General features: G+C 58.9%; 55 protein-coding genes (1 of these 55 cut by a window edge). 19 read left to right on the forward strand and 36 right to left on the reverse strand.

Going from position 1 to position 56920, the window contains the following annotated elements; translation table 11 throughout:
- Window positions 1-43 precede the first annotated feature (43 nt).
- A complete protein-coding gene (gene osmE / locus ACODS3_RS21830; RefSeq protein ID WP_201005192.1) occupies window positions 44-382 on the reverse strand; it encodes an osmotically-inducible lipoprotein OsmE in 339 nt (112 codons plus the stop codon).
- Between the two features lie 176 nt (window positions 383-558).
- On the opposite strand from osmE, the gene ACODS3_RS21835 reads away from it, so the two are divergent.
- Window positions 559-1449 carry an alpha/beta hydrolase gene (locus ACODS3_RS21835; RefSeq protein ID WP_304574761.1) on the forward strand — a complete coding sequence of 297 codons (891 nt, stop codon included), beginning with the start codon at window positions 559-561 and terminating at the stop codon, window positions 1447-1449.
- Here the strand turns inward: ACODS3_RS21835 and ACODS3_RS21840 are convergent.
- Window positions 1446-2324 carry a DMT family transporter gene (locus ACODS3_RS21840; RefSeq protein ID WP_201020324.1) on the reverse strand — a complete coding sequence of 293 codons (879 nt, stop codon included), beginning with the start codon at window positions 2322-2324 and terminating at the stop codon, window positions 1446-1448. The genes ACODS3_RS21835 and ACODS3_RS21840 overlap by 4 nt on opposite strands.
- A gap of 134 nt (window positions 2325-2458) precedes the next feature.
- Between ACODS3_RS21840 and ACODS3_RS21845 the strand changes: the two genes are divergently transcribed.
- Window positions 2459-2749 carry a PsiF family protein gene (locus tag ACODS3_RS21845; protein WP_489036219.1) on the forward strand — a complete coding sequence of 97 codons (291 nt, stop codon included), beginning with the start codon at window positions 2459-2461 and terminating at the stop codon, window positions 2747-2749.
- 188 nt (window positions 2750-2937) lie between these two features.
- A complete protein-coding gene (locus ACODS3_RS21850; RefSeq protein ID WP_201020325.1) occupies window positions 2938-3948 on the forward strand; it encodes an AI-2E family transporter in 1011 nt (336 codons plus the stop codon).
- 105 nt (window positions 3949-4053) lie between these two features.
- Here ACODS3_RS21850 and ACODS3_RS21855 read toward each other — a convergent pair whose 3' ends face one another.
- On the reverse strand, window positions 4054-5319 hold the full coding sequence (locus ACODS3_RS21855; protein WP_201020326.1) for an Hsp70 family protein: 1266 nt from the start codon (window positions 5317-5319) through the stop codon (window positions 4054-4056).
- Between the two features lie 176 nt (window positions 5320-5495).
- Between ACODS3_RS21855 and ACODS3_RS21860 the strand changes: the two genes are divergently transcribed.
- Window positions 5496-7184: a DUF4153 domain-containing protein gene (locus ACODS3_RS21860; protein ID WP_489036222.1), complete on the forward strand. Its 1689-nt coding sequence runs from the start codon at window positions 5496-5498 to the stop codon at window positions 7182-7184.
- 133 nt (window positions 7185-7317) lie between these two features.
- A complete protein-coding gene (cbpA, locus tag ACODS3_RS21865) occupies window positions 7318-8268 on the forward strand; it encodes a curved DNA-binding protein (RefSeq protein ID WP_489036224.1) in 951 nt (316 codons plus the stop codon).
- A 40-nt stretch (window positions 8269-8308) separates the two neighbouring features.
- On the opposite strand, the gene ACODS3_RS21870 is transcribed toward cbpA, so the two are convergent.
- The 20 genes from ACODS3_RS21870 to cbiE all read right to left on the reverse strand — a co-directional run bounded on the left by ACODS3_RS21870 (window position 8309) and on the right by cbiE (window position 27335).
- Complete coding sequence (locus ACODS3_RS21870) at window positions 8309-9424, reverse strand: sensor histidine kinase (protein WP_201020329.1); 1116 nt, start codon at window positions 9422-9424, stop codon at window positions 8309-8311.
- Window positions 9425-9658: 234 nt separating this feature from the next.
- Window positions 9659-11359: an urease subunit alpha gene (ureC, locus tag ACODS3_RS21875; RefSeq protein ID WP_201005064.1), complete on the reverse strand. Its 1701-nt coding sequence runs from the start codon at window positions 11357-11359 to the stop codon at window positions 9659-9661.
- Between the two features lie 164 nt (window positions 11360-11523).
- Window positions 11524-11832, reverse strand: coding sequence for an urease subunit beta (locus ACODS3_RS21880; protein WP_201005062.1), 309 nt, complete (start codon window positions 11830-11832; stop codon window positions 11524-11526).
- Window positions 11829-12362 (reverse strand): GNAT family N-acetyltransferase, encoded by a 534-nt coding sequence (locus ACODS3_RS21885; protein ID WP_201020330.1) that lies wholly within the window; start codon window positions 12360-12362, stop codon window positions 11829-11831. The genes ACODS3_RS21880 and ACODS3_RS21885 overlap by 4 nt, the downstream gene beginning before the upstream one ends.
- Before the next feature lie 10 nt (window positions 12363-12372).
- Window positions 12373-12915 carry a GNAT family N-acetyltransferase gene (locus ACODS3_RS21890; protein WP_201005057.1) on the reverse strand — a complete coding sequence of 181 codons (543 nt, stop codon included), beginning with the start codon at window positions 12913-12915 and terminating at the stop codon, window positions 12373-12375.
- A 12-nt stretch (window positions 12916-12927) separates the two neighbouring features.
- Entirely contained in the window at window positions 12928-13230 is a 303-nt protein-coding gene (gene ureA, locus ACODS3_RS21895; RefSeq protein ID WP_201005056.1) for an urease subunit gamma, read from the reverse strand.
- 83 nt (window positions 13231-13313) lie between these two features.
- On the reverse strand, window positions 13314-14159 hold the full coding sequence (locus ACODS3_RS21900; RefSeq protein ID WP_489036228.1) for an urease accessory protein UreD: 846 nt from the start codon (window positions 14157-14159) through the stop codon (window positions 13314-13316).
- 48 nt (window positions 14160-14207) lie between these two features.
- Complete coding sequence (gene urtE / locus ACODS3_RS21905) at window positions 14208-14906, reverse strand: urea ABC transporter ATP-binding subunit UrtE (RefSeq protein ID WP_025262167.1); 699 nt, start codon at window positions 14904-14906, stop codon at window positions 14208-14210.
- Between the two features lie 158 nt (window positions 14907-15064).
- Window positions 15065-15925, reverse strand: coding sequence for an urea ABC transporter ATP-binding protein UrtD (gene urtD, locus ACODS3_RS21910; RefSeq protein WP_201020333.1), 861 nt, complete (start codon window positions 15923-15925; stop codon window positions 15065-15067).
- Window positions 15922-17001 (reverse strand): urea ABC transporter permease subunit UrtC, encoded by a 1080-nt coding sequence (gene urtC / locus ACODS3_RS21915; RefSeq protein WP_025262165.1) that lies wholly within the window; start codon window positions 16999-17001, stop codon window positions 15922-15924. Before urtC ends, urtD begins: the two co-directional genes overlap by 4 nt.
- Complete coding sequence (gene urtB / locus ACODS3_RS21920) at window positions 17001-18590, reverse strand: urea ABC transporter permease subunit UrtB (protein ID WP_201005051.1); 1590 nt, start codon at window positions 18588-18590, stop codon at window positions 17001-17003. Before urtB ends, urtC begins: the two co-directional genes overlap by 1 nt.
- Window positions 18591-18679: 89 nt before the next feature.
- The gene (urtA, locus tag ACODS3_RS21925) at window positions 18680-19945 is read right to left on the reverse strand and encodes an urea ABC transporter substrate-binding protein (RefSeq protein WP_201005049.1); all 1266 of its coding nucleotides are present in this window, start codon (window positions 19943-19945) and stop codon (window positions 18680-18682) included.
- 317 nt (window positions 19946-20262) lie between these two features.
- Window positions 20263-21636: a PepSY-associated TM helix domain-containing protein gene (locus tag ACODS3_RS21930; RefSeq protein ID WP_489036232.1), complete on the reverse strand. Its 1374-nt coding sequence runs from the start codon at window positions 21634-21636 to the stop codon at window positions 20263-20265.
- Window positions 21637-21762: 126 nt separating this feature from the next.
- Window positions 21763-22188 (reverse strand): DUF2946 domain-containing protein, encoded by a 426-nt coding sequence (locus ACODS3_RS21935; protein WP_304574770.1) that lies wholly within the window; start codon window positions 22186-22188, stop codon window positions 21763-21765.
- 22 nt (window positions 22189-22210) lie between these two features.
- The gene (locus ACODS3_RS21940; RefSeq protein WP_489036234.1) at window positions 22211-22672 is read right to left on the reverse strand and encodes a copper chaperone PCu(A)C; all 462 of its coding nucleotides are present in this window, start codon (window positions 22670-22672) and stop codon (window positions 22211-22213) included.
- A 55-nt stretch (window positions 22673-22727) separates the two neighbouring features.
- Window positions 22728-23114, reverse strand: a complete 387-nt coding sequence (locus ACODS3_RS21945) for a DUF2946 domain-containing protein (protein ID WP_489036236.1) — start codon at window positions 23112-23114, stop codon at window positions 22728-22730.
- Window positions 23115-23290: 176 nt separating this feature from the next.
- On the reverse strand, window positions 23291-24121 hold the full coding sequence (locus tag ACODS3_RS21950) for an EndoS/ChiA family endoglycosidase (protein WP_489036238.1): 831 nt from the start codon (window positions 24119-24121) through the stop codon (window positions 23291-23293).
- Window positions 24122-24310: 189 nt separating this feature from the next.
- Window positions 24311-25039, reverse strand: coding sequence for a cobalt-precorrin-6A reductase (locus ACODS3_RS21955; RefSeq protein ID WP_489036240.1), 729 nt, complete (start codon window positions 25037-25039; stop codon window positions 24311-24313).
- Complete coding sequence (locus ACODS3_RS21960; RefSeq protein ID WP_304574773.1) at window positions 25036-26133, reverse strand: cobalt-precorrin-5B (C(1))-methyltransferase; 1098 nt, start codon at window positions 26131-26133, stop codon at window positions 25036-25038. The genes ACODS3_RS21955 and ACODS3_RS21960 overlap by 4 nt, the downstream gene beginning before the upstream one ends.
- On the reverse strand, window positions 26133-27335 hold the full coding sequence (gene cbiE, locus ACODS3_RS21965; RefSeq protein ID WP_304574785.1) for a precorrin-6y C5,15-methyltransferase (decarboxylating) subunit CbiE: 1203 nt from the start codon (window positions 27333-27335) through the stop codon (window positions 26133-26135). The genes ACODS3_RS21960 and cbiE overlap by 1 nt, the downstream gene beginning before the upstream one ends.
- A 138-nt stretch (window positions 27336-27473) precedes the next feature.
- On the opposite strand from cbiE, the gene cobG reads away from it, so the two are divergent.
- The 9 genes from cobG (at window position 27474) to ACODS3_RS22010 (ending at window position 35255) form a co-directional block, all read left to right on the forward strand.
- Window positions 27474-28814, forward strand: coding sequence for a precorrin-3B synthase (gene cobG / locus ACODS3_RS21970; protein WP_489036242.1), 1341 nt, complete (start codon window positions 27474-27476; stop codon window positions 28812-28814).
- A complete protein-coding gene (locus ACODS3_RS21975; RefSeq protein WP_201005035.1) occupies window positions 28811-29437 on the forward strand; it encodes a precorrin-8X methylmutase in 627 nt (208 codons plus the stop codon). The genes cobG and ACODS3_RS21975 overlap by 4 nt, the downstream gene beginning before the upstream one ends.
- Window positions 29434-30168, forward strand: coding sequence for a precorrin-2 C(20)-methyltransferase (locus ACODS3_RS21980; protein ID WP_374005032.1), 735 nt, complete (start codon window positions 29434-29436; stop codon window positions 30166-30168). Before ACODS3_RS21975 ends, ACODS3_RS21980 begins: the two co-directional genes overlap by 4 nt.
- Window positions 30168-31871 (forward strand): precorrin-3B C(17)-methyltransferase, encoded by a 1704-nt coding sequence (cobJ, locus tag ACODS3_RS21985; protein WP_489036245.1) that lies wholly within the window; start codon window positions 30168-30170, stop codon window positions 31869-31871. The genes ACODS3_RS21980 and cobJ overlap by 1 nt, the downstream gene beginning before the upstream one ends.
- 196 nt (window positions 31872-32067) lie before the next feature.
- Complete coding sequence (locus ACODS3_RS21990; RefSeq protein ID WP_201020342.1) at window positions 32068-32715, forward strand: hypothetical protein; 648 nt, start codon at window positions 32068-32070, stop codon at window positions 32713-32715.
- A gap of 310 nt (window positions 32716-33025) precedes the next feature.
- Window positions 33026-33496, forward strand: coding sequence for a hypothetical protein (locus ACODS3_RS21995; protein WP_489036247.1), 471 nt, complete (start codon window positions 33026-33028; stop codon window positions 33494-33496).
- Window positions 33493-33816, forward strand: coding sequence for a hypothetical protein (locus tag ACODS3_RS22000; protein WP_489036249.1), 324 nt, complete (start codon window positions 33493-33495; stop codon window positions 33814-33816). The genes ACODS3_RS21995 and ACODS3_RS22000 overlap by 4 nt, the downstream gene beginning before the upstream one ends.
- 72 nt (window positions 33817-33888) lie before the next feature.
- Window positions 33889-34596 carry a hypothetical protein gene (locus tag ACODS3_RS22005; RefSeq protein ID WP_489036251.1) on the forward strand — a complete coding sequence of 236 codons (708 nt, stop codon included), beginning with the start codon at window positions 33889-33891 and terminating at the stop codon, window positions 34594-34596.
- A complete protein-coding gene (locus ACODS3_RS22010) occupies window positions 34596-35255 on the forward strand; it encodes a hypothetical protein (RefSeq protein ID WP_201020345.1) in 660 nt (219 codons plus the stop codon). The genes ACODS3_RS22005 and ACODS3_RS22010 overlap by 1 nt, the downstream gene beginning before the upstream one ends.
- Before the next feature lie 4 nt (window positions 35256-35259).
- Here ACODS3_RS22010 and ACODS3_RS22015 read toward each other — a convergent pair whose 3' ends face one another.
- From ACODS3_RS22015 to ACODS3_RS22075, 13 genes are all read right to left on the reverse strand, one after another.
- Window positions 35260-35856 carry a MarC family protein gene (locus ACODS3_RS22015; protein ID WP_201005026.1) on the reverse strand — a complete coding sequence of 199 codons (597 nt, stop codon included), beginning with the start codon at window positions 35854-35856 and terminating at the stop codon, window positions 35260-35262.
- Between the two features lie 67 nt (window positions 35857-35923).
- The gene (locus ACODS3_RS22020) at window positions 35924-38710 is read right to left on the reverse strand and encodes a hybrid sensor histidine kinase/response regulator (RefSeq protein ID WP_304574777.1); all 2787 of its coding nucleotides are present in this window, start codon (window positions 38708-38710) and stop codon (window positions 35924-35926) included.
- A 91-nt stretch (window positions 38711-38801) separates the two neighbouring features.
- Complete coding sequence (gene purD / locus ACODS3_RS22025) at window positions 38802-40097, reverse strand: phosphoribosylamine--glycine ligase (RefSeq protein ID WP_201005024.1); 1296 nt, start codon at window positions 40095-40097, stop codon at window positions 38802-38804.
- A 165-nt stretch (window positions 40098-40262) separates the two neighbouring features.
- Window positions 40263-41870: a bifunctional phosphoribosylaminoimidazolecarboxamide formyltransferase/IMP cyclohydrolase gene (purH, locus tag ACODS3_RS22030; protein ID WP_201020347.1), complete on the reverse strand. Its 1608-nt coding sequence runs from the start codon at window positions 41868-41870 to the stop codon at window positions 40263-40265.
- Window positions 41871-41956: 86 nt separating this feature from the next.
- Window positions 41957-42277: a DNA-binding transcriptional regulator Fis gene (fis, locus tag ACODS3_RS22035; RefSeq protein WP_002555375.1), complete on the reverse strand. Its 321-nt coding sequence runs from the start codon at window positions 42275-42277 to the stop codon at window positions 41957-41959.
- Window positions 42274-43287: a tRNA dihydrouridine synthase DusB gene (gene dusB / locus ACODS3_RS22040; RefSeq protein ID WP_201020348.1), complete on the reverse strand. Its 1014-nt coding sequence runs from the start codon at window positions 43285-43287 to the stop codon at window positions 42274-42276. The genes fis and dusB overlap by 4 nt, the downstream gene beginning before the upstream one ends.
- 316 nt (window positions 43288-43603) lie before the next feature.
- Window positions 43604-44941, reverse strand: a complete 1338-nt coding sequence (locus ACODS3_RS22045) for a DUF3426 domain-containing protein (RefSeq protein WP_489036268.1) — start codon at window positions 44939-44941, stop codon at window positions 43604-43606.
- Between the two features lie 24 nt (window positions 44942-44965).
- Window positions 44966-45844 carry a 50S ribosomal protein L11 methyltransferase gene (gene prmA, locus ACODS3_RS22050; protein WP_201005017.1) on the reverse strand — a complete coding sequence of 293 codons (879 nt, stop codon included), beginning with the start codon at window positions 45842-45844 and terminating at the stop codon, window positions 44966-44968.
- Between the two features lie 126 nt (window positions 45845-45970).
- Window positions 45971-47314 (reverse strand): acetyl-CoA carboxylase biotin carboxylase subunit, encoded by a 1344-nt coding sequence (gene accC, locus ACODS3_RS22055; protein ID WP_201005015.1) that lies wholly within the window; start codon window positions 47312-47314, stop codon window positions 45971-45973.
- A 17-nt stretch (window positions 47315-47331) separates the two neighbouring features.
- Window positions 47332-47793, reverse strand: coding sequence for an acetyl-CoA carboxylase biotin carboxyl carrier protein (gene accB / locus ACODS3_RS22060; RefSeq protein ID WP_489036271.1), 462 nt, complete (start codon window positions 47791-47793; stop codon window positions 47332-47334).
- 79 nt (window positions 47794-47872) lie between these two features.
- The gene (aroQ, locus tag ACODS3_RS22065) at window positions 47873-48325 is read right to left on the reverse strand and encodes a type II 3-dehydroquinate dehydratase (RefSeq protein WP_201005012.1); all 453 of its coding nucleotides are present in this window, start codon (window positions 48323-48325) and stop codon (window positions 47873-47875) included.
- A gap of 129 nt (window positions 48326-48454) precedes the next feature.
- The gene (locus ACODS3_RS22070) at window positions 48455-50233 is read right to left on the reverse strand and encodes a protein-disulfide reductase DsbD (protein WP_489036273.1); all 1779 of its coding nucleotides are present in this window, start codon (window positions 50231-50233) and stop codon (window positions 48455-48457) included.
- 109 nt (window positions 50234-50342) lie between these two features.
- Window positions 50343-51998, reverse strand: a complete 1656-nt coding sequence (locus ACODS3_RS22075; RefSeq protein WP_201020352.1) for a response regulator — start codon at window positions 51996-51998, stop codon at window positions 50343-50345.
- 302 nt (window positions 51999-52300) lie between these two features.
- On the opposite strand from ACODS3_RS22075, the gene ACODS3_RS22080 reads away from it, so the two are divergent.
- The 5 genes from ACODS3_RS22080 to ACODS3_RS22100 form a co-directional block, all read left to right on the forward strand.
- A complete protein-coding gene (locus tag ACODS3_RS22080; protein WP_201005006.1) occupies window positions 52301-53380 on the forward strand; it encodes a DUF2333 family protein in 1080 nt (359 codons plus the stop codon).
- A complete protein-coding gene (locus tag ACODS3_RS22085) occupies window positions 53380-53925 on the forward strand; it encodes an NUDIX hydrolase (RefSeq protein ID WP_489036276.1) in 546 nt (181 codons plus the stop codon). Before ACODS3_RS22080 ends, ACODS3_RS22085 begins: the two co-directional genes overlap by 1 nt.
- A 175-nt stretch (window positions 53926-54100) precedes the next feature.
- Entirely contained in the window at window positions 54101-54472 is a 372-nt protein-coding gene (locus ACODS3_RS22090) for a translation initiation factor Sui1 (RefSeq protein ID WP_201005002.1), read from the forward strand.
- An 88-nt stretch (window positions 54473-54560) separates the two neighbouring features.
- Window positions 54561-56474, forward strand: a complete 1914-nt coding sequence (gene speA / locus ACODS3_RS22095; protein WP_201020354.1) for an arginine decarboxylase — start codon at window positions 54561-54563, stop codon at window positions 56472-56474.
- A gap of 213 nt (window positions 56475-56687) precedes the next feature.
- A protein-coding gene (locus ACODS3_RS22100) for a contractile injection system protein, VgrG/Pvc8 family (protein ID WP_201020355.1) crosses the window boundary here: on the forward strand, window positions 56688-56920 show its 5' portion. Its footprint extends 1168 nt past the window's final position; the window shows 233 of its 1401 coding nt (coding positions 1-233); its start codon is at window positions 56688-56690; its stop codon lies off the right edge, out of view.

A 56920-nucleotide genomic window follows, 5' to 3' on the forward strand; every position in this document is an offset into this window, starting at 1 on the left:
CTCCCACAAAGTGAGTTATGACCTTAACTGTTCGGCATCAGCCTTACAGGGCGCGTTCGTTCGCTTCGCGCTGTTCGCAGGTCATGAAGCCTTTGTTGGTAACACGGCCGTCGCCGTTGAAGCTGACGTGGTAGACCTGTTTGTGGCCATCTTTGGTCATCACGTAGTTATTGCAGGTTCCTGGGCTGACCTTGCGGTCCACTGTGGACGAAGGCTCGCCGCCGATGGTCAGCACTTGCTGTCGAGTCATGCCGTTTTCGACTTGCTTGACCAGTGGCTCGTTGCGATAGGTCACGAAGTCCACCGGATTCTGTACGGTTGCCGTACCGCAACCCGCCAATGTCCCCAATACACAGGTAGCCGCCAGGATTTTCTTGTACATCATTGTCTCTCCGCATGACAGAGCCGGTCTTGGCCCGATGTGCTTTGGAGAGGGGAAGGTGCGTGAGAGTTCGATAATGGATGGCAATAAGGCAGTACACGTGTTTGTCATATATATCTGTCTTGCTGCCAAACACCGCTAAGGTTCTAGCTATTGGCTAACGTCGGAGAGGACACATGGCGCAAGAACAAGCTACGCGATATCCGTTATTGCTGGTGCCCGGTCTCTTGGGGTTTGTGCGTTTGCTGGTTTATCCCTATTGGTTCGGCATCATCAAGGCACTGGAGCGGGGTGGGGCGACGGTGATTCCGGTGATGGTTTCCGGGGTCAACTCAACCGAGATACGGGGAGAGCAACTGCTCAAGATCATTGAGAAGACCGTCCGTGAAACCGGCGCAGCCAAGGTCAACCTGATCGGCCATAGCCAGGGCGCGTTGACTGTTCGTTATGTCGCCGCCAAACGTCCTGAACTGGTGGCCTCGGTGACGTCAGTGGCCGGTCCCAATCAGGGCTCAGAGCTGGCGGATTATCTGGAGCGTACTTTTCCGGTTGGCAGTGCGGGTGGGCGTGTCGTCAATGCGGTGATCGGTTTGCTGTCCTGGACGATCACGACGTTTGAGACCGGGTATCGCGGACCCAAGTTGCCGATGAATATCTCGGCTTCCCACCAGTCGCTGACCACGACCGGGGTTGCGCTGTTTAACAGGCAGTACCCTCAAGGGTTGCCGCAAACCTGGGGTGGGCAAGGCGAGGAACTGGTCAATGGCGTTCGCTATTACTCCTGGTCCGGGATTCTGAAGCCGGGGATTACCAATCGAGGACGTAACCTGATCGACGGGACCAACGTGACCTGTCGTATTTTCGCCCGCACCTTCGTCAAGGAAAAAGGCCAGTGCGACGGCATGGTCGGGCGTTTCAGCTCGCATCTGGGGACTGTGATCGGCGATGACTTCCCGCTCGATCACTTCGATATCGTCAACCAGACCTTTGGCCTTGTGGGCAAGGGCGCGAACCCCGTAAAGCTCTTCCTTGACCATGCGGCACGTCTCAAGGCCGCTGGGCTTTAAGCGGTCTGCCGCATCGGGGTTTTCCAGCGCTCTGCCAGGATGACTCCGCACAAGGTCAATGCTCCACCGGCCAGGTGATAAAGCGCCAGTTGCTCGCCCAGAAAGGCTGCCGCGATCAGGGCAGTCGCAATGGGCATCAGGTTGAAGAACAGCGTTGTGCGGCTTGGTCCCAGACGCATGATGGCGGTCATCCACAACCATGGCGCGAGCATAGAAGTCGGAATGGCCGCATACAGGACCATGGGGATGTTGCTCATGTTCAGGCCTGTCCGGGGCGAGAGAATGAACAGCGGAAACAGCACAATGATCGCAATCAGTATTTGCAGGTACAGCAACTGCAAGGGCGGCAGGCACAACTGCCACTTTTTCAGCAGGGTGCTGTAGACGGCATAGGCTGCTGCCGCGACCAGAACCATCGCATCCCCACGATTGATGCCCTGCTCGATGAGCCCGGTCAGATTGCCGGCCGACACCACCACGACTACACCGGCAAAAGACAATACGGCCCCGAACAAGGCGCCGAAAGTCAGTCGATTACCCAGGCAGGCAATTGAAAGCCCCAGCGCCATCATGGGCACCAGGGATTGAATGATCCCCATGTTGGTGGCCGTGGTCATGCTGGCGGCGAAATACGCCAGGCTCTGGTACACCGCCATGCCCAGCACGCCCAATACGACGATCTTGCCCAGCACCGGTTTGATGAGCGCCCGGTTCTTCCACACCGGTCTGAGCATGAACGGCGTGAACAGGAGGCCTGCCAGTAGCCAGCGATAGAAACCGATCTCGGCGGGGAAGATCACTTCCGATGCAGCCTTGGTAATGACGGTATTGGCTGCCCAGATCAGGATGGTCAGCAGAGGAAATGCGTATTGCATGAGGTAACCGATAAAAAGCGAGAGGTGATTATCCGCCTGACAAGGTGTCTTGGCTCGACATATATCGCAACATCTTTGACTACACTCTTTTGAGACCGCGCTGATCGGTACGGTCGTTCTGGAGAGTTGACCTGATGAAGACGCTCGGTATTTCTTTGTTGCTCGTTAGTCTGATGGTATCCGCCCAAGGCTTTGCTGCCACGGCGCAGCAGAACAAGATGACCTCCTGTAACGCGGATGCCACTGCCAAGTCGCTCAAGGGCGATGAACGTAAGGCATTCATGAGCACATGCCTGAAGGCTGCACCGGCTCCGGCGCAAACCCAGCAGGAAAAAATGAAGACCTGCAATGCGACCGCTACCACTCAAGCTCTCAAGGGCGATGCTCGCAAGAGCTTCATGAGTGATTGTCTCAAGAAGAAATAATTTTCCGGTGATGGGCTCACTGGCCTGAATATTGGCCCAGGTGCGGGAAATAAAGCGCTTGGGCCTGATTCGCACCGCAGCTATTGAGCCGAGGCGCGTGCTATTGCTGTTCTGACCTTCGGATCACTGGTCCTCGGCTCTGAACGCTGGCAGACTGCCGTCTTCTTTGGGCCGCCCGTTGAGGCTTTATGCCAACGTTTTCTTTGCGTCAGGTGTTATTGGCCAGCTGGATTCTGGTTTTTGGCGGTTTGCTGCTGATTTTGCCTTTCAAGCTTTTGCCAAGTCTGTTGGCAGGTCTGCTGGTCTACGAATTGGTCAACATGCTGACCCCAAGGCTGCAACGCCTGATTTCCGGTGAGCGTGCCCGATGGCTTGCCGTGGCCTTGCTGGGGACCATCATTGTCAGTCTGCTGACGCTGATTTTCGCCGGTGCCATCAGTTTTGTATTGCATGAGGCCGAGAATCCCGGCGCGTCACTGGACAAGTTCATGGTTCTGGTGGACCGCGCCCGTGGGCAGTTACCGCCTTTCATTGATGCCTACCTGCCGGCCAGTGCAGCCGAGTTTCAGGTTTCCCTGGGCCAATGGCTGCAAAAGCATATCGGTGAGTTGCAGATGATCGGCAAGGGCGCGGCCCACATGTTCGTGACCATGCTGATCGGCATGGTGCTGGGCGCGATCATCGCCTTGCAGCGAATCTCGGACGTTCATACCCGCAAGCCACTGGCTGCTGCGCTGTTCGACCGGCTGAGCCTGTTGAGCCGTGCGTTCCGCAATATCGTCTTTGCCCAGATCAAGATCTCGCTGCTCAACACCGCCTTTACGTCGGTATTCCTGGCGATTGTCCTGCCGTTGTGGGGCATTCACCTGCCATTGACCAAGACCCTGATCATCATGACCTTCCTGCTCGGCCTGCTGCCGGTAGTGGGTAACCTGATGTCCAACACCCTGATCTTCATCGTCGGCATGTCGGTGTCGATCTGGGTGGCCTTCGCGGCGCTGACCTACCTGATCGTGATCCACAAGGTCGAATACTTCCTCAATGCGCGGATCGTCGGCGGGCAGATCAATGCCAAGTCGTGGGAGCTGCTGCTGGCCATGCTTCTCTTCGAGGCAGCCTTCGGCCTGCCGGGCGTGGTGGCCGGGCCGATCTACTATGCGTATCTCAAGAGCGAGTTGCAGAAGGAAGGGTTGGTGTAGGAGGGGAAGTTTCAAGCTGCAAGCTTTAAGCGGCAAGTAAAAGCACAGCGCGTATACCGTCTGCTTTTTCTTGCAGCTTGAAGCTTAAAACTTGCAGCTCACTTTTTACCCATACCTTTTCTTCGCTTCGATCGCCAGGCCGCTACCAATACTGCCGAAGATATTGCCTTCCACATGGCGGGCATTGGGCAGCATTGCAGACACGCTGTTGCGCAGGGCCGGAATGCCGCTTGAACCACCGGTGAAGAACACCGTGTTCACTTGCTCGACACCCACGCCTGCATCGCTCAACAGTTTGCTCACGCTGTCACGCACGCGCTCAAGCTGGGCATCGATGGCTGACTCGAACATTGCCCGGCTCAAATCCACGCTCAGGCCGCTTTCGATACGATCCATGGGCACATGGCGGCTTTCGGCGTTGGTCAGCTGGATCTTGGTTTCTTCCACTTCCATTGCCAGCCAGTGCCCGGCGCGTTGCTCGATCAGTTTGAACAGGCGGTCGATACCACCGGTATCTTCGATGTCGTAGCGCATGCTGCCCAGCGCCAACTGGGATTTCTGCGAGTACACGGCGTTGATGGTGTGCCAGGTCGCCAGGTTCATGTGATGACTGGTAGGCATGTAGGCACCGCTTTTCATGCGGCTGCCATAACCGAACAGCGGCATCACGCCTTGCAGGCTCAGTTGTTTGTCGAAGTCGGTCCCGCCGATATGCACGCCGCCCGTGGCCAGGATGTCTTCATGACGGTCGTTGTGGGTACGTCGCTCCGGTGACAGGCGCACCAACGAGAAGTCCGAAGTACCACCGCCGATGTCGACGATCAGCACCAGCTCTTCGCTATTGATGCTCGACTCATAGTCGAAGGCTGCGGCGATGGGTTCGTACTGGAATGACACGTCCTTGAAGCCGATCTTGCGAGCGACTTCGGCCAGGGTGTCTTCGGCTTCCTGGTCCGCTTGCGCGTCGTCATCGACGAAATGCACAGGACGGCCCAGCACAACCTGCTCGAACTCCCGGCCAGCGGTGCGCTCTGCACGCTTTTTCAGCTCGCCGATGAACAGCCCCAGCAAATCCTTGAATGGCATGGCCGTGCCCAGCACGCTGGTGTCGTGTTTGATCAGCTTGGAACCCAGCAGGCTCTTGAGCGAGCGCATCAGGCGGCCTTCGTAGCCTTCCAGATACTCGTGCAGCGCCAGGCGGCCATACACCGGGCGGCGCTCTTCCATGTTGAAGAACACCACTGACGGCAGAGTGATCTTGTCGTCCTCCAGCGCAATCAACGATTCCACGCCTGGTCTTTGCCAGCCGACAGTGGAGTTGGACGTGCCGAAATCGATGCCGCAGGCACGGGCCGGGGATTGGTCATTCATGTCTTTTACGTTCCAGTCAAAAAACGGCCGCGCAGTGTATGTCAGTGCATCGTGATTGCGTAGTGCTGTCAGGCGAATGGAGTTACAGCATTTTACGTGACATGATCCCGCCGCCCTCTGGTTTCTGCATGGTTTGTGGTTGAGGCCCAGGCTCTCGTTTTCAATAAGGAAGTTGAATGCCCGTACTCAAGGGAACCCTCCCGTTTTACCTTTCCGTCGGCTTTTTGCAGGCCGTCGTGATGGTGTTCTCCTGGGAGTTCGAAAGGAATTCTGTTGTCGTGGCTGCTCTGGTTTTCGGGGTCAACCTGCAATTGCTGGGTAACCATTTCAGGCAGCGTGGTGCCTGGATCGGGGCCGGGTTGCTGGCTTTGATACTGGCCGCCATTACTGAATGGGCCATGCACAGGTCGTTGAGATCCTGGGACGAGCACTGGATCTTTGGCTCACTTATCGTGGGTTATATCTGTTCGGCCTTCATCCTCAGCTGGCCATCAGGCGAGAGGCTACGGCTGCCTTATCGGGTGCTGTTTCAGCACGCCTGGAACAGTGGCCTCATCCTGCTGCTGGCTCTGTTGCTGACAGGACTGTTCTGGTCACTGTTGCAGCTATGCGCGAGTCTGTTCCAGATGATTGGCATCGGCGCACTCAAAGAGGTGATCAAGACCCGGAACTTCAATATTGTCAGTCTGTGCATGGTGTTCTCCTTGGGCATACGCATAGGGCGTGAGAACGACAAAGTCATCAGCATGCTGCGGGGTGTTCTGCTGAGTCTGTGCCGTTTTCTGGCACCGCTGACGGCGTTGATCGTGGTGTTTTTCTCTCTGGCACTGCCGTTTACCGGGCTGCAGTCAATCTGGGAGACTGGCCGCGCCACTACGATCCTGCTGTCTCTGGTGGCTGCGAATCTGTTTCTGGTCAACGGCGTGTTTCAGGATGGCAGCCAGCCACAGGCTTATCCACAGGGGCTCAAGTGGATGATAAACGCCAGCCTGCTGCTATTGCCGGTGCTGGCAGTGTTGGCGGCTTATTCAACCTGGCTGCGTATCGAGCAATACGGGCTGTCTCCATCGCGCATCATCGGTCTGTTGTCAGTGGTGATCGCCGTTCTATACAGTCTGGCTGCGCTGTGGGCGGTCTTGAGATCAGGCGCTGACTGGCTGGGCAATCTACGAGCAACCAATCCCTGGCTGGCCTTGCTGGTGTGCGTAGTGGTGGTTTCGACTCACACGCCTTGGTGGAACCCGGAAGAGTTGAGCGCTCGTAATCAGATACAACGGTTGATGGATGGAACGACATCGCCTGCCATTTTCGATGCCTATTCCCTGCGCAACTCTTTGGGTAAACCGGGGCTGCGGGCATTTAACCGTCTGATGGCGGACCTGGACCAGCTCCCGCAGAACATGGACGCCAATGCCCGTGAAGTCCTCAAGACGCGGATGTATGACGCATTGGAAACCTCTACGAAACGCTACAGGGCGATCCCTGTACCAGATCAGAACCGGATCTGGATCGGCGAGCCAGTGGATGGTCATGAACAATTCGCCAATCCCAAGCTGGGGAGTCTCAACTGCAATAAGTTGCAATGCGTTATGTGGGTTATCGATCTGGATGGTGACGGTCAGAACGAAGTGGTGCAGTTTTTTGCTTCGACTCAGGCGTGGATGTATATCTTCAAACGCAATGCAGACGGCCAGTGGGAAGAGATCGGGAGAATGGATGGCTCGTTTCATACCGGCAAGGAGCTGGCCGATATGATCCGGGCGGGTAAGGTAAGGCTCGTCGAGCCGCGTTATCGAAATCTGGATATCGACGGGCAGTTGTATACCCCGAATATAGAGAGAGATCACACGTCAGCCCATCAATAGGCTATGGCGTTGTCATCCATTGCGACCGTTTACGGATACACTCTGCGACTTGAGTTTTCCAGGCACCGCCCCATGACAGGGTAGATAGTTACGTATGGTGCGGCTGGGCATATTGGGGATGGGTGATCGTTAGATGGATTTCAAAGATTATTACAAGATTCTCGGTGTTGAGCCGACGGTCGACGACAAGGCGCTCAAGGCGGCCTATCGCAAGCTTGCGCGCAAGTATCATCCGGACGTCAGCAGAGAAGCCGGCGCGGAAGACAAGTTCAAGGAAGCGTCCGAGGCTTATGAAGTCCTGAGCAGCCCGGACAAGCGTGCCGAGTATGACGAGCTGCGCAAGTACGGGCGTCAGGGGCGGCCTTTCCAGCCGCCACCCGGCTGGCAGAGCCGTGCGGGTGCGGGCGGCGGTGGTTTTGGTGGGGATATCACGGACTTCTCCGAGTTCTTCAGTTCGATCTTCGGTGGTCGGGCTCAGCAGCAGGGCGGTCGTACCCGTAACCAGGGCCGCAAGGGGCAGGATGTGGAAATGGAACTGGCGATCTTCCTGGAAGAAACCCTGTCGGGTGAGTCCAAGCAGGTCAGTTTCAAGGTTCCGCAGCACAGCCCCAACGGGCAACGCATGGCTGACGTCACCAAGACCCTGAACGTGAAGATTCCTGCCGGGGTCGTGGATGGCGAGCGTATCCGCCTCAAGGGCCAGGGCGCGCCGGGTGTTGCAGGTGGCGAGAATGGCGATCTGTACCTGATCATCCGCCTGGCACCGCATCCGATGTTCGAGGTCGAGAATCATGACCTGATCATCACCGTGCCACTGGCTCCATGGGAGGCTGCGTTGGGTGCCAAGGTCGCTGTGCCGACCCTGACCGGCAAGATCAACCTGACCATTCGTCCGGAAAGCCAGAACGGTCAGCGTCTGCGTATCAAGGGCAATGGCTTGCTGGACAAGAAAGGCGAGCGTGGCGACCTGTACGCTCAGCTCAAGATCGTCATGCCCAGAACGATCGATGATGCCACCAAGACCCTCTGGCAAAAGCTGGCTGACAAGTCTGCCTTTGATCCACGGAGCCAGTGGGGTAATTGAGCCATGAGTCAGGTGGTCGACAGACCGGCCACCTGCAGGTTCAAGCCGTGCGCGGCAGGACCACGGTAAACGTGGTTCCATCGCCGATGGTCGATGTCACCGTAATGCTGCCGGCATGGGCATTGACCACTTCCTTGACGATGAACAAGCCCAGACCAAGGCTGGTCGATGGGTTGTGGGTTTCGGCGTCAGGGTTCACGCTGCGTACCATCGGGTCGAAAATCGTGCCGATGGCGTCCTCCGCAATGGGCTCGCCATCGTTGTGGACGATCAGTTCCACATTGTCCTCCCAGCCAGTGACCTTGACGCTGACTTCGTTGCTCGAGGTGCCGTGCTGCAACGCATTGCCGATCAGGTTCTGTAGCAGTTGGCCAATCCTGGCGCTGTCCCACTCGCCTCGGGTATTGCCCGCCACTTTCAGGGTCGGTGTGCTGGCTGGCTGACCGGCACAGGCTTCTTCGATGGCTTCGCGGCATGCAGCGGCCAGGTCCATGGGCTTGCGCTCCACCGGCAGGCTGGCGCCGAGTCGGCTGCGCACGAATTCCAGCAGGTCCCCGACCATGGCGCCCATGTGCCGAGTGCTGCTTTTGATCTGGGAAATATAGGAGAGCGTCTTTTCATTCTGCTCTGTCTTGCGCATCAACATGTCTGTAGACATGCTCACGGCCTGTAACGGCGCACGCAGGTCATGGCCGAGAATGGCCAGAAACATATCCCGCGAGCGGGTTACCTGCTCGACGTACGCAGCGGTGGATTCGGCCAGTGCTTCGTCGATGACTTCGTTGAAGCTGATCATGTCCTCAAAAGAGGCTTGTGCCGGTGTCTCCAGGCTTTCGGTCCACAAGCGAGTGACGCTGGAGCGCAAATGGCGAAACTCGGAAGTCATCTGCACCAGATCGAAGCCCACGGTATGCCGAAGCTCGCCATGGCTGGCGGCTGCTTCATCCAGGTTCAGTACAGTGCCCGGAACTCTGGCGGCCTGTTTGCTCCTGGCAGCATCCATGTCCCGTGCAGCGGCCAGCAGAATCGACTTGGCATGGTCGCGCAGTTCGACACGGCTCATGGAGTCAGCCGCAGGAGTCAGGGTCTTGGCGAAGTCTTCCCATTCATCGACGATGCGATCCACATGAGCGACGATGAATTCGGATAGGCGCATTGCCGGTTACCTTGCTTCGGGGTAATGAGGAGGTGTCGGGCATATTATCGTCTTTGCTTTGTCCGACAAACAGCCGTTTGACGTTATTTGTCTCTTAAGTCAACTTTTTGAGAGTCACTTCAATATGTTGAAAGTGACCGGCTTGATCGCAAAGGGCGAGTATAGGCTTCCGATAGCCTACCCCGGCGCGGCTGAAAACCCAAAGGGCCTTCCCGCAGGAAGGCCCTCGTCGGGTCAGAACAGGAAATACCGCTGCGCCATCGGCAGCACATCCGCCGGTTCACACCACAGCAATACGCCGTCGGCCTTGACCTGATAGGTTTGTGGATCGACATCGATGTCGGGCAGGTAGTCGTTGTGAATCAGGTCTTTCTTCTGAACGCTGCGGCAACCCTTGACCACACCAATCTGTTTCTTCAGGCCCAGGGCTTCTGGCACGCCGGCGTCGAACGCTGCCTGGCTGATGAAGGTCAGGCTGGTGGCGTGCAATGAGCTGCCATAGCTGGCAAACATTGGGCGGTAATGCACGGGTTGCGGTGTCGGAATAGAGGCGTTGGCGTCGCCCATCAGGCTGGCCGCGATGGCACCGCCCTTGAGGATCAGCGTCGGTTTCACGCCAAAGAACGCCGGACGCCACAGCACCAGATCCGCCCATTTGCCCACTTCGATGGAGCCCACTTCATGGCTGATGCCATGGGTGATTGCCGGGTTGATGGTGTATTTGGCGATGTAGCGCTTGGCGCGGAAGTTGTCGTTGCCTGGACCATCCCCAGGTAGTGGGCCGCGCTGTTTCTTCATCTTGTCGGCGGTCTGCCAGGTGCGCATGATCACTTCACCGACACGGCCCATGGCCTGGCTGTCGGAACTGAGCATCGAGAACGCACCCAGGTCGTGAAGGATGTCTTCGGCGGCAATGGTTTCCCGGCGGATGCGGCTTTCGGCGAAGGCCACGTCTTCGGCAATGCTTGGGTCCAGGTGATGGCAGACCATCAACATGTCCAGGTGCTCGTCGATGGTGTTGCGGGTGAACGGCCGTGTCGGGTTGGTGGAGCTTGGCAGGACGTTGGGCGAGCCGCAGGCCTTGATGATGTCCGGCGCATGGCCGCCACCGGCACCTTCTGTGTGATAGGTGTGGATGGTGCGGTTCTTGAACGCTCCCAGTGTGGTTTCGACGAAACCTGATTCGTTGAGCGTGTCGGTGTGAATCGCGACCTGCACATCGTATTCGTCGGCCACGCTCAGGCAGTTGTCGATGGCTGCGGGCGTGGTGCCCCAGTCTTCGTGCAGCTTCAGGCCGATGGCCCCGGCCTTGACCTGTTCGATCAACGGGCCGGGAACGCTGACGTTGCCTTTGCCGGTCAGGCCAATGTTCATCGGGAACGAGTCGGCGGCCTGGAGCATGCGCGCCATATGCCACGGGCCGGGTGTGACGGTGGTGGCATTGGTGCCGGTGGCCGGGCCGGTGCCGCCGCCGATCATGGTGGTCACGCCACTCATCAACGCTTCTTCGATCTGCTGCGGGCAGATGAAGTGAATGTGCGTATCGACGCCGCCAGCGGTCAGGATCATGCCTTCACCGGCAATCACCTCGGTCGCCGCGCCCACGGCAATGGTCACGTCCGGCTGAATATCCGGGTTGCCCGCCTTGCCGATGGCGGCGATGCGGCCATTCTTGAGCCCGACGTCAGCCTTGACGATGCCCCAGTGATCGATGATCAGGGCGTTGGTGATCAGCGTGTCCACCACTTCAGCGGCCAGCAACTGGCCCTGGCCCATGCCGTCACGAATGACCTTGCCACCGCCGAATTTCACTTCCTCACCGTAGGTGGTGAAGTCCTTTTCGACCTCGATCCACAGCTCGGTATCGGCCAGGCGAACCTTGTCGCCAACGGTGGGGCCGAACATGTCGGCGTAGGCTTGTCGGCTTATTTTCATCTTTCGGGTCTCGGGGTTGGAGCTGCAAGCTTCAAGCTGCGAGCTATAAGTTGTTCGATGCCGGACTGCTTTTATCTTGCAGCTTGAAGCTTGCAGCTAGTGCTGGCCTCTTCGCCAACGAGTTGGCTCCTACATGGAATCCGTTTCTGGGTGAAAGCGTTATTTCAATCCAGGTCTCCCATAACGCGACCCGCAAACCCGAAAACCCGCCTCAATCCAGCCAGGTCCACCAGTTCTACTTCCCGGGCCTGGCCCGGCTCGAAGCGTACGGCGGTGCCGGCCGGGATGTTCAGGCGCATGCCTCGGCTGGCGGCACGGTCGAAGGTCAGGGCGTCGTTGGTCTCGAAGAAATGAAAGTGCGAGCCGACCTGGATCGGGCGGTCGCCACTGTTGGCGACGGTCAGGCTGATGGTGCGGCGTCCGGCGTTGAGTTCGATGTCGCCGGGCTGAATCTGGTATTGGCCAGGGATCATGTCTGTTGCCCCAAGGTTTTGAAATAAATGGCGGTTGGCATGTAGCGGCCATCCGGTGTGGCGCAGTAATCCGGCAGTTCGCCGACACGGGTGTAGGCGAGGGCGCGGTAGAAGGCTTCCGCAGGCGAGCCTGCCTCCGTGTCCAGATGCAACAGGCCGCGCTTGTGCTGGACGGCGGCATGCTCGACGGCCTCCATCAACTGTGTGCCCAGGCCGCGACCTCTGGCTTGTTGCAGCACCATGAGTTTTTGCACTTCAGCGCGATTGAGCCCGTTGGGCTTCTGGCACAGCGACAATTGCGCGCTGGCCAGCACCTGTTCTTCCTGGACCACCACCCACAACAGCAGGTTGCCGCTGGAGATATCCGTTTTCAGGCCATCGCACCAGGCAAGGGCCTGCACTGTATCCAGGTCGGCCATGAATCCTACCGAAGCACCGTGGCGTACAGCATCGAGCAACAGCTCGGCCAGCCCGTGGCGGTAGTGCGCAAAGCTGTCAGCGTTTACACGACGTAACTGTGCAGGATTCATGGAGGATGCCCTAGTGAGGTTGTGGAGCCTGGGAGGCCGGTGCCTGTGCGCCGGGCGACAGATTCAGTTGCATGAAAGTCAGATCCAGCCAGCGCCCGAACTTGGTACCGACCTGAGGCATTTGCCCGGTGGTCTTGAAGCCCAGGCGTTCATGCAGAGCGATGGAGGCCGCGTTACCGCTTTCGATGGCCGCCACCATGATGTGCTTGTCGCAAAGGCGGGCGCGTTCTATCAGCGCGGCCATCAACTTTGGCCCCAGCCCCTTGCCGCGCTGATCGGCGCGTATATAGACCGAATGCTCGACCGTATGCCGAAAGCCCTCGAAAGGGCGCCAGTCGCCGAATGACGAGTAGCCCAGTACTTCACCCGCATCGTCGACAGCGATCAGGATCGGATAGGCCTGTGTCTGGCGCGCCTCGAACCAGGCCTGACGATTGGCCAGGTCTACGGGCTGTTCGTTCCATATCGCCGTGGTGTTGAGCACCGCGTCGTTGTAGATGGCGAGAATGCCCGGCAGATCGGCTGGCAGTGCATCGCGAATCAGGTCGTTCATAAGTCTCTTGGCTCAGGCAATCGGTTGATGCACGGTGACCAGCTTGGTGCCGTCCGGGAAGGTGGCTTCCACCTGGATCTCGGGGATCATTTCCGGGATGCCTTCCATCACTTGGTCGCGGCTCAGCAGCGTGGTGCCGTAATGCATCAGCTCAGCCACAGTCTGCCCGTCACGGGCACCTTCCAGCAGGGCTGCGGAGATATAGGCCATGGCTTCCGGGTAGTTGAGCTTCACTCCGCGAGCCAGACGGCGTTCGGCAACCAGGCCAGCGGTGAAAATCAGCAGTTTGTCTTTTTCGCGTGGACTCAGATCCATGGTGTATTCCGTTTCTTAAAGTTCTGGTGTGGAAGCGAATCGGGCGGCGCTCTGCTCATTCGCGAACAAACCCCACCGCAAAATCATGTGTTCCATATTCTGGGGGTGACCGCCTCGCGGCCCAACAAGGCCGGGCGCAGCAGTTTCCATAGTTCGATCAGCCAGGCCCGAGCATGCAGGGCTTCATCCGCCAGACAGCGGGCAACCACCAGACCCGGCAATTGAGTCAGGTCGCCGCGTACCGGATTGGGCAGCGAGAGCGAGCGGCAGGTTTCGAGCAGATCACTGTTTATTTCTCCGGTGATCAGCAGGGTTGCGAATACTGTTCTGCCGTCCAGGCCGATGGGCGAATCCAGCAAACCGTCGCCTCCGACAATGCGCTGCCGCTCATGCCATAGCAACTGGCCGTCGCGACGGATATCCAGATGAGACTGAAAATGCCCCTGCTCGAAACGCTCGCCACTGGCCGGACGTCCCAGCGCCACCACGTCCCAGTAACACAGCCTGGCATCGCCCTGAAGTTCGATACGGGTGGTCAGTTCGGCCTGGGCCTTGCTGAACACGATGGTTTCCTGCGGCAGCCACTCCAGCGTCGCGCCGGGTTCTATGCGCAGGTCCAGTTGCTGATAGGCCGGGCTCGCGGCGCGATACCATTTGGCTGCGCCGGGGCTGGTCAGTTGCGCCCAGGCCTGGGGGCCGACAGTGGCCGAGATATCCAGCCGGTCACCGCCCGCAATCCCGCCAGGCGGGTGAACAATGATGTGCTGGCAGACTTGCGGACCTTCGGCATACAGATGTTTCTGTACTCGCAGCGGTCCTTTATGGCGTCGCTGGATCGGCCGCGTGCAGTCGTCGAAACGTCCATAACCCAGTTCCAGCTCGGCGTGCCAGCTGGGGGTGAACAGGGCGGTGTGGGCAGGCAGATTCATGGTGTCTTCATTGCTTTGTCGAGTCATGCACCTTAACGGATTGGCGTCTCAAATGGTGACAAGACCACGAACGCCTTCGGCTTCCATATTCTCGCCACGGCCTTGCTGGACGATTTCGCCACGGGACATCACCAGATACTGGTCGGCCAGCTCTGCCGCGAAATCGTAGAACTGCTCCACCAGCAGAATAGCCATGTCGCCACGCTCGGCCAGCTTTTTGATGACCGCGCCTATTTCCTTGATGACCGATGGCTGAATGCCTTCGGTGGGTTCATCGAGGATCAACAGGCGAGGACGACTCGCCAGTGCCCGGCCGATTGCCAATTGCTGTTGTTGACCACCGGACAGGTCGCCGCCACGTCGATGTTTCATTTGCAGCAGCACCGGGAACAGTTCGTAGATAAAGGCCGGAACTTCCTTGGCTTCGGAGCCGGGGAAGCGCGACAGGCCCATCAACAGATTTTCCTCGACCGTCAGCCGCCCGAAAATCTCCCGGCCCTGAGGCACATAGGCAATACCGGCATGCACCCGCTGGTGCGGCTTGAATCCGGTGATGGGCTTGCCTTCCCACTCGACTGAACCCTCTTTGGACGGCAACAACCCCATCAATACCTTGAGCAACGTGGTCTTGCCGACACCGTTACGTCCCAGCAGACAGGTGACTTCGCCGACTTTCACGTCAAAGGACAGACCGCGAAGAATGTGACTGCCGCCGTAGTATTGATGGAGTTTGCTAACGTTCAGCATGTTTGTTCCTCGGAGCTGAAAGCGGCAAGCTAAAAGCCGCAAGAAAAATCAAAAGCAGAAAAGCAGTCATCAAGCGGAAAGCTACAAGCCCCAAGAAAAATCAAAAGCCAGGGCGCTTTTTCTTGTCGCTTGCAGCTCACAGCTTGCAACTGGGCGCTTCAGCGCCCCAAATACACTTCGATCACTCGTTCATCGGCCTGCACTTCTTCCAGCGACCCTTCAGCCAGAACGCTGCCCTGGTGCAGGACGGTCACGTGGTCGGCAATCGAGCCGACGAAGCCCATGTCGTGCTCCACCACCATCAGCGAATGCTTGCCTGCCAGGCTCTTGAACAGCTCGGCCGTGAATTCGGTTTCGGCGTCGGTCATGCCGGCAACGGGTTCGTCGAGCAGCAGTAATTGCGGGTCCTGAACCAGCAGCATGCCGATCTCCAGAAACTGTTTCTGGCCGTGGGACAGCAAACCTGCCGGGCGATGCATCGATGCGCTCAGGCGGATGGTTTCCAGCACGTCATTGATCCGGTCCTTTTGCTCGCCTGTGAGGCGTGCGCGCAGGCTGGCCCAGACCGACTTGTCGGTTTTCTGCGCCAGCTCCAGGTTCTCGAACACGCTCAAGGCTTCAAATACCGTGGGCTTCTGAAACTTGCGGCCGATCCCTGCCTGAGCGATCTGCACTTCGCTCATGTGTGTCAGGTCCAGGGTTTCACCGAACCAGGCTTTGCCGTGGCTGGGGCGTGTCTTGCCGGTAATCACGTCCATCAGCGTGGTCTTGCCTGCGCCGTTGGGGCCGATGATGCAGCGCAACTCGCCAACACCGATGTACAGATTCAGGTCATTGAGGGCCTTGAAGCCGTCGAAGCTGACGCTGATGTCTTCCAGGGTCAGGATCGTGCCGTGCCGGGTATTGAGCCCCTGGCCCGCTATCTGGCCCAGGCCGATGGCGTCGCGGCTGGTCCCGGCGTCGGAATTGGGGTCTAGAATCGGTTCAAGCATGAAAGCGGGTGTCGATGTGGTTTTCATGACTCGCTCCTTTTCTTCAGCAGGCCGATCACGCCCTTGGGCAGATACAGCGTCACGATGATGAACAGTGCGCCGAGAAAGAACAGCCAGTATTCAGGGAAGGCCACGGTGAACCAGCTCTTCATGCCGTTGACCAGACCTGCGCCCAGCAACGGGCCGATCAGTGTGCCGCGTCCACCCAGCGCTACCCACACGGCAGCTTCGATGGAGTTGGTCGGTGACATTTCGCTGGGGTTGATGATGCCGACTTGCGGCACATACAAGGCCCCGGCCAGACCGCAGAGTACGGCGCTCAGGACCCAGACGAACAGCTTGAAACCACGGGGATCGTAGCCACAGAACATCAGGCGGTTTTCTGCGTCGCGCAGTGCGGTCAGCACTCGTCCGAACTTGCTCTGGGCAAGGCGCCAGCCCACATACAGGCTTGCGACCAGCAACAGGACCGTCAGCAGAAACAGCGTGGCCCGGGTGCCTTGGGAGCTGATGCTGAAACCCAGAATGCTGCGGAAGTTGGTGAAGCCGTTATTGCCGCCAAAACCGGTTTCGTTGCGGAAGAACAGCAGCATGCCGGCAAAGGTCAGGGCCTGGGTCATGATCGAGAAGTACACGCCTTTGATCCGTGAACGGAAGGCGAAGAAACCGAATACCAGCGCCAGCAAGCCCGGCGCCAACACCACCAGACACATGGCCCAGAGGAAATTGTCGGTGCCTGCCCAGTACCAGGGCAGTTCGGTCCATGACAGAAAGGTCATGAAGGCGGGCAAGCCATCGCCCGCTGCTTCACGCATCAGGTACATGCCCATGGCGTAGCCGCCGAGAGCGAAGAACAGGCCGTGGCCCAGCGACAACAGACCGGCGTAACCCCAGACCAGATCCAGCGCCAGGGCGACGATGGCGTAGCACAGGATCTTGCCTACCAGCGTCAGGGTGTAGGCCGAAACCTGCAGGCCGTTATCGGCAGGCAGCAACGACAACAGCGGCATGGCCAGCAATATGGCCAGAACCAGAATGCCCACGGTCAGCGTGCCTTTTGGCCCGACTTTCTGTGCGGCGGTCACTATCAATGGCTGATTCATCAGTCGATCACCCGTCCTTTCAATGCGAAGAGGCCTTGCGGACGTTTCTGGATAAACAGAATGATCAGCGCCAGGATCAGGATCTTGCCCAATACGGCACCGATTTGCGGTTCAAGAATCTTGTTGGCGATGCCCAGCCCGAAAGCGGCCATTACGCTGCCCGCCAGTTGACCGACACCGCCGAGCACCACCACCAGGAACGAGTCGATGATGTAGCTCTGGCCCAGGTCCGGGCCGACGTTACCGATCTGACTCAAGGCCACTCCGCCCAGCCCGGCGATGCCCGAGCCCAGCCCGAAGGCCATCATGTCGATACGCCCGGTGGGCACGCCGCAGCAGGCGGCCATGTTGCGGTTCTGGGTCACGGCGCGCACGTTCAGGCCCAGGCGGGTCTTGTTCAGCAGCAGCCAGGTCAGTACCACCACGAAAAGCGCGAAGGCGATGATGACGATGCGGTTGTAAGGCAGCACCAGATTGGGCAGCACTTGAATGCCGCCCGACAGCCATTCGGGGTTGGCGACTTCAACGTTCTGCGCGCCGAAAGCCAGACGCACCGCCTGGATCAGCATCAGGCTGATACCCCAGGTGGCGAGCAGGGTTTCCAGCGGGCGGCCATACAAGTGGCGAATCACGGTGCGCTCCAGCGCCATGCCGATCAGTGCCGTGACGAAAAACGCCACCGGCAAGGCAATCAGCGGGTAGTACTCGATGGCGCCCGGTGCATAGCGCTGGAACATCAACTGCACCACATACGTGGAATAGGCACCCAGCATCAGCATTTCGCCGTGGGCCATGTTGATCACGCCCAGCAGGCCGAAGGTGATCGCCAGGCCGAGAGCGGCCAGCAGCAGAATCGAACCCAGCGACATACCACTGAAGGCCTGGCCCAATACTTCGCCGATCATCAGCTTGCGTTTGACCTGCGCCAGGCTGGTTTCAGCGGCAATGCGCACCGTTGCATCGGTTTCCACGCCCGGCGACAGCAGTGACTCAAGCCGCGTGCGGGCCAGCGGGTCGCCGGTTTCACCCAGCAGACGCACGGCGGCCAGACGCACCGAAGGGCTGCTGTCGACCAGTTGCAGGTTGGCCAGCGCCAGCGTCAATGCGCTATGCACGCCGGAGTCGGTTTCGGCAGCGACCCGTTGTGTCAGCAGTTCGATCTGAGCGGGGCGGGCGCTTTTTTGCAATTGCCGGGCGGCGGCCAGACGCAGTTTTGCATCGGCGGCCAGCAATTGGTGACTGGCCAGCGCGGTCTCGACCAGACCACGCAGCCGGTTGTTCAGGCGCAGTTTGCGCGGTTCATCCGGGGTTGGAGCATCGGCGGCAGCAGGAGCCTGCGCATCCACGGCCACGTATTGCTCATTGTTTTCGAGGTAGGCGCGTTTGCTGCTGTCCGCAGCAACACGGCCATCGCGCAAGGCTTCAAGCAATTCGACGCGCTCAGGCACAGGTTTGGCTGCCCAGGTTTCAAGCAGATCGGCCTGTTGCGAAGAGCTGGCAGAAACGAAATCGCCAGCATCACTGGCGTGTACTGCCAATGGCAGCAGGAACGCGAGCGTGAGAATGAGGCGGTACAGGGTTTTGGGCATATCGGTAGCCTGGGAGTCGGCGGTGAGGCATTTCGCGAATGAATTGCGCCGTCAGAAGCGAATTCATTCGCGAAGGTATTGGCTAGGTCTTAATTACTCTTCACTGCATGATCCGGCTTCTTGTCGTTGCCAGGGATGTACGGGCTCCATGGCTGTGCACGGATCGGATCCTTGGTCTGCCAGACCACGTTGAACTGACCGTTATCCTCGACTTCACCGATCATTACCGGCTTGTGCAGGTGATGGTTGGTCTTGTCCATGGTCAGGGTGAAGCCCGACGGCGCGGCGAAGGTCTGGCCAGCCATGGCTTCGCGAACCTTGTCGACATCGGTGGACTTGGCTTTTTCGACGGCCTGCGCCCACATGTGAATACCGACGTAGGTGGCTTCCATCGGGTCGTTGGTCACGGCCTTGTCTGCGCCCGGCAGGTTTTTCTTCGTTGCGTAGGCTTTCCAGTCAGCGACGAACTTCTTGTTGACCGGGTTTTCCACGGACTGGAAGTAGTTCCAGGCAGCCAGATGGCCGACCAGTGGCTTGGTGTCGATGCCGCGCAGTTCTTCTTCGCCGACCGAGAACGCAACCACTGGCACGTCGGTGGCCTTGAGGCCCTGGTTGGCCAGTTCCTTGTAGAACGGCACGTTGGAGTCGCCGTTCACGGTAGAAATCACAGCGGTCTTGCCGCCTGCCGAGAACTTCTTGATGTTCGCCACGATGGTCTGGTAATCGGCGTGGCCGAACGGGGTGTAAACCTCTTCGATATCGCTGTCCTTCACGCCTTTGGAGTGCAGGAACGAGCGCAGAATCTTGTTGGTGGTGCGCGGGTAAACGTAGTCGGTGCCCAGCAGGAAGAAGCGCTTGGCCGAGCCGCCGTCTTCGCTCATCAGGTACTCGACCGCAGGAATGGCCTGCTGGTTAGGCGCTGCACCGGTGTAGAACACGTTTGGCGACATTTCTTCGCCTTCGTACTGCACGGGGTAGAACAGCAGGCCATTGAGTTCTTCAAATACCGGCAGTACCGATTTGCGCGATACCGACGTCCAGCAACCGAACACCACAGCGACCTTGTCCTGAGTCAGCAACTGACGGCCCTTTTCCGCGAACAGCGGCCAGTTGGAGGCCGGGTCCACGACTACAGCTTCCAGCATCTTGCCGTTCACGCCACCCTTGGCATTGATTTCGTCAATGGTCATCAGCGCCATGTCCTTGAGCGAAGTCTCGGAGATGGCCATGGTCCCGGAAAGCGAATGCAGAATACCGACCTTGATCGTTTCGGCTGCCTGAACTGTCCAGGTCATACCCATTGCGGCGATTGATGCGGTCAGGGTGAAAGCTTTGATCAGGCTGCGACGCTTCATTGGACGGGCTCCGTTCGGTTGGCTTTTTTTGGTAGGGCGAAAGAATTGCCTCAGGGGTCCTAAGCAAAGGCTGTGCCCAGCCGGGCAAATGGAGTGCATATCCGTTCTAGAGGAGTCGCTGGCGAGGTTCGCGCACTGAAGTGGCGCTGATCGTGGTGCGTCGCTGGATTTTTGTTCGTTGTTGGTGCGCGACGTGCCCGGGAGAAATGAAAAAGCCGCTTTCGCGGCTTTTTCAGAAGATCTGACGAGGCCCGAACCGGTCGGGTGAGGAATTCATCACAAAACCGCCCGCCGGTTTCAGGCTTCGTAGCTGCAATTTAAGCTGCCGCCGACGATTTAGCAAAGCGTGAAAAAACTATCCGATCGAACGCCCATACCGCCAGCAGGGAAACGCCTACCAGCGGAAACGCTACAGCAAGCCCGAACATGATCACGATTGCGGTTTTCCAGCGGGGTAAATCATGGCGCAAGGGCGGCACACCAAGGCCTCCCGTAGGGCGGCGCTTCCACCAGATCACCAGCCCGCTTACCGATCCGAGCAGGATCATCAGGCAGGCCACAAAGATCAGCATCTGGTTGATCCAGCCGAAGAACTTGCCTTCATGGAGCATCACGCTCATCTCGGTGGCCCTGGAAACCAGGCTGTAATCCTTCCAGCCCACGTCAGCCAGAATTTTGCCGCTGTACTGATCGATATGCAGGGTCGCGTCATTGCGCGGATCGTCCGCGAACACCGCCACCGTGAAGACCCCTTCGGCGGTCTTGGGTGCGGTAATACTGTAGCCGGGCTCGACGCCCTGTTCGGTGGCGATATCGACGACTTGCTGTAACGTGACTTTCGGTGCCGCTGGGCCGGCAGACATGCCGTGATGGTGCATGTGTTCGGCATGCTCGCCTGTGGACTGCGGCATCGGCGTGTTTTCCAGTGCCCAGGGCACGGTCTGTACGCTGGCGGTATTGAGTTCGCCCGCCAGTTGCGTGGATTTGGGCACGTCAGTCCACATCGCAGCCGGGAAGGTGTTCCACAACTCGGCGTACTGCTTGCCCCAGAAGCCGGTCCAGGTCATGCCGCTGAGCAGCATGAACAACAGAATCAGTGATCCCCAGAAACCGGTGACCGCATGCAGGTCGCGCCACAGCACTCGCCCGCGACTGCTCAGACGCGGCCACAGCACCCCGGCGGCATTGGTCCCGCGCGGCCACCACAGATAAAGACCGGACACCACCAGCATGATGCCCCAGCCAGCGGCCAGTTCGATCAGCCGGTCACCCACGGTGCCGATCATCAGTTCGCCATGCAGAGCGCGGGCGATGGCTTGCAGGTTGTTTTTGGCATCCTGGGTTCCCAGGATTTCGCCGCGATAAGGGTCGATAAACACATTCAGCTCGTGGCCCTGCTCGCGCACCACAAACTGCGCGCTGCCTTCGGTGCTGACGGGCGGGAAGTATTTGCTGATTGCCGCCTGGGGATAACGGCTCAGTACCCGCTGCTGCAACTCGTCGGCGCTGATCTGGTGATGAGCGGGTTTGACGGTCAGCAGGTCGCTGTACATCAGGTTGTCCAGCTGTGGCTTGAACAGGTAAATGATCCCGGTCAGCGACAGCAGGATCATGAACGGAGCGACGAACAGCCCGGCATAGAAGTGCCAGCGCCAGGCCAGGTTATAGAAAGAGACTTTACGCTGTGACATGGAAAGCGTGCTCACGGTAAAAAAGTACAGGACTGAATGGCGGATCATTGCAAGCCCATCTCTGGGACAGGTTTGCGGCAAATCAGTCAGGTTCGAGCGGCCTTCCGGGCTGCGCTCGTTATGGTGTCAGGACAGGGCTGAAGAGGGCGGCGCCCGGCTGCGGGCATGCAGGAAGGCGCTCTGTCGCGCATGGCTTTGCCGGGTGATGGCGACAAAGAAGTCGGAGGGTTTGGGAGGTGTGGCAGCTATCAGTGTCAGTACTTGAGGCAGAGCGGGGCAACTGAACAGCAAGGTGCAGTAGCCACATTTGGCCCACAGCGCGTGATCGTCCATGCCCGTATCGACAGGCTTGGGATGCTCACTGCCGTGGTGGGCGTGGTGCGTCTCCATATCCATGGAGGCTGGCATCGACATGGACATACCGGCGTGATGCTCCATCGGCATCGACTGGGAAACCAGTGGGCCGATAAAGATCATCAACATGGCGAACAGACTCAGCCACGTGCCCCGGACTTTACGAGGCGTGGATGAGCGGACGCGATCAGTGCGCATGGCGCTCAAGTCAGGCAGTCACTCAATGCTTGTGTTCTGGTTCCTGCTTCTGGATCACGACTTGTACGTCGACATCACCAGCTTTCTCGAAGTGCAGCGTCATTGGGAAACGCTGACCGAGGGTGAGCATAGACCGGTCTTTGATATCCAGCAGCATGACGTGATACGCCATGGGCGCAAAGCTGACCTTGGCACCGGCTGGAACCTCGACTGACGGAACCTGGCGCATTTTCATCAGACCGTCGGCCTGCACGTGCTCATGCAACTGTGCCTGGGCTGCGATCGGGGTCTTGACGCTGAGCAGGCGGTCGGCACTGCTGCCTTTGTTCTCGATGGTGAAATATGCCGCGACGGTCGGCGCATTCGGTGGCAGCTCCATGGACCACGGGTGGCCGATCAGCAACTGGCCGCCTTTGTATTCGTGGGCATTGGCAAAACAGGCAGGCAGCAACAATGCAGCCAGCATGAGGGCTTTCTTGAACATGGGTGATTCTCCGGTCAATTCATTCAGGTGCTTCAAGACACGTGCGCAGTGAATGTCAGGCTGGCGGAGAGGCTCGGGGATTAGCGCTTGGCCATTGCTGGCGGGGCGAGGTGTGGGTCAGGAATATGGCTGGCGGGAAGTAATCCGGCCCAGGTCGCGTCTGCGGGCCATGGGTGAAGCCTGAAGGGATGACGACCACGATCGAACCTGAGCAGCATGCACAATGCTGCATGCTGGCGTGTTCTTCATGGTCAGGGATGCTTTTTGCAGTATCGCCCAGGGAAATCGCCACCAGACGTGTGCCACTGCCACTACAGAAACTGCCCCACAACAACTGCTCACCCTGAACGCGCGGTGCGCTCGGTGACAGCGGCATGGCCAGCAGGCTGAACAGCACCGCAAAGCAGGCAATCCAGACCGATGTTGTCCGACGTTGGGACATTACGGTTTCCGTTTTATCGAAGGGTCCAGTCAACTCCGCCATTTAGCCTGAACGGGGGCGATAAGTAAAAAGGGAGACGTGTGGCCGGGTGTCGCGGCCAGATGCCTCTCAATGCTTGCATGCCTCAGTGAGAGGGGCCTTGGCTGCGACAGGACTCGATGACGGCGGATGGATACTCAGGGGTTCATCCGTTCGGTCAGTTTCCGGGTGGCGTAGTAATCGGCGGCGATAATCTCATCGGTGCGTATCGGGATATCCCTGTCGATAGCGTAACTGAACAACCCGCCCTTGCGCCCGCCGTCACTGGGTTGCCAGTCAGCATAGTCATAAGCCCGCCCGCTGTTGCGGTCTTCACTGATATCGTCCCATCTCGGGCCGCGCTCTTCATAAAAGGAAAAGCCCGGAACAAACTTTCTAGCCGGCAGGAAGTCCTTGAAACTGTCATATACAGGGTCCATCTGGCTCAGGTCTCTTCCATAAGCCTGTAAGAACAGATAGTCGATCATTGTAGCGGTTGCCCTGAAAAGAGGATCTGTACCCGTTCTATTGGTATCAATAATGAGAAGTTTGCCTGTGCCGGACAGCGGGCCAAGATACCTGGAGAATAAGGTGCAGATATTGACGGTTTTGAGATGTTCAGCAGGGGTTAGCGTTCGCTCGAAGTCTATATCGAACCCGTCAAGTTGGTAGGCGTTTATATACGTATCCATTATGAAGTCGACGTACTTCTGATGCCCGGCGGGATTGTCAGGGTAGTTGACGTTGTCGAGAAGCCCTTGAATGCCCTGGGTCAAGACCACTTTAGTGCCATTGTTGTGCAGGTGCGGGACGTAGACATCCTTCAGCGCCTGCCAGTAAGGGTTTTCAGGCGGTGTCTCCACAGGAAAGACCAGGACGATATCGAGGTTCTCAGGAAGTTCGTTCATGGCGGTTTTATTGACGACAGGGTCTGTGGCTTTATCGCGCCAGGTTCTAAAGTAACCCGCCATGATATTCTCGTTGTTCATGTGTAATTCCTTTTACGTGGTGAACTCCTGGAAAATTCTAGTGCTGATACTCAGGGGTATTAGTTGTACGGTTGTTTTTTCTGATGTGAGGTGGTTGGGGCGATGAGCGGAAACGAATACTTATACATGTCATGAAGCGGGAGGGACCCGCTGATTCAAAGAAATTGCAGCGCCTTCAATGCCGTCTCGCTAATGAGTCCGTTCCTGCTTGAGGGCATTAAGTACTTCTTCGACGCTACTCAGCACCCGATCCACCTCTGGCAACACAGGCCGTTTCAACACCAGCACCGGCAACCCACGCTCCCGGGCGACTTCCAGTTTGGGTTCGGTGGAGCTGCTGCCGCTGTTCTTGCTGATCAGGACATCGATCTGTCGGCGCTCGAACAGGGCGCGTTCTTCTTCAAGGTGGAAAGGTCCGCGTGCGCCGATCACTTCGCAGCGTTCGTTGCCGGGGTATGGGTCCAGGGCGCGGAGGGTCCAGAACTGGTGCTCAGGAATTTCGTGCAGGTGCTGCAAGGGCTCGCGGCCCAGAGTAAACAGCGGACGCTTGAATGTGGCCAGGGCCGTAATCAGTTCTGACCAGTCAGCCACTTCGCGCCAGTCATCACCTGGGCCTGGCTGCCACGCCGGACGACGCAGTGCCCAGCACTCGATCCCGGCCAGCTCCGCCGCGACGGCAGCATTGCGGCTGATCTGTGCTGCATAGGGATGGGTGGCATCCAGCAACAGGTCGACACCCTGTTCACGTATGAATTGCGCCATGCCTTCAGCGCCGCCATAACCGCCAACCTTGAGCTGGCAGGTCAGGTCCGTCGGCACGCGGCCAACACCGGCCAGACTGTAGATGTGCTCCGGCCCCAGGGTTCGGGCGATGGCCAGTGCTTCGGTCACGCCACCCAGCAGCAATATGCGTTTCATGCAGTCACTCCGGCTTTTCCGACAATACCGCCCTGACGATCAATGGCGAAAACCTCTACCTGAACCTGCGCGGGGACCACACTGCGGGCGAAGTCCAGAGCGTGCTGGCAGACCGTATCGCCCAGAGGCACACCCGCCGCCGCGCTCATGGCCAGTGCTTGCTGGCTGGTATTGGCGTCGCGAATCTGCTGCTGCAACCTTTCATCGGCCCCTGCATCCGCTGCCCATTGCGCCAGTTGCGGCAGGTCGATGCTGGAATGACGGCTGTGCAGGTCCATATGACCGGCAGCCAGTTTGCTGATCTTGCCGAAGCCGCCGCAGATGCTCAGTTTATCCACAGGCACCTTGCGCAGATGCTTGAGCACCGCGCCTACGAAGTCGCCCATTTCGATCAGGGCGATGTCCGGGATCCCGTAGACCCTGCGCATCGTGTCCTCGCTGGCGTTGCCGGTGCAGGCGGCGATATGCAGGTAGCCATTGGTCTTGGCAACATCGATACCCTGATGGATGGAAGCGATGTAAGCCGCGCAGGAGAATGGCCGGACGATGCCGCTGGTTCCCAGAATCGACAGCCCGCCGAGAATGCCCAGGCGCGGGTTCATTGTTTTCAGCGCAAGCGCTTCACCGCCTTCGACGCCCACCGTCACCTCGAAACCGCCCGCATAGCTCATCTCTTGCGCCAGCCCCAGCAAATGCTCGGTCATCATGCGACGTGGCACCGGATTGATGGCGGGTTCGCCGACATTCAAGACCAGACCGGGGCGTGTCACCGTGCCCACTCCCGAGCCGGCGACAAAGCGCACGCCAGGCTCGGCATCAAGCCGTACACGGGCAAATACCAGTGCGCCATGGGTCACGTCGGGGTCGTCCCCGGCGTCCTTGATGGTTGCGGCCTCCGCGCCATCTTCGACAAGACGGCAGAACTCCAGACGCATCTGCACCTGTTTGCCCTTGGGCAATACGATCTGCACCGCATCGTTGACCTGCCCGCCGAGTAACAGGCGAGCCGCCGCCAGACTGGTCGCCGTGGCGCAACTGCCGGTGGTCAGGCCACTGCGTAGAGGGGCGGGCTGTTCGGCGGTTTCTTCACGCATCAGGGCTTGACCACATCCAGCAGGGTAATGGGCAGCGCCTGACGCCAGGTGTCGAACTCCCCCAGAGGTTTGGCATGGGCGACATGGATGCGTGTCAGCTCGCCGCCATGCTGTTCGCGCCAGGCCATCAGGGTGACTTCGCTTTGCAGGGTCACGGCATTGGCGACCAGCCGGCCACCGGAGCGAAGTTGCTTCCAGCAGGCCTCCAGCACGCCGGGGCGGGTAACGCCGCCGCCGATGAAGATGGCATCGGGTGTTTCAAGGCCGTTCAGTGCTTCGGGCGCACTGCCGCGCACCAGTTGCAGGCCCGGCACGCCCAGAGCATCGCGGTTGAATTCGATCAGATGCTGACGACCTTCATCTGCCTCAATGGCCAGGGTGCGGCAGGTGGGATGGGCGCGCATCCATTCGATGCCGATGGAGCCACAGCCCGCACCTACGTCCCAGAGCAGTTCGCCGGGCACCGGGGCCAGGCGCGCCAGCGTGATTGCCCGTACATCGCGTTTGGTAAGCTGGCCGTCATGCTCGAACGCCGAGTCCGGCAAGCCCGCCAGGGTGCTCAGACGTGGGGCGTCGATGTCTGCGCGACAGTCGATGGCCACCAGATTCAGCGCCGCTGTTTCCGGGTTGCCCCATTCACTGGCCTGCCCGTCGATACGCCGCTCGGCCTCGCCGCCCAGATGTTCAAGTACGGTCATCTGGCTCGGGCCGAATCCTCGCTCGCGCAACAACCCGGCAATGGCCGCCGGGCTGCTGCCATCGTTGCTCAGCACCAGCAGGCGCACACCATGGTGAAATTGTGAGTTCAGGGCGGCCAACGGACGGGCAACTACCGAAAGCGTGACGACTTCCTGCAACGGCCAACCCAGACGTGCCGCAGCAAGGGAATAAGAGGACGGGGCCGATACGATGCGCATCTCTTCGATGTCGACCACGCGGGCAAGGCTGGCGCCGACACCAAACAGCATCGGATCACCGCTGGCCAGTACACAGACTTCGGCCCCGCGCTGTTCCAGCACCGGGTTCAGGGAAAACGGGCGGGGCCAGTTCCTGCGCTCTGCACGAATGCAACGCGGCAGCAAGGCGAGCTGGCGCGGGCTGCCGAACACCTGATCGGCGTGCAGCAGCGCATGCCGGGCATTCTTGCCCAGGCCTTTGTAACCGTCTTCCCCGATTCCCACGACTGTCAGCCACGGCGACATGTACATCCCTCGATCCAAACTTCCGACAGAGCGTCTTTTCATGCTGGCGGACAAAGCAGGCATAATACCGCGCCCGATAGGCACATGTGCCTATTGAAGCGGCAACCAGGGTCCAGAAAGTCCAGATCGGGTGATTCATTGAACGAGCCGAAGTACGCTCGCAAGTCCTCCATAACCATTCGCCCCTCGGCCTGTCCGGGGTTGCTGCGTATCGTCCCGGCTCTGGACGGCGGAATCTGCCGGATCAAGCTGGCCGGTGGCGTGGTCAGTGCCGCTCAGGCGTTGGCGGTGGCGCAGGCTGCGAGTACTTATGCTCAGGGCGTGATCGAGGCGACCAACCGGTCCAACCTTCAGATTCGCGGGATCGGCGCCGATCATGACGGGTTGATCCAGTCGCTGATGGCTGCGGGGCTTGGTCCGGCCAATCCTGACAGCGACGATGTGCGCAACCTGATGCTCAGCCCGACCGCCGGCCTGGACCCGCACATGCTGTTCGATACCCGGCCGCTGGCGGCGCAGATTCTGAATTCTCTGGAAACGCACTCACGCTTTCATGAGCTGTCGGCCAAGTTTGCCCTCTCGCTGGATGGTGGCGAGGCGCTGGTCATGCTGGAACATCCTCATGACCTGTGGCTTTCGGCGCTGGCTGTGGACGGTGAAGTGCTACTGGCCTTCGGACTGGCGGGTTGCCCGGCCCATGATCGACCGCTGGCGGCGGTGCCTCTGGCGAGTGGGCATGAGTTGGTTATCGCGTTGCTGGAACTGTTTCTCGATCTGGCCCGCGCCGAACACACTCGCATGCGGCATTTGCTGGCTGAAGTGCCGGTTGCGGAAATTCTGCGCCAGTTGTCTGAGCGCTTGAGCGTTGCGCTGCGGGTTGATCAAAAAATAATCGAATGGCAGCGTCCGACGAACGGCGATAGCCATCATGTCGGCATTTATCCACAGGCGCAGCCGGGGATGGTGTCAGTGGGTGGTGTCGTGCCCCTTGGGCGTCTGGATCCCGCGCTGCTGAGCACTGTCGCCCGACTGGCCAGCGAAAAGGGCGACGCAACCCTGCGCTTTACGCCCTGGCAAAGCCTGTTGCTGCCCAATGTGCCCGGCGAGCGAGCACAGGAGGTGGCGGCTGCATTGCAGGCGGCAGGCCTGATCTGTTCGAGCGAACAGCCACTGTCGCGCATCGTGGCTTGTACCGGTTCGGCAGGCTGCGGCAAAGGGCTTGCCGATACCAAGGCCGATGCGTTGCTGCTGGCCGGGCAGTTGCCCCGCAATGAAGTCGCGCACCTGACTGGTTGTGGCCGCTCCTGCGCTGCTGCGCATGTTGCGCCTGTGACTTTGCTGGCGGTTTCGCCGGGTCATTACGACCTCTATTTTCGCGACGCAGCACACCCCGGTTTCGGCGTGCTGCGTGCGCGTGACCTCACTATTGAAGCAGTTGGCGCGCAGTTGGCGGCCAACTCACGGAGCAGTTCTGCATGATTGATTACATCCGCGATGGTCAGGAGATTTATCGCAACTCCTTCTCGATCATTCGCGCCGAAGCGCGTCTGGATACGATCCCGGCCGATCTGGAAAAGCTGGCTGTGCGTGTCATCCACGCCTGCGGCATGGTCGAGGTCATTGAAGACCTGCGCTTCTCGCCGGGTGCCGGAACTGCCGGGCGTCATGCACTGGCGGCGGGCGCGCCGATCCTCTGCGATGCGCGGATGGTGTCCGAAGGCATCACCCGTTCGCGGCTGCCGGCCAACAATCAGATCATCTGCACCTTGCATGACGAAGGCGTTCCGCAAATGGCCCGTGAGCTGGGCAATACCCGTTCCGCCGTGGCGCTGGAGCTGTGGCGTCCGCACCTGGAAGGTAGCGTCGTGGTGATCGGCAATGCTCCGACCGCGCTGTTCTATCTCTTGGAGATGCTTGATGCAGGTGCTCCGAAACCGGCGTTGATCCTCGGTTTTCCGGTGGGCTTCGTCGGTGCTGCCGAATCCAAGGCCATGCTGGCCGCCGACAGCCGTGGCGTGCCTTTCGTCATCATGCAAGGCCGTCGTGGCGGCAGCGCCATGGCCGTTGCGGCGGTCAACGCACTGGCGACGGAGATCGAATGATGCAGGCTCGTGGTCGATTGATTGGCCTGGGCGTCGGCCCCGGCGACCCGGAACTGATTACCGTCAAGGCGCTGCGTCTGTTGCGCGAATCGCCTGTGGTGGCCTACTTCGTGGCCAAGGGCAAGAAAGGCAATGCGTTCGGCATCATCGAAGGTCACTTGCAGGAAGCCCAGACGCTGATGCCGCTGGTGTACCCGGTGACCACCGAAGCGCTACCTGCGCCGCTGTCCTACGAGCAGGTCATCAGTGACTTCTATGACGAAGCCAGTCTGGATGTGGCGGCGCATCTGGATGCCGGTCGCGATGTGGCGGTGATCTGTGAAGGCGACCCGTTTTTCTACGGCTCCTACATGTACCTGCATGACCGTCTGGCCGAGCGTTATGAAGCTCAGGTGATTCCGGGTGTGTGCTCGATGCTGGGCGGTGCGTCCGTGCTGGGTGCGCCACTGGTGTATCGCAATCAGAGCCTGTCGGTGTTGTCCGGCGTGCTGCCGCACGACGAGCTCAAACGCAAGCTGGCTGACGCCGATGCGGCAGTCATCATGAAGCTGGGTCGCAACTTTCCCAAAGTGCGTGATGTGCTGGCAGAACTTGGTATGGCCGGGCGTGCGCTGTACGTTGAGCGTGCCACCATGGCCAACCAGAAAATCGTGCCGCTGGATCAGGTCGACCCCATGTCGTCGCCTTATTTCTCGCTGATTATCGTTCCCGGCGAAAGGTGGCAAGGCTGATGGTCCAGAACATTCCAGCCATTGTGATTCTGGGCAATGGCAGCCTGGCTACCGCGCGACGGATTCAGCAGCTATACCCGGATGCACTGATTCATGGTCTGGCCGAGCGTGTGCAGGGAGCGGATAGCACTTACAGCGAATTTGGCACGACTCTGCGCCAGCTTTATCAACAGAACACGCCGATCATTGCCCTGTGCGCGGCCGGGATCGTGATTCGGACTCTGGCACCACTGCTGCTGGAAAAGGGGGTCGAACCTGCCGTGCTGGCCGTGGCCGAAGACGGCAGCGCAGTCGTGCCGCTGCTGGGCGGGCTGGGCGGGGTGAATGTCATGGCTCGTGAAATAGCCGCTGGCCTTGGCGTTGCACCGGCTATCACCACCAGTGGTGAGCTGCGTTTCGGCACCTGCCTGCTCAACCCGCCCAATGGTTATGCCTTGGGCGATCTGGAGCTGGGCAAGCGCTTTGTTTCCGATCTGCTCTCCGGCGAGCACGTACGCATCGAAGGCGCGGCACCGTGGCTGGCCCAGGCGCAACTGCCGGAAGATCCCCACGCGGATCTGGCGATTCATGTGGGTTGTGCCGAGCGTGAACCCTCAAGCAACGAATTGCTGATTTACCCGCGCAGCGTGCTGGTTGCGGTCAGTGAAACAGGCCCGGAACTGGCTGACAACGTGCGGGCTGCCTTGCACGAAGCCAGAGTCGCCGTGCAATCCCTGGCCTGCCTGCTGGCCGGAGATGCTCAGATGGCCGATGCTGATTTGCATCAGGCCGCAGCCGGTTTGGGTGTGCCAGTGCGTTTTGTCAAAAGCGAAGCCGCCAGCGAGATGGCCCGGCATGCGGTACCGCAGCTGCTGCCGCCAATCAGTGTGGGCGAGGGCATTGCGATTGCCGTTGCCCGCCAGCCACTGGATGTTCAGCAGATCGGCCGTGGACGCGGACGGCTTGCGGTCATTGGTCTGGGGCCTGGCGCTGCCGAATTCATGGTGCCTGCGGTCAAGGCCGAACTGGCACGTGCCAACGACGTGCTGGGTTATGAAACCTATGTGCGTATGGCCGGGCCATTCCGTGCCGATCAGGTGCTGCATTGCACCGACAACCGCGAAGAAATGATGCGTGCTCGCCATGCGTTTGAACTGGCGGCGCAAGGTCGCTCGGTGGTGGTGGTGTCGTCCGGTGATCCGGGTGTGTTTGCCATGGCCTCGGCCGTGCTTGAGGCATTGCATGAATCCAGTGACCCTCAATGGCATGCCGTTGAGCTGGAAATCCTGCCGGGCGTCTCTGCTTCCCTGGCGACGGCTGCCCAGGCTGGCGCGCCCTTGGGGCATGACTTCTGTGTCATGTCGCTGTCGGACAACCTCAAGCCTTGGGATGTGATCGAAAAGCGTCTGGACCTGGCATCTCAGGCTGACCTTGCGTTGGCTTTCTACAACCCGATCTCGCGCTCTCGCCCTTGGCAACTGGGACGGGCGCTGGAAATCGTGCGCCAGCACCGTAACCCTGAAACGCCCGTGACGCTGGGGCGTGATATCGGTCGTCCGGGGCAGACCCTGCGTGTCATTACCCTGGGTGAGCTGACGCCTGAGCAGGTGGATATGCGCACCATGGTGCTCATCGGTTCTTCGACCACCTGCACCTTTGCCCGCCCCAATGGCGAGCGATGGGTGTATACGCCACGCTGGTATCCGGTAAAACCGGGTAGTTGATGTTGTTTGTGAATGAATTCGCTCCGGCAGGCTATAGGAGCGAGTTCATTCACGACGATAAAGTAAGAAGTCTCTTTAATCCCTGCGGGTCGTTGTTTATTGTTGTTGTAATCTTGTACTTTTAGCCGTTTTCTGTGTTGTGCAGCTGCGTCAGCTTGGCTAGTTTCATATCCTTGTTTCTATAAGGATGTAGATAATGGCAAGTCAAGACTTCAATGCCCTGATAGCGGGCAATACTATCGTGTCTTTCTCTTCGACTGTTTCAAGACAGGCCCGTGAAGATATTGCGGATATGCTGCTGTATGCCGAGTTCTTTGCGACCCAGAGTTACCGGCCAAACGAGTTCTGGACCAGTTGGCTCAACTATTACCGCAGTACCCTGGTCCGTTCAGGGTGCAAACTGAAAAGTCAGATCGTCAAGGAGCCGATGGTCATTACCGGTGCTGAAGAGCTGGATAGCATCAGTTTCGATATCACCGGTTCAGTGCGTGTCGACAACCTGCTGGAACTCACCCGGCGCTCATTCAAGGCGGCGCGGCTCAATCAGTATGCGCGGCATTTCTTTCAGTACGGGTCGGGTTCGGGATCGGTCGGTAATTTTCAGATCGTGCCCTGCGAAGAGGTTGCCGGGGAAGTACATCTCCTGCTGTGCGGTCTGCATGCCAGCTCGACCATTACCTCGGATAGTCGCGGCGGCGACTCGTGGATCAATCGCGAGATGGTCGTGCGCCTGGGGGGTGGTGTCTATGCGTTCAACAGGACCGTTTTTGCTTCGCAAAGGGAGCGTATCCGCGCCAGATTGAAAGCTGTCGGTAACCTCAATATCCGTCAGATAGACATCTGAATTATTTGCTTACAGCAGAGACTGTAAGAAATATCCATTGATGTGCTGGGTATTTGGGTTGCTCTGATGTCATCCAGGTTCTTTGATGGTGAAGGGCCTGAATAGGATTTTTAAAACAACGCCCGTTCTGCTCCTTTACTTATCTTGTACTTGTGGGGTGTGCGGTATTTATTTGTTATTTCTCTATATGCCTGTCGAGGTCCTACTTTTTGCAGTCGGCGGCTTTTGCACGGTATGGAGAAACCCGAATGCATGGAGTAGCTTTGAGTTGTCCTTCAAGGATGAACCCAACTTAAAAAAGGAACTTGAAATGTTTGATGAAGTTGAAAAAAGCAAGATCGAAATCGCTAACTGTGACCTGGGTGACTGTGATCACCAGGAACATGTCGATAACAAGAGGAAGTCTCTCGGCCTTATGGAAGTGGATGAGAAGAATCCCGGTGCTCTGGTGGCCGGAGATACCGTAGTCTCTATCGTTTCCGGCATGTCCAAAGAGAACAAACAGATTATCAAGGACAGCGTTCTGCTCGCTTCGCTGGCCGCCAACAAGAAGTACCGGGACAGCAATGAGAATGCCGTGCAGTGGTACGAAACCTTCACCAAGGTGCTGGGTTACTGCGGCTGGTTCTCCCAGTCCAAAGAGCTTTCGGACTATCGAAGCAGCAATACCCGTTTACCATGGAACAGGAAGCGCTCAAGATTCTGGAATCGGCCATCGTTGCCATGGCAGTGCCAGGCCCGACTTCTGTATTGCTGCTCAAGGTCGCGAAGGACACCGTGAAGGCACTGCAAGCCAGTGACAAGCCTCTGCGGTTGTTCGAGAACTCAAGCAAAACCCATAAAAGTGCCAAGTTCACTATCGCGTCCGCAGCCGAGTCCAGTGATGGTGAAGTGGTCATGGCGATGGGGGCCGTGAACTTCGTTACCTCTCAGGACATAACCAACGTGCTGTTCTGGGAATGGAACAATGCTTCTGTTCGCATCAAGCGTGCCGAGAACAATCTGGTCCTGAACCTTCAGCATTATGCGCGGGTCAAGGGTGAGGTCGAGGCGAAGCTGACGGCAAATGCCCGATCTGCACTGGCTGAGTTCGAGATTTGACGAGGTGTTGAGCCGCGGTTCGCCGCGGCTTTTTTTCGATGAGCGTAATGAGGGAATCTTATGTGCAAGGGAATGCAACAGCGTTATATCAACGCAGGCAGCCTGTTCTTTTTTTCCAGCTGCGTATCCTCTTCATTCAAGTCGGATGTGCTGGACTGTAGCCTGTATAGCCAGTTGGCCGCCTCGGCCAGGCATGAGAAGTTTGCCGAGCCTGTCGAATGGCGTCAGACCTATCTCAGTGCTCTGACCCGGTTTCGCTGCAATATCACCTACCGCGAGGTGCAGGATGCGCCCCTGGAGTACACAGGTTCACTGTGGGACTACACCAGGGAAAAGCTGGCCAGTCGAGTGCCTTTGCCGTTCATCGAGCAGGCAGAGCGCACCCTGAAGCACTTTGTAAGTGGCACCGAAGAGATTGCCGCCAAGGCTTTGTTTATTGAACAGACGACCCGCTGTCTGCCGGCCCCGAGGCTTCCCGGGTCGACGGCAGAGTTGGCCTCGCCCGACAGGCAGGATTGCTCCATAACCCTGCAACTGGGGTTTGTCGATGTCGAGCCGGTGCTCAACCTGATCATTCTTTCGTTCCAAAGCACGCCACTCGCAGGTGAAATGCCGCTTTCGCAATTGTTCGCCCGACCGGACAGCTTGAAGAATCTGGAGATCGCAACTGTTTCGGCCGAGCTGGATGAACACGGCTTCGGTTATTTCAGGAAGGATCTGGTCGCCAGGCTGGGTGAAAGACGTGATCAGTTGATTGTCGATCTGGGGGAGGGCGAGTGATGAATTCAAACTCTCTGTTGATGGCCAATAACCTGGTTTCTTTCCTGCCCGGCATTGATGCGCAGGAGCGTGCGGATATTCAGGACTGCCTCTTGCTGGCCGAGCTGTGTGCTTTCGAGGCTTATGACCGCAAGAGAAACTGGGAGGGCTGGATCAATGCGTACCAGCAGAAGCTGGTGACGTGCGGGCTTTCACGCACATCGGTGATTGATCAAAAGTCCGCGGTCTTCAATAAACCCAAGGATTTCCAGCGTCAGGCCGCGTTGCTTGTGGCCCGTATCACTTCTCCCCGGCTTGCTGAACTGGCGAAATCTTCGCTTCAGCTCATGTTCAACAGCGAGCATGCAAAAGACTTTTTCAGCAGTTGGTTCAGTGTGGGGCGCTCCGAAAGCTTTCAGATAGTGCCTTGCGAGAAACGAGAGTCCGGGCAGATTCATATCGTGATCTGTGGGCTGCAAATGATCAGCCTTACCAAGCCAAAACCCTGGTACTCATGGATATCCAGGATTCCCATGTGGCCGCTCAATTATGAAATGAGGCTGTTGCTCAAGGGCGGCGGCTTCGTCTTCGACAGCGCTCAATACGCTTTGAACCGCGACCGTGTGCGAAAGGAATTACAGGGCAGGGGAGCGGAGCGTATCAAGCGCATTCCGCTCTGAGGTCTCAGGGAACCAGATACCCTCTGACACCGGTAAAAATGATCTGCGCTGCCAGAGCACAGACGAACAACCCCATCAGGCGGCTGACAATCTGCAGGCCCTGGTCACCGAGGATGCGTTCGATTCGATCAGACAGATACAGAACGACTCCAACGCTGAAACTGGCCAGGGCAATACTCAGAATGGCGGTGAGCTTGTCGTCCCAATGAGGCTGGCTGACGCCCATGACCAGCAGCGCACCGATGGTGCCGGGGCCGACGGTGATCGGTATGGTCAAGGGAACGATGGTGACATCCTGCTGGATGTTATCGGTCTGGACCGCTGATTTGCCTTGCGCCATGCCCAGTGCCGAAATGAACAGCACGCTGCCAGCGCCAATCCGGAAGGCATCCACAGTGATGCCGAATACATCGAAGATCACTCGCCCGAACAGATAGAGCAGCACGCTGGAAATCAGTGTCGCCAGTGCGACCTTCCACGCCAGGCGCCGTTGTTCCTTGCGCGAGTGGCCGCGTGTCAGGCTGATGAAGCAGGAAAGAACGAAGAACGGGCTATAGAGCACCAGCATCTTCAAATAAACGCTGAACAGCACATGGAGCATGATCTTGGCTCACGGCAGCAAGTGGGGAGAGGCAGGCAAGTCTATCAGGCGGCTTTGTTTCGACTCATCAGTTCTGCTGGTAAAGGCTGCCGTTCGACGTCAGGTTGCGTGTTGCTTCACGCTGCGCGACCCAGTATTCGATCAGTTCCCTCAGCTGTGAAAGCTCGATGGGTTTTGCCATGTGCCCGTCCATGCCTGCCTGACGGGCGCGGTCCTTGTGTTCGGCCAGGATGTGCGCCGTAAGGGCCACGACCGGGGTCCGTACGCGCTGGTTGCCCACTTCCCAGGCTCGCAGTTGTTCGGTCGCCGAGAAACCATCGAGGATCGGCATTTCACAATCCATCAGGACCAGATCATAGCGCTGGGCTTTCATGGCACGCAGGGCTTCTTCGCCGTTGCTGGCAGTATCGGGGTGCAGATTGAGCTTTCCGAGCATGCCGCGGATGACCTTGGTGGAGATGCTGTTGTCTTCGGCCACCAGGATACGGAAGTCGCCGGGCACGCTGACCGGAGTGTTCAAGGAAGGCTGCGCCGGGAGAGGCACGACACCTTTGTTCAACTGGGTCAGTTCGTCCGCCAGTGTGGTCTTGAGCGTGTAACCGGCTACCGGCTTGGCCAGGATACGCTTGATACCGGCATTGCGGGCGATGATCTTGCTGGGTGCATTACTGATGCCGGTGAGCATGATCAGCAGGATATCGTGATTGAGGCTCGGGTCTTCCTTGATCTTGGCAGCCAGTTGCATGCCGCTCATGCCGGGCATGTTCTGGTCTAGCAGCACCACGTCGAAATAGTCGCGCAGATGCGCCTTGGTGCGCAGCAGCGCCAGGGCTTCCTTGCCGGACGGTACGGCACTGACGTTCAGGCCCCACGCACTGCATTGCTGCACCAGTACCTTGCGGCAGGTATCGTTGTCGTCGACGACCAGCACACGGGCATCCTTGAGCGGGCCGTCCAGATCGGTAGTCGGCTGCTCCAGCAGTTTGGAGTCCAGTGGCAGGCTCAGCCAGAGCGTGGTGCCCTGAGGGTTGCCGTTCTGGATGCCGAATTCGCCATCCATCAATTCCGTCAGCCGGCGTGCGATCACCAGGCCCAGATGGCCGCCGAGCTTGTTGCTGGTCAGGAAGTGCTTGCTGTGCAGTTCGGTGTGCATCAAGGCATCGCGTTCCTCGGTAGACAGGGGCATGCCGCTGTCCTGCACAGAAATACGCACGCGATGTTTGCCGGGTTTGGAGTCAAGAGCGACTGCCAGCAGGATCTCGCCCTCTTCGGTTTTCTTCAGGGCGTTTTCCAGCAGGCTCATCAGCGTCTGGCGCAGACGTGTCGGGTCACCACTGATGACGCGCGGAACCTGAGGGTGAATCATGCTGATCAGCTCGACATTCTGCTGCTCGGCCTTGGCGCGGAAGATATTCAGGCAGTCTTCGACCAGAGCGCTGATATCGAACTGCACATCGTCGAGTTCGATCTGCCCCGATTCCAGCTTGGTGATGTCGAGAATCTCGTTGATGAGTGTCAGCAGTTCGTTGCCTGCACTGTGGATGGTTTCCACATAGTCGCGCTGCTTGACCGACAGTGGCGTGTCCAGCAGCAGCTCGGTCATGCCGAGCACGCCGTTCATCGGGGTGCGTATTTCGTGGCTGATCTTGGCCAGGAACTCGGCTTTGGCATTGACCTCTGCCGTGCTGGCAGCCTGGTCGCGGCTGAGGCTGAACTTGTCCTCGGTAATGCTGCGCGAACGCTCGTTCAGGGCGATGCCCATCAGCAGGCCGCAGATACAGAAAACCCCCAGCAGGGCGAGGATCAGCCACTGCGGCGGGATCAGGCTCAGCCACAGCAGGCCCGGAACGATGACCAGATAGCCGAGGTTGAAGATGATCATCGAAACCACGAACAGGCGCGCCGGCCGGTAGCCTTTCTGCCAGTGCCAGATCGATACCGTCAGGATGCTCAGCGTGGTCAGGGAAACCAGCAGGAAAGTCATGACGTTGAGCGGCAGGCTGTCGAAGAGCAGTACCAGCAGCACACCCGTGCCCATGAGTACGGCGTCGATCTGCATCAGCCGGTCGAGTGGCTTGATGCCCCGATGCACAAAGAAGCAATAGGTATAAAACAGCCCCGCCACGGCGGCGAGCAACAGCGCAATGTGAGCGCCCGGAGTTTGCGCGATATGCCAGGTCTTGGCCATGTCGAGCAGGTTGAGCAGCAGGAACGCACTCAGCGCGAGCAGGGTTTCACAGGCTGCCAGCCACAGGTTGCTGCGCGATTTGGTATGCCAGTAGCGCGTGAGGTTCTGGGTGATCAGCATGATCAGCGCGCCGAACAACAGGCCGAACAGAAAGGGTTCGCGCTCATCTGCCGCGCTGGCTATCGCCGGTTGCAGCGTGATGCTGGGGCGCAGTTTCTGGGTCGAGACGAGTCGCAGATACAAGTCCAGCGGGACGTCGCTTTGCGGGACGGGTAGCAGAAAATCGTTGGAGGGCAGTCGCTGGTCCTGCTTGGGCACATCGTTGCCTGTGCGCAGGTGATCGACCAGCTTTTCGCCTTCGATGATGTACAGGTCTCCGCTGGCCAGGTCTGGCGCGAAGATGCGTATCAGTTGTTCGTGCCGGGTAGGAGGGACCCGATAGTGAAGCCATAGCGCGCTGTTGCGGTCTGCGGCAGTGACCCGTTCAAGGTCGATGGGGCTGAACTGGTTCTGGTAGCGGGCCGAGCGGATATCGTTCAGTTGCAGGCTTGCCTGTTCGTCGAGCAGCGTCGACCAGCCTGCGCCATGCTCGGCCTTGGCCGTAAGCATGAAGAGCAAGGACAGTAATCCGGCTGTTGAAACTATGGCAATCCTGAGCCAGCGCACGTTGATATCCCTTCCTGAGTGAATGCCTGATAACAGTGCGCAGTACCGGAGCAACCGACCAGCCCCCTTGTCAGGGGCTGGTCCGGCAGACTTATTCCTGACTCTCACCACGCTCACGGGCAATGGCGCGATAGCCAATGTCCTTGCGGTAGAAGCAACCTTCCCAATCAATCTTCGCAGCCAGGGCGTAGGCGTTTTCCTGTGCGTTACCGACGCTGTCGCCCAGTGCGGTTGCACACAATACGCGACCACCGCTTGTGACGACACGCTCATCTTTCAGTGCCGTGCCTGCATGGAATACCTTGCCTGGCAGTTGTGCCGCTGCATCCAGACCTTCAATCGCCGCGCCTTTGGCGTAATCGCCAGGGTAGCCACCGGCAGCCAGAACGATACCCAGGCTTGGACGAGGGTCCCACTGTGCTTCAACCTTGTCCAGTGCCTGGGCCAAAGCGGCCTCGACCAGCAGCACCAGGCTCGATTGCAGGCGCAGCATGACAGGTTGGGTTTCCGGGTCGCCAAAGCGGCAGTTGAACTCGATGACTTTCGGGTTGCCAGCCTTGTCGATCATCAGACCAGCATAGAGGAAACCGGTATAAACGTTGCCTTCTTCTGCCATGCCGCGAACAGTTGGCCAGATGACCAGATCCATGACGCGCTGGTGAACTTCGGCAGTAACCACAGGAGCAGGGGAGTAAGCACCCATGCCGCCGGTGTTCGGACCGCTGTCGCCGTCGCCGACACGTTTGTGGTCCTGGCTGGTGGCCATTGGCAGAACATTCTTGCCATCGACCATCACAATGAAGCTGGCTTCTTCGCCATCGAGGAATTCTTCGATCACAACTCGCGAACCGGCTTCGCCAAAGGCATTGCCTGCCAGCATGTCGCGAACGGCGTCTTCTGCTTCGGTCAGCGTCATTGCAACGATCACGCCTTTACCGGCTGCCAGACCGTCGGCCTTGATGACGATAGGGGCGCCTTTCTCACGCAGATAAGCCAGGGCAGGCTCGATCTCTGTGAAGTTCTGGTAGTCGGCAGTCGGGATCTTGTGGCGAGCCAGGAAGTCTTTGGTGAACGCCTTGGAGCCTTCGAGCTGAGCGGCACCGGCAGTCGGGCCAAAGCAGTCCAGGCCACGGCTGCGGAACAGATCCACGACGCCTGCAACCAGCGGGACTTCCGGACCAACGATGGTCAGGGACACGTTCTTCTCGGCAAAGTCGGCCAGTTGCTCAAGAGCCAGTACGTCGATGGCGACGTTCTCGCACTTGGCTTCGATGGCCGTACCGGCGTTGCCCGGCGCGACGAAAACCTTCTCGACCCGCGGGTCCTGAGCCACTTTCCAGGCCAGAGCGTGTTCACGACCGCCGCTGCCGATAATCAATACGTTCATAAGTGAAAGTCTCCTTCGGAGAAAAGCTACAAGCTGCAAGTGAAGGCTGATCGCGCAGCTCTCGAACTACAGCTTATGGCTTTGAAAAATTGAACTGCCGCATCAAGAAAGAACGGCGCAATCCGCTCTTTCTTGTCGCTTGCAGCTTGAGGCTCAAAACTGCAATCAGTGTCTGAAATGGCGCATGCCGGTAAATACCATCGCAATGCCCGCTTCGTCTGCTGCCGCAATCACTTCGCTGTCGCGCATCGAGCCACCTGGCTGGATGACGGCAGTGATGCCTGCCTTGGCGGCATTGTCGATGCCGTCGCGGAACGGGAAGAATGCGTCGGAAGCCATGACCGCGCCCTGAACCTGCAAGCCAGCGTGCTCAGCCTTGATGGCGGCGATGCGTGCGGAGTTCACGCGGCTCATCTGGCCTGCGCCGACGCCGATGGTCTGGCGATTCTTGGCGTAGACGATGGCGTTGGACTTGACGTACTTGGCGACTTTCCAGGCGAAGATCAGGTCGTGTACTTCGTGTTCGGTCGGTGCGCGCTGGGTGACGATCTTGAGGTCGGCAGAAGTGATCATGCCGATGTCGCGGCTTTGTACCAGCAGGCCGCCATTGACGCGCTTGTAATCCCAGGCAGCGCCACGTTCGGCAGCCCATTGGCCGGTGGTCAGCAGGCGAACGTTGGCTTTGGCCGCAACGATGGCAGCAGCTTCGGCGCTGACGCTTGGTGCGATGATGACTTCAACGAACTGACGGTCAACGATGGCCTTGGCGGTGTCGGCGTCCAGCTCGCGGTTGAAGGCAATGATGCCGCCAAAAGCGGATTCGGCGTCGGTGGCGTAGGCCAGGTCATAGGCCTTGCGAATGCCGCCTTCGTCGTCCGGGCTGACGGCGACGCCGCACGGGTTGGCGTGCTTGACGATCACGCAGGCTGGCTTGACGAAGCTCTTGACGCATTCCAGGGCGGCATCGGTGTCGGCCACGTTGTTGAACGACAGTTCCTTGCCTTGCAACTGGGTAGCGGTCGCGATGCCGACTTCGGCAGGTCTGGCCTCAACGTAGAACGCCGCGCTCTGGTGCGGGTTCTCGCCGTAGCGCATTTCCTGCGCCTTGATGAACTGGGTGTTGAAGGTACGCGGGAACTGGCTGCGGCCTTCGGTGCTGAGGGTTTCGGCGCTCTGGTCGACGCTGCCCAGGTAGTTGGCGATCATGCCGTCGTAGGCAGCAGTGTGCTCGAAAGCCTTGAGCATCAGGTCGAAACGCTGAGCGTAGGTCAGGCCGCCGGCCTTGAGGTTTTCCAGGACCTGGGCGTAGTCGCTGGCATTGACCACGATGGCGACGTCCTTGTGGTTCTTCGCAGCGGAACGAACCATGGTCGGGCCGCCGATATCGATGTTCTCGATGGCGGTCGGCAGGTCGCAGCCCGGCTTGGAAACCGTGGCTTCAAACGGATAGAGGTTGACCGCGACCAGATCGATCGGCTTGATGCCATGCTCGTTCATGATTGCATCGTCGATACCGCGACGACCCAGGATGCCGCCGTGGATCTTGGGGTGCAGAGTTTTGACCCGGCCATCCATCATCTCGGCGAAACCGGTGTAATCGGCCACTTCCACGGCTGCAACACCGTTGTCCTGCAGCAGCTTGAAAGTACCGCCAGTCGAAAGAATCTCGACGCCCAGCGCTTCAAGCTCGCGTGCGAATTCGAGGATTCCTGTCTTGTCGGAAACGCTGATCAAAGCGCGGCGGATCGGCAGGCGGGTAGTCTGGTCGGTCATTTCAATTTCCATCAAAAGCAAAGGAAGTCAGCAAAAAAAGGCGACCGCTGTGCAAGGCGGGTCGCCTTTTCTGTATTGAATAATGCTTAAAGCAGGTCGTACTGCTTGAGTTTCTTGCGCAGCGTGCCGCGATTGAGGCCCAGCAGTTCGGAAGCCTTCGTCTGGTTGCCCTTGACGTAGTTCATCACGCTTTCGAGAAGCGGAGCCTCGACTTCCGACAACACCAGGTTGTACACGTCAGTGACGGAAGCGCCTTCGAGGTGGGCGAAATAATTGTGCAGCGCCTTCTCGACACTGCCGCGCAGGGTCTGACCCTCTTCGCTCGGCGTGTTGAGGTGCTGTTTCAAATTGACGTTGTCGCTCACGGGTGTTGTTCCACTCACTAAAGTCTCGGTCATCATCGTCATGCGGCCACCTCTTCTTTATTCTGGTTATCCGGGCCCTTGTAGCCTTGGCTCAAGAACTCCCGGACGTTGGCGCACTGTGCTTCCGTATCTTCCAAACGATTGAAATGGGCGCGAAATTCCCTGGCGCCCGGCAAGGTTGCGAGATACCAACCGACATGCTTGCGTGCAATACGCACGCCCATCACGTCCCCATAGAAGGCGTGGAGGGCTGTCAGATGTTCAAGCAGAATACGTTCCACTTCACTGACCGGCAGCGCTGGCAGTTTTTCGCCAGTACGCAGGTAGTGATCTATTTCACGAAAAATCCATGGTCGCCCCTGGGCGGCCCTTCCAATCAGTAACCCGTCCGCTCCGGTGGCCTGTAGCACGTACCGGGCTTTTTCGGGTGAATCGATGTCGCCATTGGCGAATACCGGAATCGACATCGCCTGCTTGATTTCGGCAATGGTGTCGTACTCGGCTTCGCCGGTGTAAAGGTCTGCACGGGTCCGACCGTGAACCGCCAGCGCCTGTATTCCTGACTGTTCGGCGATTCTGGCGACCGTAAGGCCGTTCTTGTTGTCGCGGTCCCAGCCGGTGCGGATCTTCAGGGTCACCGGTACATCGACTGCAGCCACTACGGCCTGCAGAATCTCACTCACCAGCTTTTCATCTTTCAGAAGCGCCGAGCCTGCGGCCTTGTTACAGACCTTCTTGGCCGGGCAGCCCATGTTGATGTCGATGATCTGGGCACCCAGTTCGACATTGGCCCGCGCTGCCTGCGCGAGCATCTGCGGATCACCGCCGGCGATCTGGACCGAGCGGGGCTCGGGATCACCTTCGTGGATCATGCGCAGACGCGATTTGCGACTGTTCCACAGGCTCATGTCACTGGTGACCATTTCCGATACCACCAGGCCTGCGCCGAGTTCTCTGCACAGTTGCCGGAAAGGCTGGTCGGTGACGCCCGCCATCGGGGCGAGAATCAAGCCATTCTGTAACGTATACGGACCGATGCGTACCGCCGACATAGCTTTACCTATCGTGGGGCCGGATCATCCGCAGGCCGTGTAAAAAACCGTTCCACACGGTCTGCAACAGCCCCGTCTTCAGTTGCTTGCGCAACCTTGAGACTGAACCGAGAGTTTGAAAAAGGGTTGGCATGATACCCGCTCTCGATGACTGGATAAAGGCTGAATTGGATAAAATCTGAACAGTTATTTTCTTATCGCTAACGGTTCGCTTTTTGGGCGAAATGTCATGAAAACTTCGCTATTTATGCTTCATGGCCCGCGCAGACGTGCTTTCAGGCACCTGAGAGCATCGGCGGGCAGGGTGAGGCCGGGCTCATTCCGGTGAGCGGAAGTTCAGACTGTAATTCACGGCTTTGGCGCCAGGATCGAGGATATCCAGCGCAATATGGATCGGTGTCTGGGGTGGCATCTCTTCCTTGCCAGCCATTTCGCCGCTCAAGTATTCGCCCGGTTTGAACCGACGACTGGCAATGAGCTGACCGCTGGTATCGGCAAATCTTAGCTCAAGAAGCGGAAACGGCTGTGAGAATGATGCGCGGTTGTAGATGATTGCGTCCACTACCAGTGCGCCCTGGAACTCCGGATGGCTGCGCACCACCAGATTGCTGCTCTTGAGCAGTGCAATGTCGACCTTCGATGGCACCTTGCAGTCAATTTTCGGGCAGATCTGCTGGAACCAGGGGCGGTACTGGTCCTGTCTGGCCAGATGGTCGAAGTGATACCAGATGTACTGGCCCGCCAGCCCTGCCAGGGCGAGCAGAACCAGCAGGCCCCAGAACAGGCGGCGTCCCCAGCGTGGCTTGGGGCGTTGCCAGTCCAGTTGCAGCGGGTCATCGGTCAGGTCCAGAAGTGCCTGATCGCGCACCGCCGGTTCGTTTCGCGTGCGTTTGCCGCGAGGGGCGATCGATGGCTCGTGTTCGTCGTCGTGATCGTCTTCCTCTTCATCCCGTGCCGACCAGCGCTCAGTGCTTTCACTGGTTGGCTGCTTGCGGGAGCTGAGTGCCGGCTGGTCATCGTCCAGATCGACGTCGCCCAGTGACAATGACGGCTCGGTCCGTTCACGGCCGGCAGGCTGCTCGGGTTCGGGGCTTGAGTCGGGTTCGGGCTCCGCAGTCGGCTCTGTGGCGGTGACAACTTCGGCCTGTATTTCCGGCAGGTGGCTGACATCGTCATTGCGCAGGCTGCCGACCCATGTGCTTTCTTCGGCTTCCGCATTGTCCCGCTGGGCCGTCAGCAATGCATCGCCGTTGCGGGTGTTTGCCTTGCCGAAGGTGTCGGGCAGCTGGATTTCCCGCTGTTCAAGCCGGGCGAGTTCTTCGTCGAGGTCCAGATTGTCCAGGTCGAACTCGCTGACCTTCCAGGGATCGTCATCTTCCGGGATGACTTCCTGAGGTGCCGGAGTCGGTTCGGGCTCGACGATCGGCGCGGGAGGCGCTTGTTCGGTGACTTGCGGGGCGGAGATTTCCTGTGCGGGCGGTTGCGTGATCTCGGGTTCGTCGGTCGAGCGCTGCTCCAGCAGTTGCCGGGCGGCATTGAAAACCTGCAGACAGGCTCCGCAGCGCACCACGCCGCGGGCCACGCTCAGTTGGGCGTGGCTGACTCTGAAACTGGTTTGGCAGTGGGGGCACTGGGTGACGAAGCTGTCGGTCATGCTGCTGTCCGGTTCAGGCGGCTGTTAACGGCGACGACCTGTGATGCGTACCCAGCCATCACGGTTGGCGATAGGGTCCAGATCGAATGTAGCAGCATAGGCTGCGGCTACTTCCTCACCTTGTTCTGCAAGAATTCCGGACAGTGCCAGACGACCGCCGGTCTTGACCAGTGTTGCCAGTTGCGGGGCCAGCGATACCAGCGGGCCGGCCAGGATATTGGCGACCAGCACGTCGGCCTGTTGCTGGGGCATGTCTTCAGGCAGGTATAGCGGGAAGCGCTCGGCTGCGATGTTGTTGCGTCCGGCATTGTCACGAGAGGCTTCAAGTGCCTGAACGTCGATATCGGTGCCCACTGCCTGCTCGGCGCCCAGCAACAGTGCAGCGATCGCCAGGATGCCCGAGCCACAGCCGAAATCCAGCACGTTGCAGCCTTTGAGGTCCTGGCCGTCCAGCCATTCCAGGCACAGGGCTGTGGTCGGGTGGGTGCCGGTGCCGAATGCCAGGCCCGGATCGAGCAGCAGGTTCACGGCGTCAGGCTCTGGAGCAGCGTGCCAGCTCGGGACGATCCACAGGCGCTGGCCGAAGCGCATTGGCTGGAAGTTATCCATCCAGCTGCGCTCCCAGTCCTGGTCTTCGATGACTTCGGCGGTGTGCTCGGGCAGTTCGGCGTCGGTCAGCAGGCGCAGGTGCGCCAGTGCCAGATCGGCGTCGGTGTCGGCTTCGAACAGGGCCAGCAGGTGGGTGTGTGCCCACAGCGGGGTGGTATTGAGTTCAGGCTCGAAAATCGGCTGGTCTTCGGCATCCATGAAGGTCACGGATACGGCGCCGACTTCAAGCAGCGCGTCCTCGTAGGTTTCGGCTTGTTCTGGGCTGATGGCGAGGCGGACTTGCAGCCAAGGCATGGCGGATTACCTTCGAGTCAAAATGTGTGCGCGGTACTGCCGCGAAGAAGCGGGCAAGTTTACTTCTATGCGGCGCAAACAACAAAGCCGCATCGCTGCGGCTTTGTTGATCTGAAACACGCTGACTTATTGATTGGCCAGTTTGTGCTCAAGATAGTGGATGTTGACTCCGCCTTCGCAGAAGCCTTCATCACGGGTCAGGTCGCGGTGCAGCGGGATATTGGTCTTGATCCCGTCGACCACGATTTCGTCCAGGGCATTGCGCATGCGTGCCATGGCTTCGTCGCGGGTCGCGCCCCATGTGATCAGCTTGCCGATCAACGAGTCGTAGTTCGATGGAACCTTGTAGCCGCTGTACAGATGCGAGTCTACACGCACGCCGTTACCGCCTGGCGCGTGGAAGTGCTTGACCAGGCCCGGGCTCGGAATGAAGGTTTTCGGATCTTCAGCGTTGATACGGCATTCCAGCGCATGGCCCGTGATGACAACGTCATCCTGGGTGTACGACAGTTTGTTGCCGGCGGCGATGCTCAGCATCTCCTTGACGATGTCGATACCGGTGACCATCTCCGAAACCGGGTGCTCTACCTGAACACGAGTGTTCATTTCGATGAAGTAGAAGCGGCCGTTCTCGTACAGGAACTCGAACGTGCCGGCGCCACGGTAGCCGATGTCCACGCATGCTTTTACGCAAGCTGCGAACACGTCCTTGCGGGCTTGTTCGTCGATGAACGGTGCCGGTGCTTCTTCCAGGACTTTCTGGTGACGGCGTTGCAGCGAGCAGTCACGGTCGCCCAGGTGAATGGCATTGCCCTGGCCATCGGAAATGACCTGAACTTCCACGTGACGTGGGTTGGTCAGGTATTTTTCCAGGTAGACCATCGGGTTGCTGAACCAGGCAGCCGCTTCGGCGCGGGTCTGGCTGGCAGCTTCGATAAGGTCTTCCTCGCGGTGAACCACGCGCATGCCGCGACCACCACCGCCACCGGCGGCCTTGATGATCACCGGGTAGCCGACTTCACGGCCGATGCGCAGCGCGGTTTCTTCGTCTTCCGGCAGTGGGCCGTCAGAACCTGGAACCGTCGGTACGCTGGCGCGCTTCATGGCGTCCTTGGCGGAAACCTTGTCGCCCATCAGGCGAATGGTGTCTGCTTTTGGGCCGATGAAGGCGAAGCCCGATTTCTCTACCTGTTCGGCGAAATCCGCGTTTTCCGCAAGAAAGCCGTAGCCCGGGTGAATCGCCGTGGCGCCGGTCAGTTCGGCTGCCGAGATGATTGCCGGGATATTCAGGTAGGACAGGTTGGCTGGAGCCGGACCGATACAGACGGTTTCATCTGCCAGGCCCAGGTGCATCAACTCGCGATCTGCCGTGGAATGTACAGCGACGGTCTTGATGCCCAGTTCCTTACAGGCACGCAGGATGCGCAAGGCAATTTCGCCGCGGTTGGCGATCAGAACTTTTTCCAACATCGCAGGCTCTCCCCGGTTCAAACGATAGTGAACAGCGGCTGGTCAAATTCAACCGGCTGACCGTTTTCTACCAGGATGGATTCGATCACACCGCTGGCTTCTGCCTGGATGTGGTTCATCATTTTCATCGCTTCGACGATGCAGATGGTGTCGCCTTTCTTGACGGTCTGGCCGACTTCGACGAATGCAGGCGAAGTAGGTGCCGGGGTGCGGTAGAACGTACCGACCATTGGCGACTTGACCACGTGACCGTTCAGCTTCGGAGCCGAAGGTGCTTCTGCGGTAGCAGCAGCGGCAACCGGTGCGACCGGAGCAGCAGCTACAGGCGCGGCAACTGGAGCCGGCGCGTAATACGGTTGTGCCGGAGTCTTGCTGTGACGGCTGATCCGTACGGATTCTTCGCCTTCACGGATCTCCAGCTCGTCGATACCAGATTCTTCCAGCAGTTCGATCAGTTTCTTGACTTTGCGAATATCCATTAATCATCAACTCCCAAGGGGTCTGTCAGGGCATTTCGGCAGCCGGTTCAAGCCGTGAGGGCCAGCGATGCTGGTCCGGTCATGGCTTGGAGCTAACGGCCAATTGTTCCAGGGCGGCCTCCAGGGCCAGTCGGTAACCGCTGGCGCCAAGGCCGCAGATCACTCCTACAGCAGCATCTGAAAAGTAGGAGTGATGGCGGAAAGGTTCGCGTTTGTGCACGTTTGATAAATGCACTTCGATGAATGGGATGCTCACTCCCAGCAGCGCGTCACGTATTGCCACACTTGTATGTGTAAAAGCAGCCGGATTGATGATGATGAAGTCCACGCCTTCGGTGCGTGCAGCATGGATTCGGTCGATCAATTCGTACTCGGCGTTGCTTTGCAGGTACATCAGATGGTGACCGGCATCGCGAGCGCGCTGCTCCAGATCCTGGTTGATTTGAGCCAGGGTGACGGCACCATATATCCCGGGCTCGCGAGTACCGAGCAGATTCAGGTTGGGGCCGTGCAGTACCAGGAAAGTCGCCATCGTTTATTCCTTTATTTTGTTTACGGGCGTTCACGCCCGGCGACTATGCCGCAAGGGGAATGTACTGTCCAGTTAACTACAGTAGCCAGCACAATGAGCGATGTTTGCGTAAAGTTTATGACCCGACACCTAATTTTGGTCATTTGCTCTATTTATGCGCTCAAGGAAAGCAGGAACGTCGATTTCACCAATGACTCGGACATTTTTCAGTTCTTCGCCGCTTTTACTGAAAAATAACAACGCGGGTGGTCCGAACAGCTTGTAGCGGTCAAGCAGGGCACGTTGCTCTGCATTGCTGTCTGTCATGTCGAACCGGATCAGGCTGTAGCCCGTCAGTTTCTCGATGACGCCTGGATCAGGCAGGACTTCATGCTCGATAACCTTGCAACTGATGCACCAGTCGGCATACCAGTCGAGCAGCAAGGGTTTGCCTGCATCTTTTGCTTCGCTCAAGGCCCGGTCCAGTTCGGCAGACGTGGTGATGGTCTGCCATTGGGACGTCACCGGTATTGCCATACCGTTGCTGATGGTGGCTGCCTGTGGGCGCCCCAGTGGACGAGTCGGGTCAGTTTGCCCGCTCAATGCGCCGTACCAGCATGCCAGAGCGTAGACGAACAAAAGCAGGCCGAGAAGTTGCGCGAGTTTTTGGCGTGAAGATTTTGCAGTGAATTCCAGGGCTCCGAGGAACAGCGCGACACCGGCACACAGAATGCCGATCAGCAGCAAGGTGATCTGCCCTGGCAGTACGCGGCTCAGCAAGCCTATGGCCAGGCCCAGCAGCAGCACGCCAATGGCGTTTTTCACGGTTACCAGCCATGGGCCACTCTTTGGCAGCCACGCCGCTCCGCCGGTCGCGACCAGCAATAACGGCGCTCCCATGCCCAGCCCCAGGGCGAACAGTTTCAGGCCGCCGCCCAGAGCATCTCCGCTGGCGCTTATATAGAGCAGCGCGCCGGCCAGTGGCGCCGAGACGCAAGGTGATACCAGCAGGCTGGAAACCACGCCGAGCACGGCTGCGCCCCAGAGCGAACCACCTTCGGTCTTGCCTGCGATACGATCCAGTCTGTTGCTGATGGCTTGCGGAAGACGCAGTTCAAAGACGCCGAACATCGCCACGGCAAACAGCACGAAGAACAGCGAAAACGGCACCAGTACCCAGGCCGATTGCAGACGTGCCTGCAGGTTCAGGCCCGCTCCGAACATGCCCATCAAGGCGCCCAGCACGGCGAAGCACACGGCCATCGGTAAAACGTAGGCCAGTGAAAGACTCAGACCGCGCAGACCGCCGACCTGACCCCGCAAGACCACGCCGGAAAGAATCGGCAACATTGGCAGCACGCAGGGCGTGAATGTCAGGCCGATACCCGCGAGAAAAAACAGCGCCAGCTCTTTCCAGCTCCAGGCCTGCTTGCCTGCCGTTGATGCGGTGTCGGCAGGTGGCACGTCACCAATATTCAGTCGCTCGGTTTCCGGCGGGTAACACAAGCCTTTATCGGCGCAGCCCTGATAGCTCACGCTCAGGACAAAAGGCCGCTCTTCACCGGGCTTGCGGGGCAGGTCGATGTCCAGAATGCCGTGATAGACCTCGACGTCGCCAAAGTACTCGTCGTGTTTCTTTTCGCCTTGGGGCAATTGCGCCTCACCCAGGCCGATGTCGGCAGGTTCGGTGCGGAACTGGAAGCGATGGCGATACAGGTAATAGCCGTCGGTGGCGACGAAGCGTAGCTTGATCGATTGCGGAGTCGTTTCGATCAGGCTCAATTTGAATGCCTGGCGTACAGGCAGGAATTCCTTGCTGTTATCCAGTGTGGCGCCGCCCAGTGTCGGTGCAGGGCGACTGTCCAGCAGGCTGGTCCCGAAAGCGGGCAGGGCCAGGATCAACAGCATCAGGCATAACAAACGGCGCATGGCAGGCTCGATTCTCGAAAGTCAGCGCATGATAGCGGAGTGTTTCACGGCATGCAGGGATGAGGTTTGTAAGGATGGATTTCGGGAGGGTCCTTGAGCGGCTGAGCTTTCAGGCCTGAATCTCAGGCAATACCACGTGGTAAGGCACCTCGACGACCGCCGAATGCACTTGATTGCGCCCGGCATGCTTGGCGCGATACAGCGCGTTGTCGGCCTGGGATGCAAGAGTCAGGCTGTCATCATGCACGCCGAGTGCGACCACGCCGGCACTGAAGGTGCAGAACAGGTCTGTGGGTTGCGCGGGGTAATGTATTTCCGCAAAGCGATAACGAATTTCTTCGAGCACCTGATGTGCGCTCTGAATGTCGGTGTCCGGCATCACGATGGCGAACTCTTCGCCGCCGTAGCGGCCAATGAAATCGGTTTTACGCAGGCGCTGTTTGAGGAATAACGCCAGGCTCTTGATGACACGGTCGCCCATCGGGTGGCCATGGGTGTCGTTGACCTTCTTGAAGTGGTCGATATCGAGCATGGCAAAGCACAGGGGCTTGTTCTCGCGGCGTGCGCGGAAGCTGCAATCCTCCAGCAACTGGAGGATGTGTGTGTGGTTGTACAGGCCGGTCAGGCTGTCGCGCACCATGCGGGCCTTCAGGCTTCGCGCCCGGGCTGCCCGATTGCGCACGGTGGTGATCAGGTGGCGTGGCTTGATGGGCTTGGTCAGGAAGTCATCGCCACCTTCGCTCATGGCGTCGAGCTGTTTGTCCTGATCATCTTCGGCAGACAGATAAATGATCGGGACGCTGACGTAGCGGTCATTGTGGCGAATGACCTTGGCCAGTTCCGTGCCGGTGCATCCGGGCATGTACATGTCGAGGATGATCAGGTCCGGCTGGAATTCGGCCAGTTCGGACATGGCCTGGATCGGGTCCAGCAATGTCCGGGTCACGATTCCGGCGGCATTGAGCAGGCGTTCGGTGTGAGTGGCCTGGGCGCGGGAGTCATCGATGACCAGCACTTTATAAGGCTCATACTGGGCAACGCAGGTCAGGACCTCGATTTTCTCCAGCAGGCTTGAGGCTTCCAGTGTGCCGGTCAGAAACTCTTCGCCACCGGCGCGCACTGCGGCCAGCCTGGTCGGCGTATCGGTTTCATGATGGCTGAAGAACAGTAGCGGCAGTTTCTGCTCCAGTCCTTCCTGAACCTGGGAGGCGAGCTTCAGGCCTTCGCCCGGGCCGCTGAAATCCACGTCCATGATGATGACCGACGGATGGCGCTCCAGCATCGCGGACTGGAACTGTGCCACGTTGTCCAGTGACAGGGCCGACAGGCCGAAGAACTCCAGCTGTTTGGCCAGCCGTTCGGCCCGCTCGCGGTCCTGCAAGACCACATAGACTGGCTTGCGCAGTGGCGGAAGGGAGGTTTGTTCCAGTTTGTCGCCGTGACGCAGGCCTGTACGTGAGAGGCGTTGCATCAAACGGTTGAGTTCGGTGATCAGGCTGCTATTGAGGCGGCCGCGATTGGCTTCGACCGTTTCCAGTGCCAGGCCGATATCCCGGGCCAGTTGCAGGTGTTCGGCCTGCTCGAAACGCTCGGCGAAACGCAACAGACGCAGGGTCGAATCCTTCAGCTCGGCCATATCGGCGAGCGACCATTCGGATTTCTGCAGGCGTTGCCAAGTCTCAAGAATCTGACGCGCTTGATGAGTGACCCTTTGGGCAAAGTGATGCTTGAGACGATCGCGGCTAGGGTCTTCTGACTCGGTCATATTATGAGTACTGTGGGTTCGCTGAGTAGTACCACTGCTGGCGCTATGCTAGCACCTCCGATTGTATAGAAGAGTGCCGTAAGTCACTTATTCGTCAACAAAAGAGCGTCTGGTTTCTGTCAGAGTCATTTTTGTGCCCAAAGGTTGCGTGATAGTCGTTATTTCTCTGCCATTCGCACCTTGTTCCTGAGTCGGGGTGTTGGTGCGGCAACAAAACCTTGCGCCGTACATGTCAGCAAAAGGCACCTTGCTGTAAGGTTGCGGTCGAAGCCCTGAACCTGTGATTGAAAAGGACCCTTACCATGCTGGATTGGAAGAACCGCGCAGGCAGCGCGGGTGAGCGTACCGCTGATACTGCGTCGGTCAAGAGACGTGGTTACCTGGGCAACCTTTTCTATAGCAGGGCCTTGGGCTCCCTGATTCTGATCTATCTCCTGGTCTCCCTGCTGGTGGGCTGGTACTGGAGCAAGGAACCTGCCCTGTTTCCTGTGCAGCAGAATGCGCAGGCCGCCGCCGAGCGTGAAGGCAAGCCGATGGTCATTGGCTACACCACCGTCGAAACCCTCAAGACAGTTACCCAGACGCTGCTCACCAAGCGTGGCGGTTATCTGTCCAACGACCGCTTTCCGCCAGGCCTGTGGCTGGACAACATGCCAAGCTGGGAATATGGCGTGCTGGTGCAGGTTCGTGACCTGAGCCGTGCGTTGCGCAAGGACTTTGCCCGTTCGCAGTCGCAATCGGCTGAAGACGGGGATCTGGCCCGTGCCGAGCCGTTGTTCAACTTCGACAACCGCAGTTGGGTGTTGCCATCGAGCGAGTCGCAGTACACCGATGGCATCAATGCCTTGAGCCGTTATCAGGCCCGCTTGTCCGATCCTAACCAGAAGGGCGCGTTGTTCTACGCCCGTGCCGACAACCTGAATAACTGGCTGGGCGATGTCGGTACCCGCCTGGGCTCCCTGTCGCAACGCCTGTCGGCCAGTGTCGGGCGGGTCAAGCTCAACAGCACTCTGAAAACCGAAGCCATTGCCTCGGTCAAGCCGGGCGAAGTGCCGCAGGTCGATGAGGAAATAGTGGAAACCCCATGGTTGCAAATCGACAACGTCTTCTATGAAGCTCGTGGTCAGGCCTGGGCGTTGTCGCATCTGCTGCGTGCCATCGAGGTGGACTTCGCGGACGTACTGGCCAAGAAGAACGCGACCGTCAGCGTGCGTCAGATCATTCGTGAGCTGGAGGCTTCTCAGGAGCCGCTGTGGAGCCCGATGGTCCTGAACGGCAGCGCGTTTGGCGTGTTGGCCAACCACTCGCTGGTCATGGCCAACTACATCTCGCGAGCCAACGCGGCAGTTATCGACCTTCGTCAGTTGCTGTCCCAGGGCTGATGGCCGTTTCTTCGCACGAGGCCGCGCACCGCGCCGCCTCGGATGCCGAACTGATCGCCTGGGTCGATGAGCAGGATCAGCTATTGGGCTCGCTCCCCCGTGCCCAATTGCGCGAGCGCGGTCTGATCGGGCGAGGCACCTATATATTGCTGTTCAATTCGGCAGGCGAACTCTGCGTTCACCAAAGAACCCTGAGCAAGGCCATTTACCCAGGTTTCTGGGATGTTGCGGCGGGCGGTATGGTTCAGGCTGGGGAAAGCTATGCCGAGTCCGCAGCCCGCGAGCTGGAGGAAGAGCTTGGTGTGGGTGGTGTTGCGTTACAGGCTCATGAGCAGTTTTTCTTCGATCAGCCGGGCAACCGGATCTGGTGTGCGGTGTTTTCCGCCGTCTGGGACGGGCCTCTGATCCTGCAACCGGAAGAGGTGTTGCAGGCGCGTTTTATCCCGGTGGCGCAAGTGCTGACGGAAACCGCTGAAAAGCCTTATTGCCCGGACTCTCTGGCGGCGTTGAAACGCTATCTGGAGCAGGTCGCAAATGTTCAGTAAATTGGCGCATTCAGGCTCTTAGCAAGCATGCTTTTTGCCGGTACACTGCGCGACCTTTTCAAGCTGGGCCGGCCAAGCCGTTCCAGTAGCGCTGCCCCTGCCAGAGTGGGGCTTCGCGGTCGAAGGCTCAATACCGAGCCCGGCCCGTCTTCAGTCCTCAACAAGAGGATTTCCCGTGGCTAAAAAAGCCGCATCCTTCGCCGCCCTGGGTGGCCTGGTGTTTTCAACCGACGCAGGGCGCCATTGCCCCGAATGTCGTCAGCCCGTCGATGCCTGCACCTGCAAGCAAACCGTCATCCCTGAAGGAGACGGCATTGCGCGCGTGCGGCGCGAGAGCAAAGGCCGTGGAGGCAAGACCGTGACCACCATCACGGGCGTGCCGCTGGCCGAGGAAGGGCTCAAGGATCTGGCCAAGGCGCTCAAGCAGCGTTGCGGTACAGGCGGAGCCCTCAAGGACGGAGTGATCGAGATTCAGGGCGATCACGTCGAGCTGTTGCTGGCAGAACTGGTCAAGAAAGGCTTCAAGGCCAAAAAGTCTGGCGGCTGAGCGAGAACCAAACCGTCATTTCCACTCTCTACACTGCGCATGCCTGTCATTGGGCCGGCGCTACATGACTTATCTATAGGGGACTTCGATGTCCGTACGACGCACACGCAAAGACGATGGCAGCCAATGGACCGTTGCGGACAGCCGCAGTGTTTACGGGATTCGTCATTGGGGGGCCGGTTATTTTGCGATCAATGAAGCCGGTCGCGTTGAAGTTCGTCCCAAGGGGCCGGGCAGTTCGCCCATCGATCTCTATGAGCAGGTCGACAATCTGCGCAAGAGCGGTCTGTCCCTGCCATTGCTGGTGCGTTTCCCCGATATCCTGCAGGACCGTGTCCGCCAGTTGACCGGCGCTTTCGACAGCAACATTGCACGCCTGGAATACCAGAGCCAGTACACGGCGCTGTACCCGATCAAGGTCAACCAGCAGGAAGCGGTGGTGGAAAACATCATCGCCACCCAGAACGTCTCCATCGGCCTTGAGGCGGGTTCCAAGCCCGAGCTGATGGCGGTGCTGGCGCTGGCCCCCAAGGGCGGGACCATCGTCTGCAACGGTTACAAGGACCGCGAGTTCATCCGCCTGGCACTGATGGGCCAGAAGCTGGGTCACAACGTCTTCATCGTGATCGAGAAAGAATCCGAAGTCGAACTGGTGATCGAAGAAGCCGCAGAACTCAAGGTCGCTCCGCAAGTGGGCCTGCGCGTGCGCCTGTCTTCGCTGGCCTCCAGCAAGTGGGCCGACACCGGTGGCGAAAAATCCAAGTTCGGGCTGTCGGCCGCACAGTTGCTCTCGGTGGTCGAGCGTTTCCGCAAGGCTGGTCTGGACCAAGGCATTCGTCTGCTGCACTTCCACATGGGTTCACAGATCGCCAACCTGGCGGACTACCAGCACGGCTTCAAGGAAGCGATTCGTTACTACGGCGAGCTGCGCAACCTGGGGCTGCCGGTGGATCACATCGATGTGGGCGGCGGTCTGGGTGTGGACTACGACGGCACGCACTCGCGTAATGCCAGCTCGATCAACTACGACATGGACGACTACGCCGGTGTCGTTGTCGGCATGCTCAAGGAGTTCTGCGATGCGCAGGGCTTGCCGCATCCGCACATCTTCTCCGAAAGTGGCCGTTCTCTGACCGCGCACCACGCCATGTTGGTGGTGCAGGTGACTGACGTCGAAAGACACAACGATGACGTCCCGGTGATCGAAGACAAGGAAAGCCTGCCGGAAACCGTGCAGTGGCTGATCGATCTGCTTGGCCCGACCGATATCGAGATGGTGACCGAGACTTACTGGCGCGCCACGCACTACATGAGCGATATCGCGACCCAGTACGCCGATGGCAAGATCAGCCTGGCGCAGAAAGCCTTGGGCGAGCAGTGCTATTTCGCAGTCTGCCGCCGCCTGCATAACTCGCTGAAGGCCCGTCAGCGCTCCCACCGTCAGGTGCTGGACGAACTCAACGACAAGCTGGCCGACAAGTACATCTGCAACTTCTCGGTATTCCAGAGCCTGCCCGATACCTGGGCCATCGGGCAGGTATTGCCGATCATCCCCTTGCATCGTCTGGACGAAGAGCCTGTGCGCCGTGCGGTGCTTCAGGACCTGACCTGTGACTCGGATGGCAAGATCAACCAGTACGTGGACGAGCAGAGCATCGAAACCAGCATGCCGGTGCATGCCCTGAATGAAGGCGAAGACTACCTGCTGGGGATTTTCCTGGTGGGCGCCTATCAGGAGATCCTGGGTGACATGCACAACCTGTTCGGTGATACCGATTCGGTGAACATTTACCAGAACCTGGACGGCAGCGTGTACCACGCCGGTATCGAAACCCACGACACCATCGAGGACATGCTGCGTTACGTACACTTGTCGCCGGAAGAACTGATGACCCATTACCGGGACAAGGTTGCCAGCGCCAGGATCAGCCCGCGTGAGCGTACGCAGTATCTGGATGCGTTGCGCCTTGGCCTGACTCGTTCGTCTTACTTGTCTTCCTGATCTGTTCTTCTCGAATGAGCGGAACGCCGCCCGATTCGCTCCTACCCCACACCTCGTAGGAGCGAATCGGGCGGCGTTCCGCTCATTCGCGATCAATCACTGTGTAGTCCAAAACCGCTTCACGTGTAGGCAACGTCCTGTTCTGCCTTTTGCTCTCTACTCGATCCCGCTTCTCGGCCAGAATCGTTGGCCGCCCCTGTAGAGAACATCCCCATGCCCGATCCCGCCAGCGCGCCGCTTTTTCGTCTGGAGATCGCCCGTCTGCGTCATTGTTTTACCGTCCTTTCGTTACAAGGCATGGAAGCAATCAGTCAGCCTTTTGCCTTTGAGCTTGAGGTCGTCAACGAAGGGCTTGAGGTGAATCTGGCAAGTCTGATGTACAAGCCGGTGTTCCTCTGCTTTCAAGGCAGCGATCATGGTTTTCATGGGCAGATTCACGGCGCGAG

The sequence above is a fragment of the Pseudomonas sp. FG43 genome, from assembly GCF_057809175.1.

Excerpts from the sequence above, each read along its gene's own strand:
- ACODS3_RS21835 (WP_304574761.1), top strand. The coding sequence starts at position 559 with ATGGCGCAAGAACAAGCTACGCGATATCCGTTATTGCTGGTGCCCGGT.
- ACODS3_RS21980 (WP_374005032.1), top strand. The coding sequence starts at position 29,434 with ATGATGCAGGCTCGTGGTCGATTGATTGGCCTGGGCGTCGGCCCCGGC.
- ACODS3_RS21950 (WP_489036238.1), bottom strand. The coding sequence starts at position 24,121 with ATGAACAACGAGAATATCATGGCGGGTTACTTTAGAACCTGGCGCGAT.
- ACODS3_RS21860 (WP_489036222.1), top strand. The coding sequence starts at position 5,496 with ATGCCCGTACTCAAGGGAACCCTCCCGTTTTACCTTTCCGTCGGCTTT.
- fis (WP_002555375.1), bottom strand. The coding sequence starts at position 42,277 with ATGACGATGATGACCGAGACTTTAGTGAGTGGAACAACACCCGTGAGC.
- ACODS3_RS21840 (WP_201020324.1), bottom strand. The coding sequence starts at position 2,324 with ATGCAATACGCATTTCCTCTGCTGACCATCCTGATCTGGGCAGCCAAT.
- ACODS3_RS21960 (WP_304574773.1), bottom strand. The coding sequence starts at position 26,133 with ATGCGTGAAGAAACCGCCGAACAGCCCGCCCCTCTACGCAGTGGCCTG.
- ACODS3_RS21870 (WP_201020329.1), bottom strand. The coding sequence starts at position 9,424 with ATGCGCCTATCCGAATTCATCGTCGCTCATGTGGATCGCATCGTCGAT.
- ACODS3_RS21890 (WP_201005057.1), bottom strand. The coding sequence starts at position 12,915 with ATGAACGACCTGATTCGCGATGCACTGCCAGCCGATCTGCCGGGCATT.
- ACODS3_RS21845 (WP_489036219.1), top strand. The coding sequence starts at position 2,459 with ATGAAGACGCTCGGTATTTCTTTGTTGCTCGTTAGTCTGATGGTATCC.
- ACODS3_RS21975 (WP_201005035.1), top strand. The coding sequence starts at position 28,811 with ATGATTGATTACATCCGCGATGGTCAGGAGATTTATCGCAACTCCTTC.
- ACODS3_RS21855 (WP_201020326.1), bottom strand. The coding sequence starts at position 5,319 with ATGAATGACCAATCCCCGGCCCGTGCCTGCGGCATCGATTTCGGCACG.
- ACODS3_RS22005 (WP_489036251.1), top strand. The coding sequence starts at position 33,889 with ATGCAACAGCGTTATATCAACGCAGGCAGCCTGTTCTTTTTTTCCAGC.
- dusB (WP_201020348.1), bottom strand. The coding sequence starts at position 43,287 with ATGTCGGCGGTACGCATCGGTCCGTATACGTTACAGAATGGCTTGATT.
- cobJ (WP_489036245.1), top strand. The coding sequence starts at position 30,168 with ATGGTCCAGAACATTCCAGCCATTGTGATTCTGGGCAATGGCAGCCTG.
- cbiE (WP_304574785.1), bottom strand. The coding sequence starts at position 27,335 with ATGTCGCCGTGGCTGACAGTCGTGGGAATCGGGGAAGACGGTTACAAA.
- urtA (WP_201005049.1), bottom strand. The coding sequence starts at position 19,945 with ATGAAGCGTCGCAGCCTGATCAAAGCTTTCACCCTGACCGCATCAATC.
- ACODS3_RS21990 (WP_201020342.1), top strand. The coding sequence starts at position 32,068 with ATGGCAAGTCAAGACTTCAATGCCCTGATAGCGGGCAATACTATCGTG.
- urtC (WP_025262165.1), bottom strand. The coding sequence starts at position 17,001 with ATGAATCAGCCATTGATAGTGACCGCCGCACAGAAAGTCGGGCCAAAA.
- ACODS3_RS22070 (WP_489036273.1), bottom strand. The coding sequence starts at position 50,233 with ATGCGCCGTTTGTTATGCCTGATGCTGTTGATCCTGGCCCTGCCCGCT.
- osmE (WP_201005192.1), bottom strand. The coding sequence starts at position 382 with ATGTACAAGAAAATCCTGGCGGCTACCTGTGTATTGGGGACATTGGCG.
- ACODS3_RS21945 (WP_489036236.1), bottom strand. The coding sequence starts at position 23,114 with ATGTCCCAACGTCGGACAACATCGGTCTGGATTGCCTGCTTTGCGGTG.
- prmA (WP_201005017.1), bottom strand. The coding sequence starts at position 45,844 with ATGCCTTGGCTGCAAGTCCGCCTCGCCATCAGCCCAGAACAAGCCGAA.
- ACODS3_RS22045 (WP_489036268.1), bottom strand. The coding sequence starts at position 44,941 with ATGACCGACAGCTTCGTCACCCAGTGCCCCCACTGCCAAACCAGTTTC.
- speA (WP_201020354.1), top strand. The coding sequence starts at position 54,561 with ATGTCCGTACGACGCACACGCAAAGACGATGGCAGCCAATGGACCGTT.
- aroQ (WP_201005012.1), bottom strand. The coding sequence starts at position 48,325 with ATGGCGACTTTCCTGGTACTGCACGGCCCCAACCTGAATCTGCTCGGT.
- ACODS3_RS21885 (WP_201020330.1), bottom strand. The coding sequence starts at position 12,362 with ATGAATCCTGCACAGTTACGTCGTGTAAACGCTGACAGCTTTGCGCAC.
- purD (WP_201005024.1), bottom strand. The coding sequence starts at position 40,097 with ATGAACGTATTGATTATCGGCAGCGGCGGTCGTGAACACGCTCTGGCC.
- ACODS3_RS21940 (WP_489036234.1), bottom strand. The coding sequence starts at position 22,672 with ATGTTCAAGAAAGCCCTCATGCTGGCTGCATTGTTGCTGCCTGCCTGT.
- ACODS3_RS22075 (WP_201020352.1), bottom strand. The coding sequence starts at position 51,998 with ATGACCGAGTCAGAAGACCCTAGCCGCGATCGTCTCAAGCATCACTTT.
- ACODS3_RS21880 (WP_201005062.1), bottom strand. The coding sequence starts at position 11,832 with ATGATCCCTGGCCAATACCAGATTCAGCCCGGCGACATCGAACTCAAC.
- urtE (WP_025262167.1), bottom strand. The coding sequence starts at position 14,906 with ATGCTGAACGTTAGCAAACTCCATCAATACTACGGCGGCAGTCACATT.
- ACODS3_RS21900 (WP_489036228.1), bottom strand. The coding sequence starts at position 14,159 with ATGAATCTGCCTGCCCACACCGCCCTGTTCACCCCCAGCTGGCACGCC.
- ACODS3_RS22010 (WP_201020345.1), top strand. The coding sequence starts at position 34,596 with ATGAATTCAAACTCTCTGTTGATGGCCAATAACCTGGTTTCTTTCCTG.
- purH (WP_201020347.1), bottom strand. The coding sequence starts at position 41,870 with ATGACCGACCAGACTACCCGCCTGCCGATCCGCCGCGCTTTGATCAGC.
- ACODS3_RS21930 (WP_489036232.1), bottom strand. The coding sequence starts at position 21,636 with ATGTCACAGCGTAAAGTCTCTTTCTATAACCTGGCCTGGCGCTGGCAC.
- accB (WP_489036271.1), bottom strand. The coding sequence starts at position 47,793 with ATGGATATTCGCAAAGTCAAGAAACTGATCGAACTGCTGGAAGAATCT.
- urtB (WP_201005051.1), bottom strand. The coding sequence starts at position 18,590 with ATGCCCAAAACCCTGTACCGCCTCATTCTCACGCTCGCGTTCCTGCTG.
- ureC (WP_201005064.1), bottom strand. The coding sequence starts at position 11,359 with ATGAAAATAAGCCGACAAGCCTACGCCGACATGTTCGGCCCCACCGTT.
- ACODS3_RS21935 (WP_304574770.1), bottom strand. The coding sequence starts at position 22,188 with ATGCGCACTGATCGCGTCCGCTCATCCACGCCTCGTAAAGTCCGGGGC.
- cbpA (WP_489036224.1), top strand. The coding sequence starts at position 7,318 with ATGGATTTCAAAGATTATTACAAGATTCTCGGTGTTGAGCCGACGGTC.
- ACODS3_RS21850 (WP_201020325.1), top strand. The coding sequence starts at position 2,938 with ATGCCAACGTTTTCTTTGCGTCAGGTGTTATTGGCCAGCTGGATTCTG.
- ACODS3_RS22015 (WP_201005026.1), bottom strand. The coding sequence starts at position 35,856 with ATGCTCCATGTGCTGTTCAGCGTTTATTTGAAGATGCTGGTGCTCTAT.
- accC (WP_201005015.1), bottom strand. The coding sequence starts at position 47,314 with ATGTTGGAAAAAGTTCTGATCGCCAACCGCGGCGAAATTGCCTTGCGC.
- ACODS3_RS21955 (WP_489036240.1), bottom strand. The coding sequence starts at position 25,039 with ATGAAACGCATATTGCTGCTGGGTGGCGTGACCGAAGCACTGGCCATC.
- ACODS3_RS22080 (WP_201005006.1), top strand. The coding sequence starts at position 52,301 with ATGCTGGATTGGAAGAACCGCGCAGGCAGCGCGGGTGAGCGTACCGCT.
- ACODS3_RS22085 (WP_489036276.1), top strand. The coding sequence starts at position 53,380 with ATGGCCGTTTCTTCGCACGAGGCCGCGCACCGCGCCGCCTCGGATGCC.
- ACODS3_RS21995 (WP_489036247.1), top strand. The coding sequence starts at position 33,026 with ATGTTTGATGAAGTTGAAAAAAGCAAGATCGAAATCGCTAACTGTGAC.
- urtD (WP_201020333.1), bottom strand. The coding sequence starts at position 15,925 with ATGAAAACCACATCGACACCCGCTTTCATGCTTGAACCGATTCTAGAC.
- ureA (WP_201005056.1), bottom strand. The coding sequence starts at position 13,230 with ATGGATCTGAGTCCACGCGAAAAAGACAAACTGCTGATTTTCACCGCT.